The organism is Levilactobacillus brevis ATCC 14869 = DSM 20054, assembly GCF_001433855.1.
GTDB lineage: Bacteria > Bacillota > Bacilli > Lactobacillales > Lactobacillaceae > Levilactobacillus > Levilactobacillus brevis.
On the sequence record NZ_AZCP01000003.1, the window covers coordinates 299,910 to 357,580 of the forward strand.

52 protein-coding genes, 2 tRNA genes and 1 riboswitch (1 of these 55 only partly in view) are annotated in these 57,671 nt (G+C 46.4%); of the genes, 34 read left to right on the forward strand and 20 right to left on the reverse strand.

Annotation, left to right across the window (positions count from 1 at the left end; translation table 11 throughout):
* Positions 1-12: 12 nt before the first annotated feature.
* From FC61_RS07210 to FC61_RS07225, 4 genes are all read left to right on the forward strand, one after another.
* On the forward strand, positions 13-1,224 hold the full coding sequence (locus FC61_RS07210) for an FtsW/RodA/SpoVE family cell cycle protein (RefSeq protein ID WP_021741258.1): 1,212 nt from the start codon (positions 13-15) through the stop codon (positions 1,222-1,224).
* A gap of 155 nt (positions 1,225-1,379) precedes the next feature.
* Positions 1,380-1,543, forward strand: a riboswitch (M-box (ykoK) riboswitch).
* A 107-nt stretch (positions 1,544-1,650) separates the two neighbouring features.
* Entirely contained in the window at positions 1,651-3,393 is a 1,743-nt protein-coding gene (locus tag FC61_RS07215; RefSeq protein ID WP_021741259.1) for an ABC transporter permease subunit, read from the forward strand.
* Between the two features lie 16 nt (positions 3,394-3,409).
* On the forward strand, positions 3,410-4,189 hold the full coding sequence (locus tag FC61_RS07220; RefSeq protein ID WP_021741260.1) for an ABC transporter ATP-binding protein: 780 nt from the start codon (positions 3,410-3,412) through the stop codon (positions 4,187-4,189).
* A 12-nt stretch (positions 4,190-4,201) separates the two neighbouring features.
* On the forward strand, positions 4,202-5,362 hold the full coding sequence (locus FC61_RS07225) for an LCP family protein (protein WP_021741261.1): 1,161 nt from the start codon (positions 4,202-4,204) through the stop codon (positions 5,360-5,362).
* Positions 5,363-5,368: 6 nt separating this feature from the next.
* On the opposite strand, the gene FC61_RS07230 is transcribed toward FC61_RS07225, so the two are convergent.
* A complete protein-coding gene (locus FC61_RS07230) occupies positions 5,369-6,766 on the reverse strand; it encodes an aminotransferase-like domain-containing protein (RefSeq protein ID WP_042516703.1) in 1,398 nt (465 codons plus the stop codon).
* 121 nt (positions 6,767-6,887) lie between these two features.
* Between FC61_RS07230 and thiD the strand changes: the two genes are divergently transcribed.
* The 4 genes from thiD (at position 6,888) to FC61_RS07255 (ending at position 9,821) form a co-directional block, all read left to right on the forward strand.
* A complete protein-coding gene (gene thiD / locus FC61_RS07235; RefSeq protein ID WP_042516704.1) occupies positions 6,888-7,682 on the forward strand; it encodes a bifunctional hydroxymethylpyrimidine kinase/phosphomethylpyrimidine kinase in 795 nt (264 codons plus the stop codon).
* Positions 7,679-8,179, forward strand: coding sequence for an ECF transporter S component (locus FC61_RS07240; RefSeq protein WP_011668925.1), 501 nt, complete (start codon positions 7,679-7,681; stop codon positions 8,177-8,179). Before thiD ends, FC61_RS07240 begins: the two co-directional genes overlap by 4 nt.
* A 17-nt stretch (positions 8,180-8,196) precedes the next feature.
* Positions 8,197-8,757, forward strand: a complete 561-nt coding sequence (locus FC61_RS07245) for a TIGR01440 family protein (protein WP_021741266.1) — start codon at positions 8,197-8,199, stop codon at positions 8,755-8,757.
* 431 nt (positions 8,758-9,188) lie between these two features.
* Positions 9,189-9,821: a pentapeptide repeat-containing protein gene (locus FC61_RS07255; RefSeq protein ID WP_011668922.1), complete on the forward strand. Its 633-nt coding sequence runs from the start codon at positions 9,189-9,191 to the stop codon at positions 9,819-9,821.
* Here FC61_RS07255 and FC61_RS07260 read toward each other — a convergent pair.
* A complete protein-coding gene (locus FC61_RS07260) occupies positions 9,813-10,790 on the reverse strand; it encodes a LacI family DNA-binding transcriptional regulator (protein ID WP_021741586.1) in 978 nt (325 codons plus the stop codon). The genes FC61_RS07255 and FC61_RS07260 overlap by 9 nt on opposite strands.
* 180 nt (positions 10,791-10,970) lie before the next feature.
* Between FC61_RS07260 and FC61_RS07265 the strand changes: the two genes are divergently transcribed.
* The 10 genes from FC61_RS07265 (at position 10,971) to FC61_RS07310 (ending at position 19,371) form a co-directional block, all read left to right on the forward strand.
* Positions 10,971-11,042 (forward strand) — tRNA-Gln (locus tag FC61_RS07265).
* A gap of 138 nt (positions 11,043-11,180) precedes the next feature.
* Complete coding sequence (locus tag FC61_RS07270; RefSeq protein WP_021741587.1) at positions 11,181-12,269, forward strand: PfkB family carbohydrate kinase; 1,089 nt, start codon at positions 11,181-11,183, stop codon at positions 12,267-12,269.
* Positions 12,270-12,526: 257 nt separating this feature from the next.
* On the forward strand, positions 12,527-13,483 hold the full coding sequence (locus FC61_RS07275) for a PfkB family carbohydrate kinase (RefSeq protein ID WP_021741588.1): 957 nt from the start codon (positions 12,527-12,529) through the stop codon (positions 13,481-13,483).
* Between the two features lie 16 nt (positions 13,484-13,499).
* Complete coding sequence (locus FC61_RS07280; protein WP_021741589.1) at positions 13,500-14,192, forward strand: phosphoribosylanthranilate isomerase; 693 nt, start codon at positions 13,500-13,502, stop codon at positions 14,190-14,192.
* 19 nt (positions 14,193-14,211) lie between these two features.
* Positions 14,212-14,838 carry a YczE/YyaS/YitT family protein gene (locus FC61_RS07285; protein WP_021741590.1) on the forward strand — a complete coding sequence of 209 codons (627 nt, stop codon included), beginning with the start codon at positions 14,212-14,214 and terminating at the stop codon, positions 14,836-14,838.
* Between the two features lie 13 nt (positions 14,839-14,851).
* Complete coding sequence (locus FC61_RS07290) at positions 14,852-16,012, forward strand: iron-containing alcohol dehydrogenase (RefSeq protein WP_021741591.1); 1,161 nt, start codon at positions 14,852-14,854, stop codon at positions 16,010-16,012.
* Between the two features lie 24 nt (positions 16,013-16,036).
* The gene (locus FC61_RS07295) at positions 16,037-17,221 is read left to right on the forward strand and encodes a NupC/NupG family nucleoside CNT transporter (protein ID WP_021741592.1); all 1,185 of its coding nucleotides are present in this window, start codon (positions 16,037-16,039) and stop codon (positions 17,219-17,221) included.
* 11 nt (positions 17,222-17,232) lie between these two features.
* A complete protein-coding gene (locus FC61_RS07300; RefSeq protein WP_035464435.1) occupies positions 17,233-17,616 on the forward strand; it encodes a hypothetical protein in 384 nt (127 codons plus the stop codon).
* A gap of 16 nt (positions 17,617-17,632) precedes the next feature.
* Entirely contained in the window at positions 17,633-18,565 is a 933-nt protein-coding gene (gene rihA / locus FC61_RS07305) for a pyrimidine-specific ribonucleoside hydrolase RihA (protein ID WP_021741594.1), read from the forward strand.
* A gap of 125 nt (positions 18,566-18,690) precedes the next feature.
* Positions 18,691-19,371 (forward strand): YoaK family protein, encoded by a 681-nt coding sequence (locus FC61_RS07310; protein ID WP_011668920.1) that lies wholly within the window; start codon positions 18,691-18,693, stop codon positions 19,369-19,371.
* A gap of 112 nt (positions 19,372-19,483) precedes the next feature.
* Here FC61_RS07310 and FC61_RS07315 read toward each other — a convergent pair whose 3' ends face one another.
* From FC61_RS07315 to FC61_RS07325, 3 genes are all read right to left on the reverse strand, one after another.
* Positions 19,484-21,187: an aryl-sulfate sulfotransferase gene (locus FC61_RS07315; RefSeq protein ID WP_145980461.1), complete on the reverse strand. Its 1,704-nt coding sequence runs from the start codon at positions 21,185-21,187 to the stop codon at positions 19,484-19,486.
* 351 nt (positions 21,188-21,538) lie between these two features.
* The gene (locus tag FC61_RS07320) at positions 21,539-23,116 is read right to left on the reverse strand and encodes a bifunctional metallophosphatase/5'-nucleotidase (protein ID WP_021741597.1); all 1,578 of its coding nucleotides are present in this window, start codon (positions 23,114-23,116) and stop codon (positions 21,539-21,541) included.
* Positions 23,117-23,549: 433 nt separating this feature from the next.
* The gene (locus FC61_RS07325) at positions 23,550-25,628 is read right to left on the reverse strand and encodes a Na+/H+ antiporter (RefSeq protein WP_035464437.1); all 2,079 of its coding nucleotides are present in this window, start codon (positions 25,626-25,628) and stop codon (positions 23,550-23,552) included.
* A 526-nt stretch (positions 25,629-26,154) separates the two neighbouring features.
* Here FC61_RS07325 and spx point away from each other — a divergent pair.
* Positions 26,155-26,553, forward strand: coding sequence for a transcriptional regulator Spx (gene spx / locus FC61_RS07330; RefSeq protein ID WP_011668916.1), 399 nt, complete (start codon positions 26,155-26,157; stop codon positions 26,551-26,553).
* Between the two features lie 130 nt (positions 26,554-26,683).
* Here spx and FC61_RS07335 read toward each other — a convergent pair whose 3' ends face one another.
* Together FC61_RS07335 and FC61_RS07340 are read right to left on the reverse strand one after the other, a co-directional pair.
* A complete protein-coding gene (locus tag FC61_RS07335) occupies positions 26,684-26,968 on the reverse strand; it encodes a hypothetical protein (protein WP_011668915.1) in 285 nt (94 codons plus the stop codon).
* A 180-nt stretch (positions 26,969-27,148) separates the two neighbouring features.
* Positions 27,149-28,078: a ketopantoate reductase family protein gene (locus FC61_RS07340; protein WP_021741600.1), complete on the reverse strand. Its 930-nt coding sequence runs from the start codon at positions 28,076-28,078 to the stop codon at positions 27,149-27,151.
* A 161-nt stretch (positions 28,079-28,239) separates the two neighbouring features.
* Between FC61_RS07340 and FC61_RS07345 the strand changes: the two genes are divergently transcribed.
* The 3 genes from FC61_RS07345 (at position 28,240) to FC61_RS07355 (ending at position 32,894) form a co-directional block, all read left to right on the forward strand.
* The gene (locus FC61_RS07345) at positions 28,240-30,210 is read left to right on the forward strand and encodes a S9 family peptidase (RefSeq protein WP_035464439.1); all 1,971 of its coding nucleotides are present in this window, start codon (positions 28,240-28,242) and stop codon (positions 30,208-30,210) included.
* A 274-nt stretch (positions 30,211-30,484) separates the two neighbouring features.
* Positions 30,485-30,847: a helix-turn-helix domain-containing protein gene (locus tag FC61_RS07350; protein ID WP_035464440.1), complete on the forward strand. Its 363-nt coding sequence runs from the start codon at positions 30,485-30,487 to the stop codon at positions 30,845-30,847.
* 442 nt (positions 30,848-31,289) lie between these two features.
* Positions 31,290-32,894, forward strand: coding sequence for an oligosaccharide flippase family protein (locus FC61_RS07355; RefSeq protein ID WP_021741604.1), 1,605 nt, complete (start codon positions 31,290-31,292; stop codon positions 32,892-32,894).
* A gap of 134 nt (positions 32,895-33,028) precedes the next feature.
* Here the strand turns inward: FC61_RS07355 and FC61_RS07360 are convergent, their stop codons facing one another.
* The gene (locus FC61_RS07360; RefSeq protein WP_011668909.1) at positions 33,029-33,502 is read right to left on the reverse strand and encodes a C40 family peptidase; all 474 of its coding nucleotides are present in this window, start codon (positions 33,500-33,502) and stop codon (positions 33,029-33,031) included.
* Positions 33,503-33,660: 158 nt separating this feature from the next.
* Positions 33,661-34,617 carry a linear amide C-N hydrolase gene (locus FC61_RS07365; protein ID WP_039106212.1) on the reverse strand — a complete coding sequence of 319 codons (957 nt, stop codon included), beginning with the start codon at positions 34,615-34,617 and terminating at the stop codon, positions 33,661-33,663.
* A 131-nt stretch (positions 34,618-34,748) separates the two neighbouring features.
* Between FC61_RS07365 and FC61_RS07370 the strand changes: the two genes are divergently transcribed.
* A complete protein-coding gene (locus FC61_RS07370) occupies positions 34,749-35,375 on the forward strand; it encodes an LVIS_2131 family protein (protein ID WP_011668907.1) in 627 nt (208 codons plus the stop codon).
* A gap of 116 nt (positions 35,376-35,491) precedes the next feature.
* On the opposite strand, the gene FC61_RS07375 is transcribed toward FC61_RS07370, so the two are convergent.
* From FC61_RS07375 to FC61_RS07395, 5 genes are all read right to left on the reverse strand, one after another.
* Positions 35,492-36,055, reverse strand: a complete 564-nt coding sequence (locus tag FC61_RS07375) for a M15 family metallopeptidase (RefSeq protein WP_015474463.1) — start codon at positions 36,053-36,055, stop codon at positions 35,492-35,494.
* Positions 36,056-36,139: 84 nt separating this feature from the next.
* Positions 36,140-37,699 (reverse strand): MFS transporter, encoded by a 1,560-nt coding sequence (locus tag FC61_RS07380; RefSeq protein ID WP_021740964.1) that lies wholly within the window; start codon positions 37,697-37,699, stop codon positions 36,140-36,142.
* Between the two features lie 70 nt (positions 37,700-37,769).
* Entirely contained in the window at positions 37,770-38,117 is a 348-nt protein-coding gene (locus tag FC61_RS07385) for an ArsR/SmtB family transcription factor (RefSeq protein WP_015474461.1), read from the reverse strand.
* Positions 38,118-38,315: 198 nt separating this feature from the next.
* A complete protein-coding gene (locus FC61_RS07390; RefSeq protein WP_015474460.1) occupies positions 38,316-38,963 on the reverse strand; it encodes an NAD(P)H-hydrate epimerase in 648 nt (215 codons plus the stop codon).
* Between the two features lie 26 nt (positions 38,964-38,989).
* Entirely contained in the window at positions 38,990-39,442 is a 453-nt protein-coding gene (locus FC61_RS07395) for a MarR family winged helix-turn-helix transcriptional regulator (RefSeq protein ID WP_021740963.1), read from the reverse strand.
* A 146-nt stretch (positions 39,443-39,588) separates the two neighbouring features.
* Between FC61_RS07395 and FC61_RS07400 the strand changes: the two genes are divergently transcribed.
* The 6 genes from FC61_RS07400 to FC61_RS07425 all read left to right on the forward strand — a co-directional run bounded on the left by FC61_RS07400 (position 39,589) and on the right by FC61_RS07425 (position 44,328).
* Positions 39,589-39,915 (forward strand): hypothetical protein, encoded by a 327-nt coding sequence (locus tag FC61_RS07400; protein WP_035464053.1) that lies wholly within the window; start codon positions 39,589-39,591, stop codon positions 39,913-39,915.
* Positions 39,916-39,965: 50 nt separating this feature from the next.
* Positions 39,966-40,037, forward strand: a tRNA-Arg gene (locus FC61_RS07405).
* 663 nt (positions 40,038-40,700) lie between these two features.
* The gene (locus FC61_RS07410) at positions 40,701-41,639 is read left to right on the forward strand and encodes a nucleoside hydrolase (RefSeq protein WP_021740961.1); all 939 of its coding nucleotides are present in this window, start codon (positions 40,701-40,703) and stop codon (positions 41,637-41,639) included.
* Positions 41,640-41,656: 17 nt separating this feature from the next.
* On the forward strand, positions 41,657-43,063 hold the full coding sequence (gene dcuC / locus FC61_RS07415) for a C4-dicarboxylate transporter DcuC (protein WP_021740960.1): 1,407 nt from the start codon (positions 41,657-41,659) through the stop codon (positions 43,061-43,063).
* Between the two features lie 14 nt (positions 43,064-43,077).
* Positions 43,078-43,557 (forward strand): GNAT family N-acetyltransferase, encoded by a 480-nt coding sequence (locus FC61_RS07420; RefSeq protein ID WP_021740959.1) that lies wholly within the window; start codon positions 43,078-43,080, stop codon positions 43,555-43,557.
* 48 nt (positions 43,558-43,605) lie between these two features.
* A complete protein-coding gene (locus FC61_RS07425) occupies positions 43,606-44,328 on the forward strand; it encodes a GntR family transcriptional regulator (protein WP_021740958.1) in 723 nt (240 codons plus the stop codon).
* Positions 44,329-44,649: 321 nt separating this feature from the next.
* On the opposite strand, the gene FC61_RS07430 is transcribed toward FC61_RS07425, so the two are convergent.
* From FC61_RS07430 to FC61_RS07440, 3 genes are all read right to left on the reverse strand, one after another.
* Positions 44,650-45,942: a DNA/RNA non-specific endonuclease gene (locus FC61_RS07430; protein ID WP_042516706.1), complete on the reverse strand. Its 1,293-nt coding sequence runs from the start codon at positions 45,940-45,942 to the stop codon at positions 44,650-44,652.
* Positions 45,943-46,416: 474 nt separating this feature from the next.
* A complete protein-coding gene (locus FC61_RS07435; protein WP_021740955.1) occupies positions 46,417-47,265 on the reverse strand; it encodes a hypothetical protein in 849 nt (282 codons plus the stop codon).
* A 29-nt stretch (positions 47,266-47,294) separates the two neighbouring features.
* Complete coding sequence (locus FC61_RS07440) at positions 47,295-48,137, reverse strand: hypothetical protein (protein WP_021740954.1); 843 nt, start codon at positions 48,135-48,137, stop codon at positions 47,295-47,297.
* 312 nt (positions 48,138-48,449) lie between these two features.
* Here FC61_RS07440 and FC61_RS07445 point away from each other — a divergent pair, with 312 nt between their 5' ends.
* The 4 genes from FC61_RS07445 (at position 48,450) to FC61_RS07460 (ending at position 53,597) form a co-directional block, all read left to right on the forward strand.
* A complete protein-coding gene (locus FC61_RS07445; protein ID WP_021740953.1) occupies positions 48,450-49,781 on the forward strand; it encodes an APC family permease in 1,332 nt (443 codons plus the stop codon).
* Between the two features lie 18 nt (positions 49,782-49,799).
* Positions 49,800-50,693 carry an ROK family protein gene (locus tag FC61_RS07450; protein ID WP_021740952.1) on the forward strand — a complete coding sequence of 298 codons (894 nt, stop codon included), beginning with the start codon at positions 49,800-49,802 and terminating at the stop codon, positions 50,691-50,693.
* Between the two features lie 356 nt (positions 50,694-51,049).
* Complete coding sequence (gene brnQ / locus FC61_RS07455) at positions 51,050-52,432, forward strand: branched-chain amino acid transport system II carrier protein (RefSeq protein ID WP_021740950.1); 1,383 nt, start codon at positions 51,050-51,052, stop codon at positions 52,430-52,432.
* A gap of 91 nt (positions 52,433-52,523) precedes the next feature.
* A complete protein-coding gene (locus FC61_RS07460) occupies positions 52,524-53,597 on the forward strand; it encodes a YdcF family protein (RefSeq protein ID WP_021740949.1) in 1,074 nt (357 codons plus the stop codon).
* A gap of 70 nt (positions 53,598-53,667) precedes the next feature.
* On the opposite strand, the gene FC61_RS07465 is transcribed toward FC61_RS07460, so the two are convergent.
* The 3 genes from FC61_RS07465 to FC61_RS07475 form a co-directional block, all read right to left on the reverse strand.
* A complete protein-coding gene (locus tag FC61_RS07465; RefSeq protein WP_021740948.1) occupies positions 53,668-54,519 on the reverse strand; it encodes a hypothetical protein in 852 nt (283 codons plus the stop codon).
* 78 nt (positions 54,520-54,597) lie between these two features.
* Positions 54,598-55,017 carry a helix-turn-helix domain-containing protein gene (locus FC61_RS07470; RefSeq protein ID WP_021740947.1) on the reverse strand — a complete coding sequence of 140 codons (420 nt, stop codon included), beginning with the start codon at positions 55,015-55,017 and terminating at the stop codon, positions 54,598-54,600.
* Between the two features lie 67 nt (positions 55,018-55,084).
* Complete coding sequence (locus FC61_RS07475) at positions 55,085-56,893, reverse strand: M3 family oligoendopeptidase (protein ID WP_021740946.1); 1,809 nt, start codon at positions 56,891-56,893, stop codon at positions 55,085-55,087.
* Between the two features lie 124 nt (positions 56,894-57,017).
* Between FC61_RS07475 and FC61_RS07480 the strand changes: the two genes are divergently transcribed.
* Positions 57,018-57,671, forward strand: the 5' portion of a protein-coding gene (locus tag FC61_RS07480) for an alpha/beta hydrolase (RefSeq protein WP_021740945.1). Its footprint extends 291 nt past the window's final position; the window shows 654 of its 945 coding nt (coding positions 1-654); it begins with the start codon at positions 57,018-57,020; the stop codon falls past the right edge of the window.

The following is a 57,671-nucleotide window of genomic DNA, read 5'->3' on the forward strand; positions in this document are numbered from 1 at the left end:
GGAGGAGAAAAAATGGATAAAAGAGCCGTCAATAGCGTTGAGACCAACGATCGAATCTGCGATTATGGTTGGGGGATTGTTCTGTGCCTCATCCTGTTATTTTGTCTGAGTATGGGGGCGCTTTATTTTGCGAGTAGTCGTGACTTAAATCCTACCAGTCCAGTTAAAACAGTTGGACTGCAGATGATATGGTATCTCTTAGGGAGTCTATTGGCTAGTCTCATTATGCACGTTAGTGAAAGGCAGTTGTTGCAGTGGGCCACTGTTGGTTACTATTGTGGATTAGCGGGGTTAGTCTTAGTGTTGTTTTTTTACAGCAGAGCTTATTTTATTCAGACGGGAGCCAAAAGTTGGTTTGCGATTGGGCCCTTGACGTTTCAACCGGCAGAAGTGATGAAGCCATTTTATATTTTGATGATGAGCCGCCTATTGGTAGAAGATTATCATCGGGGCTTGCATGAGCGTGCCCAAGACGACTGGCGGCTTTTAAAGAAAATGCTGGGCTACACCTTACCCATCATTATCTTGTTGAAGTTCATTCATGATTTGGGGACGACAATGGTATTCGTGGCGATTCTAGCAGGGTGTTTACTTGTCTCGCAATGTCGCAGTAAATTTCTGTGGCGGCTTTTCTTATCCGCGGGTACAGTTGGCGCGGGCCTGGTTTGGGCGGCCACTTCCAGTGGGGGGCAACAGTTATTGACGCATCTGGGATTTAAAGCCTACCAATTTGCTCGAATTAACTCTTGGATTAATCCCAGTGGGGATACTTCAGGGCAAAGCTATCAATTGTGGCAAAGTATGACGGCGATCGGTTCTGGAAGACTCTGGGGAATTGGATTTCACCACCAATCCGTTTACGTGCCAGTCAGAGAGTCTGATATGATTTTTTCGGTGATTGGCGAAACAACAGGATTTGTTGGCAGTGTCGTTGTGTTAGGAATCTTTATGTACTTAATTTATTTAGTGGTGCAAGCAGCGATGACGAGTCATCAACTGTTATACGTTTATGTATCAATCGGGGTAGCAGTCATGCTCGTCTTCCATCTGTTTGAAAATGTTGGAATGACGGTGGGGTTACTCCCATTGACGGGAATTCCCTTGCCCTTTATGAGCCAAGGTGGGTCTGCTTTGCTCGGTAATTTTATGGGGATCGGTCTCGTTCTTTCAGCACAGTACCGGAGCTTTAGATCCATCTTTTCGTTACCTAATAAGTTTTATTAACAATGTTGGTTCCATAAGTAAAGTGAAAAAAGTTTAAAGGAAGCCTAAATAAACGTAATAATTGTTTTCGTTGGGATGATTTCTAGTGGTGAACGATTGACTATTCAGATAGTTGCTTCTAAAATGCAGTTGTTGGTACGAAGACCAATGAAAAAATAAATTGCAATTAGGTGAGGTTACTTTAAGAACATAGGTTGTTGCCCAGAAATGTCGAGAGACAGGAATGAGTAAAGCAGAGATTGCCGAATTAAGGCTTTTTCAAAACAACTAGACAAGTTCTTACGTCTTAAAGTGCTAAAACTCAATGAATGCGTCGAGACAAAACTCGCAATCCATTTTGGTTTTAAAGGCCCATCAGCTGCAATCTTGCTGATGGGCCTTTTAGTCGCTGAGCTAAGCGCAATTTAACGATAGGAAGGGGTACTTATGACGTGGTTAAAATTACCAAGGAAGTGGCAACCGGTAGTTGGAAATCTCGTGTTATGCGGGATTGGTTTAGGAATTTTGATAATGATGGGGTGGTGCCTCACGCAAATGAACCGCCCACTTAGTCAGTTACCGACACAACAACAGTTAGATGTGCTGGGATCTAAGAATTATTTCACGTTCGCGCAACTTGTCGAAGCGGCGTTAAGAACAATGACCCGCTTGTTTATTGGCATGCTGTGGTCATTAGCGTTTTCTTTAGTATTTGGCGTCATGGCGGCGCGTTACAAAACGGCTCGGTATTTTATCTTGCCGCTCGTTAATTTATTAGAATCGGTACCATTACTGGGCTTTCTCACATTTACCACGGCTTGGTTTATGGGATGGTTTCCCAATAATGTGTTGGGTGTTGAAGCCGTCGCCATCTTTGGCGTATTCACGGCCCAGGCTTGGAATATTATGTTGGTACTATATCAGTCGCTGCGGGTGACGCCGAAAGAATTACTGACGGTCGCCGATCAGTTTGGCTGTAATAGCTGGCAACGGTTTTGGCGGCTAGAATTTATTTATGCCGTTCCTGGAATCTTATGGAATATGGTTATTTCACAATCAGCCGCGTGGTTTGCCTTAGTTGCCTGTGAACAAGCCACCGTGGCGTTCCCACGGACAGAGACCTTAATTCTTCCCGGGATCGGGTCGTATATCCAGATTGCTTTGGATAGGTCGAACTTTGGCGCGGTCGCTGCGGCGCTGGGTGCCTTACTGGTCTGTGTGTTATTTACTAATGTGTGTCTTTTCCAGCCACTAATAAAGGGGACGGTTCACTATAAATACAGTACGGGCACAGATAATCAGTTACCGCCGCAGTCACGAGTCTACGATCTGGTGAGCCACGCTAAGTTACCTAAGTGGCTGCATCAGTGGGGACATCAGGTGTCTACGTGGTGGTTGCTTAGCTTACCCCAGATTTGGGAAAACCTACGATTGCCACAATTTATGCAGTGGTTGCATAAGTGGCTAAAGCTTTGGTTGACGCTGTGGTACTTCAGCTTAGGCTGTGCCATGGTAGGATTAATCGGATTTTTAGCGACTTATTTAAAATGGCTCAATTGGCAAACACTCATTTGGTGGACACTTTTAACAACTGGCCGGGTGTTAGCAGCGGTGGTATTATCGGCGCTGATCTTTATCCCGTTAGCAGTTTGGGTAGCCAGCAATCCGCGCCGATTAAATAGAATCCAGCCCTGGGGGCAAGTTATTGGCTCGATTCCTGCGGACGTGTATGTCCCGGTGGTGGCACTACTTATTGTCGCAACCGGGACCACGCATCAGTGGTGGGTGATTCCACTGATTATGACCGGTACGCAATGGTACTTTTTCTTTAATGTTATTGCGGGGTACTTGGCAATCCCCGCTGACATCCAAGAAGTCACACAAGTCTTTCACCTAAAAGGTTGGCGCTGGTGGACGCGATTTTTATTTCCCTCACTTTTCCCCTACTTAATTACAGCAATCATCAATGCGGCTGGTGCTGCATGGAATGCGGATATTGCTGCTGAGTTGATTACTTGGGGAACCAAGCAATTTTCCGTTGCGGGATTAGGGGCGTATATCGCGGGTAATACGGACAATAAGCCAGCGGAAGCCACTGGGGTATTGATTATCTGTGGGTTGGTAGGGATCTGTGTCATCTTTATTTGGCAGCCCCTGTATCGGTTTGCAGAACGACGATTTCATTATTAATCGGGGAGGTAGCACCATGACAAATAGCGAATTATTAAATGTCAAACACGTCTCTAAGACGTTTGAACACGCAGAAAAATCAGGCATTCGGCCAGTTTTGACGGATATTAATCTTGCTGTTAAACCGGGACAGTTTATCAGTATCATAGGTCCATCAGGTGTGGGTAAATCAACGTTGTTACGCATGATGGCTGGTATTAGCCGGCCGAGTACAGGGACGATTGATTTTGCTGGGAGACAGATCGTTAAGCCCAGTCAGCGAATCAGCATGGTCTTTCAAAACTTTGCGCTGTTCCCTTGGCTCACAGTACAGAAGAATATTGCATTTGGGTTAGAGAATAGTCGGAAACGCAATCAGGGACAAATTCAGCAGAAAGTGCGTGACCTAATCAACCTGATTGGGTTGAAAGGGTTGGAAGCAGCTTATCCGTATGAGTTATCCGGTGGCATGAAGCAACGTGTTGGATTTGCCCGCGCTTTGGCGGTGAACCCTGAATTATTGCTGTTGGATGAACCCTTTTCAGCATTAGATGTGTTAACGGGGGAGCAATTGAGTTCAGATTTGATGACCTTGTGGCGACAAGGTGACCTGAATATGAAAGCGTTGGTGATGATTACGCATAATATTTCCGAAGCGGTTCGATTGTCTAATGTCATCTATGTGATGAATGGGTCTCCGGGAACCTTAGTCCGCGTGTATCGGCTTAAAACGCCTGTTGAACAACGGACGGCATCACAAATTATGCGCAAAACACTTGAAATAACGCAATATTTCAAGCAGATGAATCGCAGGTAGGAGGCGTAACTAATGAAGCATGGGCAGAGCCAACATTTTCGAGTAAGGCGATTGGTTTGGTTAGTGGGAGTCTGCTTGGTGATCGTATTAATCGCCGTGACGGTTGAAGGCGTTCAGTTTTTTCAGACGTTACGTTCGTTTAAAGAAGAACAGGTTATCAAGCACCATCAAGACTTGGCTAACAAATCAGTCAGCATATTTTTGTTACTCGGACTGGATAACAGTGGGAAAAGAAAGTTATCAACTAGTCGAACGGATGGCATGATGGTGGTTATCGTGAATCATAAGACTAAGACAATAACGTTGTGCAGTTTGTTGCGAGACACGTTTACGAAGATCTATTCGCAACAATATCATGGCTATCAGCGAATTGAAACGGCCTATACGTACGGTGGTGATGCGGCCGCTGTTGCAACGGTCGAGCATTTCTTGAAGCTACCGATTGATTACTACGTGACGCTAAACTGGGATGGTTTTATTCAAGCGATTAATGATATTGGACCATTAAGCGTTCGCGTCGATCGTGCTTTTGTTGGTCAAAACTATTGGGGACACGCTGTTCATTTTAAAGCGGGACTACAGGAGATGAATGGTGCCCGCGCCTTGGCTTATGCCCGGGAGCGCCACGTCGATAATGACCAATATCGTGGCTTCCGACAACAGGCGGTGTTGTATGCGTTACTTAAACGACTCAATCAAGGGGCGTTAGTCGCTAAGGGAAGTCAGATAATGGGGGATGTGAAAGGACAAGTGCGAACCAATATGTCAGAAGGAGATATGTTGAGCTTGATTAAATACCGAACGGTTCTAAAGCACTATCGAGTCAAACGCGTGACATTTCAGTGGCGCACCTTTGATACGGCCGGGCGTAGTATGGTTGAAGTTTATCCAGATAGCCATCAACACACCATTGCTGAATTACAAGCTGCCGCCGGACGCCGGGCACCACTACCGCAAGGGCCATTTGTTACCAACGGGCACTATTTATACAATAGTGACGAGACGGTGCAGTCAGCGGCCAGCGAAGCCAAAGCCGACACCGATTATGGTAATCCACACGTTTATATTGGAGAGCCGGGTAATACTAAGACGGGACGCTTACCAATAGAAGTACCACTAACGAATGGTTTTCGGCAATCGGACCATACGCCAACCGCGTATCCCGACCATTAATGCGGGTCAAGAAAGGCGCTGGATGAGCAGCCGTTGTTGGCGATAGTCCAGCCCCGCAAAGTTAAAGCGAAAGGCCGAACGATCAGCGCCATAGATCGGTCCCGGCGTTACTAAGAGGTGCTGCTCAAGCAAATGCTCAAAAATATTGCGGTCAGCTTGTGTTACCCAGAGGTAAAAGCCACCCAAGGGCGTGACAAAGTGCCAATCGGGGCGTAATTGTCGAAGAATGGCGGTCACATTTTGGCGGCGCTGGGCGAGCTGAGTGGTGAGCTGGGTAACGCCGAGCGAAAATTCCGGACTGTTTAGGGCGTGATCGGCCATGACCTGGGCCAATAAACTGGGAACTAAATCCAAGTTTTTTTGAACCTGGCGAATGCGTTCACCGATAGCTTGTGGGGCGACAATCCAGCCAATTCGGGTGTTAGACCCCAGCAGCTTAGATAACGAACTGATGTAGATCACATTGTCTGGTGCGAGGGCCTTAAATGGGGGAACTGCGATGTCACGATCAACCAGCCAACCGAAGACATCATCCTCAACGATGGCGACCTGATAGCGTTGGCATAGTGCCAGAATAGCCTGACGTTCGGCTAAGGGGAGGATGCGCCCAGTTGGGTTTTGGAGTGTGGGATTTAAGATAAGTAGTTTAATCCGGTGCTTAATAATGGCGGTCTCTAACGCCGTCAAATCTAAACCAAGAGTGGTCGTTGGAATCGTGTAGGCGCGTACACCGGCGGCACTGAACACCGCGCTGGCGCTAAAATATGATGGTGTAACAAAGGCTACCGCGTCTCCCGGCTGTAACAGGCTATTAAGAATGAGGAGGAGCGCTTGCTGGGCACCGCCGGTGATAATCAGGGACTGGCGGTCCAATGTGAATTGCTGACGTGCGGTGTGATAGCGATTGATGGTTTGCATGAGCGGCAGATAACCCGTACGTTCCTCTTGTTGTTGAGCAGTCAAAAAACCCTGCCAGTCTAAGGTTAAGGTTCCCAATTGGGGAATGAGGTTGGTTGGCAGCTCATTTGCTGCTGCGTCAATGAGGGGAACCGTTGCGGTAGTTCGAGCCTTGGCTAGTTTTCGTTGATACGTAGCGTGTCGGGTGGCAGTAGTATTCTCCAAGAAGGCTTGCCAGTTAACTTTATTAGCCAGTTGATTGACGTGAGGTAGTTGGGCGACAAACGTCCCGCTACCTCTTTTTTTGACCAAGATACCCACGGCAGCCAGGTCTAATAAAGCGCGGGTAACGGTTGACCGATCAACGTGCAATAACGTCGCGAGTTCGCGTTCAGCTGGCAGACGTTGGCCGGGGAGCAGATCACCATTTTGAATGGCCTGCTTAATAAATTGCGTAATGGCGAGGTATTTAGGCTTGATGGCGGGCAGATGTGACCAATTTAGCATACGTCCAGATCCTTTCGTGATTGCTTCTAGCATAGCATAATTGGCTGGTTTTAAAACAAGCCAATTGGTGGTTGTACTTGAGTCACAGCTGACCCATACTGGAGAGCGTGGGGGCGATCAGATGGAAAATGTCTTAACCATTGCCGGCTCGGATAGCTTAGCTGGTGGCGGTATACAAGCCGATTTAAAAACGTTTGAAGAATTACATACTTTTGGCCTGAGTGTGCTCACGAGTGTTGTGAGTGTGCTCCCGGATGAACTGAAGGCTTTTCAGTTGCCGGCTGAAGTTATGGCGACACAGTTAACATCCGTTTTTGACCAGGTCCCGATTAAGGCCGTTAAGACAGGATTACTCGGTAATTTGACAGCGCTTACTTTGACAGTCAAATGCTTACGTTCATCCCAAATATCGGTGGTCGTTGATCCCGTAATGGTCTTCAAGGAAGGGCCGTTGCAAGTGACGCCCGAGTATTTAACGGCCTTGAAAGAGACACTGTTGCCATTGGCCACGATCACCACACCCAATCTGCTGGAAGCCCAGCAGCTAAGTGGATTAACCATTACCAATCGTGAACAGATGGTCGCAGCAGCTCGGCAGATTCAAGCGCTAGGGTGCCCTAATGTGGTCATCAAGGGTGGCAGTCGCTTGGGTGGGTCAGTGGCCCCGGATTGCTTGTTGATTGGGGATGACGTGACGTGGTTAGAAGCGCCAATCATCTTGAATGCAGCCAGCGATGGGGCAGGTTGCACCTTCTCAGCCGCAATTACCGCGCAATTGGCAAAAGGCCAGGAGCTACTTGAAGCGGTGACGTTTGCTAAAAAATTTGTGCATGCTGCCATTACACACGGCGTTGCCATTAGTCATGACTATGGTAGTGTGTGGCCGGGTGGCTGGCATCAGGCGGTGACGAAATGACCAAAGGAAGCTTAAAAGAAAACACGATTGCAGCGGTATTAATTGCCATGACGGTGGCACTATCTATTCTCGTCGTCATTCCAATTCCGGCGACTAAAGGGATTGTTACCTTGTGCGAAGTTGGTATCTATACCAGTGCCATTTTGTATGGTCGGCGAATGGGCTTATTAGTTGGTGGCGCTAGTGGCTTTTTAATTGATATTTTGACGGGCTATCCAGTCTGGTGTCTCTTCTCGCTGGTGATCCACGGCACGCAGGGGCTAGTCGTTGGGTGGTTGCTTCCGCGACACCATAAAGGTATTAGGAGCATGCTATTACCGCTATTAGTCGGGAGTTTGGTGATGGTGATTGGGTATTGCTTGGCCACGACCTTGCTATTTGGCTGGCCAGCCGGATTGGCATCAATCTTTGGTAATGTGGTTCAAGTTGGTTTTGGTGCAGGGGTAACCCTCTCAATTGTGGGGCCTTTGACGCGGTTGAAACCAGATTTAGTATAAAAATAGGAGCGTTTAATATGACAGAAATGAACTTAGATCACTTAACACAGCAGGTTACAACGATTGTTCAAGACGTGTTGGCGGCGGCAAAATTACATCGTGGGGATGTCTTTGTCTTGGGGTGTTCAACTAGTGAGGTCGTGGGTGGACACATTGGTAAGAATTCTGATTTGGCGGTGGGCACTACGATTATTCGGGCGTTGCGTGCCCAGTTGGAACCGCAGGGGATTCATCTGGCAGTTCAGGGATGTGAGCACATCAATCGTAGCCTCGTGATGGAACGTGCAGTAGCCGCAGATAAAGGATTTGAAGAGGTAACTGTTGTGCCTGCGCTGCACGCGGGTGGGGCTTGTTCCATTGCAGCCTTTCAGCAGTTCACCGACCCAATTGAAGTCGAACACGTTGTGGCACAAGCCGGTTTAGATATTGGTGATACAGCAATTGGGATGCACGTGAAGTTCGTTCAGGTGCCCGTTCGGCCAAGTATTTTGGAACTCGGCGGGGCTCACGTGACGGCCCTCCGCTCACGACCAAAATATGTTGGCGGTCCCCGGGCTAATTATGATCCGATTGCGTAGGTTCTCCAACTGGTGGTGAGTGTTGTGATTGTTGTCCGCCCTCTGGTCGCGGTAAAGGGGCTGGAACGTACCGGACACGACTTTAAGCCAAGCAACCCACTTGTCTTAAAGCTCGGTCTTATTCTAAGCGCACGAAAGACGCGCCCTAAGGATAACGACGGTACTGAGCCCATTTGCCGCTTCCCGCTGGGCTACGGCGGTGTTGGATGGCAAGGAGTGGTAGTCTTGTCGGATTTAAACTGATATTGCTGCAAGATGAAAGAGAATGAATTTTAAGAAAAGTAGCGACTACTGACGGAAATGGCGGATCAGTAGTCGCTACTTTTGCGTTTAATGTTCAGCGCTGCCAATTTTGGCAGATGGTGAAGCCCGGTTTAATTTGGAGACATACTTACGGTATACTAAAGGTCATCGATTAAGGAGGACCTTTCATGAATGACCCGAGAATCTTACCCGCAACATTAACTGCGCAGAGCTTTTTAGCCATTACAGCTGATGAAGACCGGCAGCTACAAATGGCCCATGTACAACAGCAGACGATTGCAGACCAGTCGCTGGAGCATCCGTTGATTGATCAGTGTTTATTTGAAGGGACGACATTTATTAATGATAACTTCTATCGTGCAGAGTTAACTGATGTTATTTTTAAGAACTGTACATTGGTTAACTGTCAGTTGGAAGCGGCCAGCCTGTACCGAGTTCAACTGCAGAATTGTAAGTTGGTCGGGACCACCTTTGACCACGCGGTATTTAGAGACGTGGTCATCACGGACTGTGATTTATCATTGGCCAATCTTAATGAGGTTAAGTTCACTAGCGTCAAGATAATAGCAAGTCGATTAGTAGAAGTTAATTGCCTCGACAGCGTGATGATTAAGACTCAATTGACCCGCTGTGATTTGAATCAGGCCGATTTTTCTGGTACTGGGTTAAAGGCCCTTGATCTGAGTACGTGTGACTTTGATGAGTTACGGCTAACGGCCAATGACTTGCGCGGGTGTCATTTAAATACCGAGCAGGCGGCGTATTTCGCGCAACAGCTTTTAGGGGTTCAGTTAGCGTGAAATGGTTGTGGCCGCGAGACGAATCTCTTCCGGGAGTAAGTCGGGGTCGTCAATCTTAGCTAACAGACGGTCGATGGCTGTTTGCCCCAGTTGTGCAATAGGTTGCCGCGCCGTGACAATTGGCTGGGGTAAGAAGTCAAACCAATCTTGATCGTCGAAGCCACCTAAATGAATGGGTGGGAGATCAAGCGCTGGAAGTTTACGTAAAACTTCCTCCATGATGGTATTGTCGGCAACGAAGAGGCCATCGCATTTTTGATTAACCAGTAGCTGGCGGGTCATCTGTTGTACGTTACTATTGTCCGTTCGCGCCGTTGCCTCAATAGCAGCATCAGGCTCGAAGCCAGCCTGGGTTAGGGCTTCTCGGTAACCGGTCATGCGTTCCGTCGCTGTAAAGGAAACGGCGCTATTGATGATTCCAATTCGTTGGGCGCCTTGATGAATAAGCTCAGTGACAACAGCCTGCGTGCCCTGGATATTGTCAACCAGCACGCGATCGTAAGCTAGTTGGCCAGTAACGGGCGGCATGCGATCAACAAAGACAGCTGGTGTGTTGCCCAAAATATCAGTGTACTTAGTGGGGCCACCAGCACTGGTGATGATAATACCATCAACTTGTTTTTCTAGTAACAGACTGAGTGCGTTGGCCTCTTTGGCGAGACTCTCATCGGTGTTGACCAACACAACATCATAGCCGGCTTTATCTGCGGCGTCTTCAATGGCCCGACTGAGTTTAGTAAAGAATGCATTTAAAATATCTGGGATAATGACCCCAAGGGTATGGGTATGTTGGAGTCGAATGCTACGAGCAAGGCCGTTGGGGTGATAGCCTAAGTTATTCGCAATGTTTTGAATCTTTTGGCGCGTATCGCGTTTAACTCGTGGGCTGTGAGTCAGCGCGCGGGAAACCGTTGCTTCGGACACCCCTGCAGCCTTAGCGACATCCTTAATCGTTACTTTTCCAGTCATAAAAATTCACCTCGTCACCTGATTTTATGGGCCATGTATCATAGCTATTAATATTATGTTAGCGGTTCAAACCGGTGGACGCAAGCCAGATTCAACGATTTTTTTACAAAAGGTCTTGCGTTATCCCCTAATGTAATGCTAAAATTATTTCTTGTTGGGGGTCAGGTATTGACCACTTATTGGGCTATAGCCAAGTGGTAAGGCAACGGGTTTTGATCCCGTGATGCGCTGGTTCGAACCCAGCTAGCCCAATTAGAGAAATTTATGGTGAATCCTATCGGTCAATTATGACTGATGGGATTTTTTTGTACAGAAACGGTCATTTTCTCATTAAAGTTAGGTATGATAGGTATAGAGACTATCATGAACGGAAGGATAAGGTGACGATGGGTGATCAGTAGAGAACAGCAAATCTTAGAGTGGATTAAGCAAAATCCAATGATTTCACAAAACGAATTGGCCAAGTTAGCTGGTATTACCCGTTCTGGTGTGGCTGCGCATATTTCTAACCTAGTGAAAAAAGGCTATATTCAAGGGAAAGGCTATGTGATTACACCACCTAAATATGTGACGGTAATTGGTGGCGCCAATATGGATGTTTTTGGTGTTGCTAAAGAACCTATCAAAAATCAAAGTTCTTATCCAGGTAATATTTACTATAAGTTAGGTGGAGTTGGTCGCAATGCGGCTGTTAATTTGAGTAAGTTAGAACTAAAGACCTATTTAATTACAGCATTAGGTGATGATCGCAATGGCGAACGAATTAAAGAAGATGCTTTAAAAAATGGTGTTGATATTAGTCATTCAACGCAAGTTAGTCAAGCTGCAACGTCGACCTATATGTATGTGAATCAACCCAATGGAGATCGTATTGTCGGAATTGATGATATGGCGATTAATAGTTATCTATCGCCGGAGTATCTTATGCAACAGGAACAAGTCATTAATAATTCCGACTTAATTATCATTGATTCTAATTTGCCTAAGCGTAGCATTAAGTGGCTTTATAATAATGTGCAAGTGCCGATATTTGCGAAAGCCGTTGGTCGTAATAAGATGATGAATCTTTATGATGGCATGAATCGGTTGGATACGTTGGTCATCAATGCAGTTGAAGCAACCGTGCTGACAAAAGTAACGATTACTGACGAACAAACAGCACGTATGGCAGCGGAACGATTGCTGGAACGTAGTGTCCAGAACGTTTTTATTTATATCGATGAAGTGGGTATTCTTTATCAAAGCCAGACGCAAGCCTACTTTTTTCAAGATGATGAAAAGATTCCTCGTAATACGAATGGTGCAGGTGCTGCTGCGATTGCGGGCCTAGCTTGGGCGCGGGTGAATCATCAAGATTTTTTGGAGACGGCTAAGTTTGGTGTGGCGGCGGCTTATATTACCACCGAATCATATGATGCAGTTAATCAAACAATGGCTTTGGCTAAGCTAACTGAGCGACAACAACAAATTTCAGATTAGTCGCTTAAAAAATGGTATTTCCGAAAGGAGATGCCATTTTTTTGTTTTGTGAAAGTCAGAGATTATATGGCTGTTAAATACTGAACAATAGGTGATACCGGCAGATTTAAAAATGAGCAAACTCCAAGTACTTTTGAAAGCGGATACATTTGGTGTTGACAAACCCTACCTAATGATTATATTATCTAAGTGTCAAATGACTATACGAATAAACAATTGTTTATAAATTGCTTTTAACTAAACGGGAGGCAATCTACATGAACAGTCAGAAGTTACAAAGTGAAACGGGTTATGTAGTTGTGGTTGGCGGAATGAATATGGATATTTTCGGAATGCCAGACAGAAAGGTAATTGAACGTGATTCCAATATTGGCGAGATTGGCATGGCCGTTGGTGGTGTAGGTCAAAACATTGCGCAAAACTTAGCACATCTTGAGGTACCAACCTACCTCGTCACCGTTTATGGCGATGATTATAACGGGGCTTTGTTGCAACAGTCTTGTGCAGAGAACCATATCTCATTAGATCAGGCACATGAGATCAAAGGAGGTCGGTCCTCAACCTACATGTACATCACTGATGAGCATGGTGACATGCTAGTGGGTGTGAATGACATGGCGATTTGCGAACAGATTACGCCGGAATTCTTAGCGACTAAGTTAGACTTCATTAATCACGCTGATATTTGTTTGATTGATGCCAATATTTCCCAGCAAGCCATTGATTGGCTTGGCAGTCATGTAACGGTTCCATTATTTGGAGATACCGTATCAGTGACCAAGGCGCACCACTTCGAGCACATTTTAAATAAGCTGCATACGTTAAAGCCCAATGCGTTAGAAGCATCACTGCTGAGTGGCGTGAAAGTTACGGATACACAATCTGCTGAGGCAGCAGCGGCTGTCTTGTTGGATAAGGGTGTGCAAAACGTTTTTATTTCATTGGGAGCAGATGGTATTCTGTGTGCCAACCAGCGTGGAATGGTCCACGTGCCGATTCTAAAAACCGATATTGTTAATGCCAATGGTGCTGGTGACTGTGGTATGGCAGCAATTACTTGGAGTTACTTTACGAATCCGGAACGTGAGCTACAGGCGACTGGGCAAATTGCTCAAGCAGCCTCTAGCATTGCATTAGAAAGTACAAAGTCGGTGCCAGATATTACCCCGCATCAAGTTAGCCAAAAATTAGAAGCACTCACAATTTTAAATTAAGAAGGAGCGATTTTTTATGATTAAGCAAATTTATTCTTTAATTCAATATGACGAAGCTGTTAAGACGATGGCGGCCGGTGCCGACAACATCGGATTAGTACCGATGCAACACGGTGGCGTTCCTGCTCATCGGGTACCGTTGGATCGCGTCCACAAAATCTTCGATGAAGCCAAGCGCCGTGGCGTGACCTCCGTTGCCATTATGTTGACGAATGATCCCCAAGAGATGATTGACATTGCTGAAAAGGTTCAGCCAGATATTTTGCATATTGCCGGAGATGGTTATGCTGCTGATGCCGAATTTGCTAAGCGGCTAAAGGCAGTGGCACCACATACAGAACTCATGCAGGCCGTGTTAGTGGACAATGAAAGTGCCATTGATCGGGCTAAACACTTTGAAGATTTTGTTGACTATATTCTCTTAGATTCTGGCTTGGCGCATGATACCGGTATTGGTGCTAGCGGAGAAACCCATGATTGGAACATTGATGCCAAGATTGTCCAGGAAGTTAAGGTACCGGTGATTGAAGCTGGTGGTTTAGGACCTGATAATGTTGCGGCCGCAATTGAAAAGATTCGACCATACGGGGTTGATTCGTTGACTAAGACGAGCATCAAGTATGAGGGCGGTAATATGGAGAAAGATATTGATAAGGTTAAGGCCTTTTGTCAAAATGCAGATGCTGCAGCTGAAAAGTTAGGATTATAAATATTAGGAGGGCGGTGAAATGTCAGCAAGGTATACACCGAAGACCATCGCATTAGCGCTTCTTGGTATTTTCCTAGTTTGCATGGGAGTGGCTTTTAATAGCAATACGCAGCTTGGTAATGACCCGGTGGGCATTATTTATGATGGTTTGCGAACGACATTTCACTTAGAACAAGCACAGTTGGGGACCGTTTCGAACTATTTGAATGTTGTTTTGATTATCGGATTATTCTTCATGGGTCGTCATTATGCCAGTTGGGGAACCCTGATGTATCTCGTTCCTTATGGGGTATTTGTCTCAATCGGGTCGGCTCTATATCCCATGATTTTTACATCAACGACGTTACTTGGTCGATCGTTAGGCGGCTTGGTCGGTATTTCCTTATATTACTTAGGAATTAGTTTGTTTGTAGCGGCCGACATTGGTGTGGACCCATTCAGCGGGTTCATGTTGACGTTGCGGGATAAGACCGGTTGGAGCATGCGCCGTAGCAAAATAACATTTGATGGCGCTCTGATCATCATGGGCGTTTTATTGGGCGGTAAGTTTGGCATTATTACGATTTTAACGGCCTTAACGACGGGACCAACGATTCAGGCATTAAGTAGTATTTTTCGTAAGCACCTTATCTTGAGACAAAATTAAGGAGGAATTGCAGATGGATGTAAAGTTACTGCAGCGCGTTAAGGTGTTAGACACCGATCACTTGGCGCAGACTGTTTTAGAGGTTCTCCAAACAGAAGGGTATCAACGTCCACTGTTTGTTATGGATAGTTTTCTGGCACAGGTCCCATTGGTGCAGGAAACTCAGGCTTTATTGGAGAAAAGTGGGATAACTGTTAGCGTGTTTGATCAGGTAGTATCAGATCCACCGGCACAAACAATTCGAGACGGTGTAACGGCATTTGGGGCCGCCCATGCTGATAGTTTAATTGCAATTGGTGGGGGGAGTTCAATTGATGTCGCCCGCGGTATTAATATTGTTCGGGTTAATGGTGGCGATATTTTAGACTATACCGATACGCAAAAGTCGATTGAACCATGTCCGGGATTAATTGCTATTCCAACAACCTCAGGGACTGGTAGTGAGCTTTCTAATGCATTGGTTGTGACGGACGTGGCAACTGAGAAAAAGGTAGCGATTTTAGCGGATAACGCCGTTAGTGAATATGCTATATTAAATCCAGATTTACTCTTATCTTTACCTAAAAAAATGACCATTGCCACTGGGTTAGATGCATTTTCTCATGCGGCCGAAGGTTATACGTCCCGGCTAGCAAGTCCTGTAACGGACGCGATTTGCGAAAAGGTGATGTTTTTACTTTATAATTATCTGCCGCGAGCAGTGGAAAATGGTCACGATCGGGAGGCCCGCCAACGTGTCATGGTAGCGGCTGCCTTAGCCGGGTGGATGCTTAATAATGCTGGGACGAATGCAGGACATTCAATAGCCCATATCTTAGGATCTAAGTATCATCTGGTTCATGGCGAAGCCGTTGCGTATGCTTTGCCAGGGGTTCTTGAACAAGTTGCCCCACTCTTACCCCATAAGGTAGCTGAAATTGGTCAAATCTTAGGTGTGGCGTACGCTCCAACAGATACCTTATCAGAGCGGTGTAATCAAGCCATTAAGGCGTACCAACACTTTCGAGATGATTTAGTCGGCTTGCATCCATTTAACGATTATGGGATTTCTGAAGAAGAACTAGTGACGAATGCTGAGGCTGTTGCAAATGAACAATTTGCAGGAAACACACCTGGAGAGATGAACAAGCAAGTCGCCACAAAGTTATTAACACGATTTGGTTGTCGGGCTTAATCAAAACGAAAAAGGGTGAACGTCATGAATTTTGTTTTTCTGTTAACAGGATTAGCATTGGTTTTTGGCATCAGTTGGCTGATTAGTACAGACCGTAAGCATATTAAATATAAACGAATGGGAATTTTATTTGGTCTGCAGTTGGTAATTTCCTTTCTATGTTTACATACGTCTGGTGGGGTTAAGACTTTAGCAGGCATCTCTAGCTTTTTTAATTGGTTAATGGTTCAAGCGGCTGGCGGTGTTAATTTTGTCTTTGGTGGATTCAGCATTAAAGCCGGTTCTTCCGTTTTCTTTCTAAACGTATTGATGCCGATTGTCTTCATCTCGGCGTTAGTTGGTATTTTGAATTACATTAAGGTGCTACCGTTTATTATTAAGTGGACTGGCTGGGCACTAAATAAAGTTGCGGGTATGGGAGAATTAGAAAGTTATTTTGCTGTATCGACCGCTATTTTGGGACAACCAGAAGTTTTCTTAACCGTTAAGGATCAAATTCCCAAGTTAAATGAACGGCGTCTGTATACCATCTGTGCGTCGGCAATGAGTGCCGTCTCCGCTGCCATGTTGGCCTCATATATGAAGATGGTTCCCGGAAAGTTTGTCGTGGTTGCGGTTTTCTTGAATATCTTATCGGCGTTGATCATTTCTTGTGTGGTCAACCCTTATGAAACAGAAGCGAATGATGAGTTGGTTCAAGTATCCAAGAAGAAACAAGAACCATTTTTCCAAGTTTTGGGAACCTACATTACGGACGGCTTTAGTTTAGCGATTACCGTAGGCGCAATGTTGATTGGTTTTGTGGCACTGGTAACCTTCTTGAATAGCTCATTTATTGCTTTGATTCATATTTCCTTTACGGATTTGATTGGTTATGTTTTTGCGCCAGTAGCCTTTTTGATGGGCGTGCCAGCGCATGAAGCGATGAAAGTCGGCAGTCTGATGGCAACAAAATTGATTACTAATGAATTTGTGGCGATGGGAACTTTGCATGGCATGGCCGCTGGGTTAAGTGCAAAAGCCAATGCCATTATTTCCGCTTACCTGGTTTCCTTTGCCAACTTTGGGACGGTTGGGATTATTACCGGTTCAATCAAATCTATTAGCGCAGAACAAGGTGGTTACGTGGCTAAGTTCTCAATGAAGTTATTGTTGGGTGCGACGTTAGCATCAGTATTGACTGGAACCATCGTGGGGATGTATTTCTAGGAGGGATTAAAGTGAAACGGCAATGGATCAGATTAATCGAATTAGTTGTCGGCTCATGGCTGTTGTTTTCCTTGGGAACCCTGGTTAGTGTGCAGACGGGAACACCGAGCGTCAATTGGCGCCCCACATTTAATACCCTATTATTTGCATTAATGTTGTATGCTTGGAGTATCTTCATTGTTTATCAGCAGCGACGATTTGCAAGCGCTTTAATGGGCTTTGTCATTGTGGTCTATAGTTGTGGCTTTCTTAGCCTAATGATTACTGCCATCAAACAATTTGCTATAGTCAGTCGTTTTTCAAGTTTAGTTATCATCATAAGTTTGGTTGGACTGTTCGTTAATGGGCTTTGGTTCAAGACCGGTCGCCAGCTGAATAAACAACAATCTAGTTAAGATAGGAGTCTCACTCATGAAAAAAATAATTCTCGATTGTGATCCCGGCCACGACGATGCTTTGGCAATGATGCTGGCATTGGCTAGTCCGGATATTGACCTACTGGCTGTTACGACATCAGCGGGGAATCAAACACCAGAAAAGACTCTGAATAACGCGATGCGACTGCTGACACTGATGCAACATCAAGAGATTCCAGTGGCGGGTGGTAATCGAACACCATTGTTAAAACCATTGGAAACGGCTGGTAATGTCCATGGTAAGAGTGGCCTTGATGGTGCTGAGTTACCAGAGCCTGACTTTGCCGTTCAACCCGTACCAGCTGTCGAATTGATGGCACAAACATTGCGGGCTAGTGCAGAGCCCGTTACCTTTGTGGTGACGGGTCCCATGACCAATATGGCTCTATTCTTACGGGTTCATCCCGAACTGACTGATAAAATTGAGCGGATTGTCTTTATGGGCGGCGCGATGGGGCTAGGTAACTGGACGCCTTCTGTGGAATTTAACATTTACGTTGATCCAGAAGCTGCCAAAATCGTGTTGAATGCCGGCATTCCGTTGACGATGGCCCCATTGAATGTGACCCATCAAGCACAGATTCTCAAACCCGAAATTGAGGCGATTGGTGATATTAACAATCCAGTTGCCCACGCCTTTTACGGGCTTCTGAATTTCTTTGAACGGTACCATGAAGCACCTAAATGGGGCTTTAAGGGCGCGCCATTACATGATCCTTGTACGATTGCGTGGCTCTTACATCCAGAAATGTTCCACAGTGAACTGATGAACGTTGATGTTGAAACGCAAGGAGAACTGGTTCGGGGCGAAACGGTTTGTGATTATTATGAACTGACTGGAAAGCCTAAGAATACCGATGTTCTCTTGGATATTGACCGTGATGCCTTTATTCGGTTGATTACGGATTCTTTAAAAACCTTTAACTAGTGAGTAAAACGACGTACCACCGACAACGAAGCAGGTTGTGGGTGGTACGTTTAGGTTTTCTTAACCTGTCGCCACGGCTTTTAAGCTATACTAGATGAACGAAAATTTCATCGAGGTGAACAATAGTGACACAACGCGCTTATCCGCTCCATGAACAGCTTTTATTTGGTTGTGGTCTGACAATGACTGCCGGTGCTTTAGATGCCTATTCTTACTTGGCTCACGGGGCCGTTTTTGCGGGGTTACAAACTGGTAACTTAATTTTACTCGGTACCCATCTGGGACAGCTCCAATTGGCCGCTATCGGTCGTTATCTGACGGCAATGGTAGCCTTTATGTTGGGAACGATGCTGGTTCGTGGCCTACAGCATGTATTTGAAAATCGGGCCGTTAATCAGCCTGCACTGGTTTTGTGGCTGGAACTAGGGTTATTGGTGATTGTCGCTGGGACCACCCGCGTGCTACCGGACATGGTGATTACTGCGTTACTGTCGTTAGCAGCAGCTGCTGAACTGCAAGAGTTTCGCCAGATTAAGGGCGCCCCATTTACGCCATTAATGATGACGGGAAACTTCCGGACGGTAGCAGAAGCACTCTATGATGGTGTTCGCTACCGAGATCGCGCAGCGCGGCAAAAGGCGAAAGATACCCTGATGTTGATGGGAAGCTTTGTGATTGGGGCCGTTTTAGTTGGACTGTTGTACTTGTCGTTAGGGACCTATAGTGTTGCGGTGCCCATCGTGATTGTCGGTGGTTTGATCGGCTGGCTACACGAACAGACGCGTCAGCGAAAATGGAAGCATTAATGGCTAGTAAAAGAGAGTGGGACTAGTTGCCGCTTGGCGCACGTTTCGGCACCAGATATTTAGAAACGCAAAAAGAGCCTGAGACTTTTGTCTCAGACCCTTTTTTGACGAATTAAGATTTTGTTGCATCGAATTTATAAGCTGAGTCATAGAATGGCACGCGGTAGGCCCGATAAGCGTAGGCTTTGGCGGCCGCATTCTTCATAGTAGCATTGAAGACTTGTTCGCCACTCTTAGTCACTTCGATAATGTTACTTTCTTGACCACCATTCTTGTAACCAAAATCAATCAGAACGTTACCGTTACTTTGCTTCTCGGCATAACCGATAACACTAGTAAAGTTGGTCTTACCTAGTGATTTTCCATAAGCCCAAGTCTGCTTGATGGTCATTTTCTTTTGGTTAACGTGGTATTGAACGGCTTGTGAGTATTTACCGGAGGTCTGCTTATTCCCGTTGGTCACTGCAATGTTGTTATCATACAGGATAAAGTTTTCACTGTTGGCGGAGTTGTTACCGCCATTGTTTAGGAGGTACAGCCCGTGTTGGCCCCCGGTCACGGTCGTTCCTTTGGCCGGTGTTAACAAATACTTCCGGTAGGCTTTAGGCCAAGTTGATTTCTTTTTACCACTATAAATCCATTTGATATGATCTGTCTTGTAATCCAATTTCATAATCATATCTTGATTCCGACTTGAAATTACAATCGACTTATCATTTTTATCGTAGTCCACGGCATTTTGGTGTAACCAATCGATCTTGCCGTCGGAACCTTTTTGATACTTAGCCCACATGGATTTCGGCAGAAGTTTCTTCATATCAATGACCTTTACGATTTTACCGGTCTTGTGAGACACCTCAACCATCGTATCTTCCTTGTACTTTGAACCATCAGAAACGGTGGCTAGTAAGTTATGGTTCGGAAGCTCAACCAAGTCATGGTGAATGACGGTCGTTTCTTTGCCACCATCGGTACTACTGGTCTTGTTCGCAAAACTATATTCCTTATAAACACGGCCCAAATAGTCCGTCTCGATTAAATCATTGTAAACGTCTGAATCAATATCTTTCTTTGACAAGATCATAATGTGACCATTGGACCACTGTTCAATGGTGTGTTGCGAATAATTGGTGTCATACCACCGAACATTGCCATCAGCATCAATCGCAAAGGGTTGCTTAGTTGTTCGATTAATAATGGTCAATTTATTTTTCCCAATATTCATCTTGGATTTCTTCACATTTTTGGTCGTAATGGTGGCGTCCGTGATGTATTTTGGCAGGGCACTGGTTGTTAACTTTAGCGTCTTAGTCTTAGTCGTGCCAGTCTTGGTGGTCGTGGTGATTTTTACCGTATTGGCGTAATCAGCGTATAGGCCAACGACCGGCACTTGATGGGTCTTGGTATAGCCGCCATTGACCGTGTTGGTGATTGAAGTCTTGTCAGACTTGCCTACGACAGTGTAGGTCACCTTAACTGCCTCGGTCGTCTTGAATGTCACTAAGGCTGACAGGGGAGAGGACCCGTAAGGATTCACCTTGACGTATGGTGAGTCCAACGTGTACTTGCTATTTTCGGCCGCAGTTTTGTATTTAGCTGTCAGGCTTTTTTGCTTATCTTGGCGGGTCGTAATGATCTGGGTATCAAGATTTTTCTTGATCTGCGCAGTCGTTAAGGCCACCTTGTTGTTCTTAATCTTGTAACTTGATGAAGCGCTTTTCGTGCTGGAACAGCCAGCTAAGCCGACCGTTAAAACGGCCAGAGAGACAACGGCGAGCGCTGCCAAACGGTGGTGTCTGAATTGCAATTGAGCCATCTCCTTCGGTATCTTATCCAAAAAAGAAGAGAGTTGGCCCTAAGCCCACTCTCCCCCTAAGATTATGTAACACCTTAAATATACTCGAGATATAAATTAGTCGTGTTAACAAACTCTGAAAAAAGTAGGAATGATTTATGAACATCCTATGAATAAAGGTGAATCGGGTATAAGGTTAACGGTTTAGCTAAAATAGAACGGTGACTGTTCAATGCCTAATTGCAGCTAGGAAGGAGACAATCCTAAATCAATGGTATCAGTGATTTATGCACGCTTGGTGGGGAGACCATTTGGCCTAACAAAAAACCAGTGACAACCGACTTTAAGTCGACTATCACTGGTTGGTTTTTCTTATGCTTGTGGGTCGTTAACCACGCTAAAGTTATCATTAGTCGTGGCGTCAATGATGGGGTGTTCTTGGAGGTAATCGGCAATGATTTCACTCATCGCGCCTTGACCTTCTGCCACAATCTTACTGGCGTCAAACATGCTGTAGTGACCGCCGCCAACGGCCCGATATTGATTTAACACAATTCGCAGCGGCTGGTCGGGTTCCACGGGTCGACCGTGGTAGGTCAGATTCTCGACGCGCTGACCGACTGGCTTAGCGATATTTAGCCGATAATTGACCCCTTCATACATGTCATAATTGTATTGACGACGCTTGGGGTGAATAAAGGCCGGATTAACCACGATTTGATGATCCTTAACGCTAAAGTAACGCGCACTGACTTCCATCGCCGCTTTGAGATCGGCGCCAGTGATGTTTAATAGCGATAGGCCGTTGGGGTAAACGTAATTTGTCATGATATTACGCATCGTGATAGGATTTTCAAAACCGCGCGCTTCATCGTTGAATAGCGCCGTTGCCGAAATGTCAGCGCCCATCGTAGCCATCTGAACTTTTTGGATAAATTCGATATAGGGTGTTTCCCGCATACGTGCGGCAAAAGGATCATCAAACGTCATGTCACCTTGAATGTGGCCGAGTGGTTGGTCCAACCAATGACCGACTTCTGTATTGAGATCATCGGCCGCGGCGATAACTTTAGGATCAAGAGGGGCGTCTTTAGTGAAGACTAACTCAGAATCATGGTTGATGACCGAGACGTGACCGGCGTCGTCCCGCCGAAGGTCAAGGGTGATCTTTCCGACGGCCTGCCCGCGAAAGCCTGGCTGTGTGGTAGGGATGTCGAATACGTTTGTTGCTAATTGGCGATGTTGATGGCCAGTCACCAAGGCGTCAATGCCGGGGATAGCTTCCAAAATATGGTAAGCCTCATTTTCACCCACGTGAATGTCATTAGGTTGACCGGTTGATAAGTCACGCTCAAACCCGCCGTGGTAACAGACAACGACGATGTCCGCTTGCTTTTTGATGATGGGGACGTACTTCTTGGCAGCAATAAAGGCGGATTCAAATTGTAGGCCACTAATATTAGTGGCTTTTTCCCATTTATAGACAGCCTGAGTGGTTAATCCCAAGACCCCAATTTTAAGGCCATCTTTTTCGATAATCTTGTAAGGCTGCCCGTATTCGGGGTCGCCATTTTGATCTAAAATATTGGCACACAGAATTGTCCGCTTCGCATCACGGATAGCGCCTTGTAAGTAGGCTTGGCCGTAGTTGAATTCATGATTTCCCAGAATACCACAGTCATAATCGATTTGATTATAAATGGACATCAAAGGCTGGGGATCACGTTCGGGTCGGACCCGGGCGACATAGTATGCCAGTGGGGAGCCTTCCAGAAAGTCACCATTTTCAATGGTGATCACGGGACCTTCGGCTTTAGCGGCGGCTTGTTCACGCGCAATGACAGTGGCAGCCCGAGCAAGGCCGAACCCCTGATGACTGCCCTTTTTGACATAGTTTGTGGGATAGACGTACCCGTGGGTATCACTTGTTGATAAAATTGTCAGCTTCATTTTAGATGTCACCCTCCAAGTTAGGACGTCTGGCTGGCCACGGGTCACATAGACCAGTTGCTGACAGACCGTTGGTGAAAGGCCTTGGCTCTTTCACGTGTTAAAGAAATTATAAGCTAATTTGCCCTGAGTGTAAATTTAGGGTGGCAAAATTTGTGAAATTCTGAGATTTTTCTCATTTTAAACGAACGGTATCAGGTTTTAGACCGATTATTGCCGGACAACAAAAAACGATGACCAGACCTGAATTGTCTACGTCATCGCTTTACGTAAAACGTATCTTACGTTTGGAGTGGATCGGTCTATCGTAATAGAACCGTCCGAATTTTTACTTGGAGGAGTAAAATTATTAACTTATTCGGTTGTTTGGTCGTAAGTTATGGATTCATAATAACAGCAAATTGTGAAGAAAGTGTGACACTGGTAGCAAAAATTAGTTTTCACCTGCAATTTCTTGCATGTATAACATTTGATCGGTAGAAACCTGTTGGTAAAGTTCCTCAGCTATGGCCGGTGAAAGCTCCTGAGCACTGCGCTTTTGACGAATATAAGTGTATTCGTGCTGGAAGGCTTGAATAAATAACTCATTTTGCTGATCCGTGGTTTCTTGCGACATAAAGCGACGGTGACGCGCATTGTAATAGTTTCGTACTGAATTGACCTCGGCTTGATTCTCAATACTCGAGACATCGGTGAGAAAGGCAATAACGTTATTGTAGACGTCCTGTTCAATCTTTAGGAAGCTTTCACGACGTTGCTTGTCAGCTTGTGGGTCACGCTTATGCCGGCCGTGATGAGGCGCGGCTTGCTCTTGTTGTAGCCGCTGCTGAATCAACTGCTGCTGTTCTGGTGAAACGGGGTGCCGTTGTAAGCGTTGTTGCTGTTGGGCAATGCGCCGCTTGCGCCGGCCGTGTCGACCAAAACTATGGCTAATCCGGTGGCCCACAAAGCGTAGCCATAAGATTAGATTAGTAAAGGGATTATTGTTGCTCATCCGCGATTTTAGCACTAACATCCGCACGTAACGGTTGGCAAAACCACTGGAAATCACACCATCGTCAGCCAACTTTTGAACGGTTTCCACCTCAATCTGGGTCGCTTGTTGTAACAGCTCCTGGACTTTACGCCGGTCGGGGCGTTCGGTCATCGCTTGACTATTCAGAATTTCAACGACCTTTTGGGCCTGTTCTGGGTAGTCGGGATTTTCTTGGACTAACCGGTCGGTAGCATAGGCAACGAGCGCTTTACGTTCTTGCAACGCTTCAGCTGGGTCAACCGGTAGTTGCTTAGTTGGTAGAATGAATGGTAGTAGTAGAGTTGGCACCAGTAAACTTAAAATGATAACGACTGCGGCGATAAAAATCATGGAATTCCGTAGAGGAAAGGTACTGCCATGTAGCGTTAAAGGCAGGGAAAAGGCCATGGCTAACGTGATGGTTCCATGAACGCCTGAAAGCGCGCCAATTAAGGCATTTTCGCGTCGTTCGGTTGGCTTTGAGTGGATCAATGCCCAATCGAAGCGAATCCATAGGTAGCGCAAAGCCAGCATGACCACATACAAGATGACGGCAAGTAATACGTAAGTGGGAATTGATTTCGTATGATCCTGTTGAATATTTACCCAGACTGTGGGAAGTGACACGCCCAGCAGAACAAAAACAAAGCCATTTAAAATACTGGTGAGAATCCGCCAAGTCGAGCGGGAAACAAGCTGTAGTTGGGTACTGGAGAGACGCAACTGATTATTGGAAAGGCTGTAGATCAGGCCAGCGGCAACAACAGCAAGGATGCCGGATAATCCGAGGTGTTCTGCGGCGAGGTAGATCAGAAAAGGAATCAAGACGTCAAATGGGACAATGACGCTGGTGGAGTCCTTACCGGTCCGAACCAGGTATAACCGGGTCCATACGGCGACTAGCCCCAAGATGAGACCAATTAATAGCCCACCAAAGAAGACGATCAAGAAATGCTTAATGCCATTGCCCAAAGAAAATTCACCAGTAGTAAAGGCGGTTAGAGCCAAACTAAAAGCGACTAAGCCAGAAGCGTCATTAAAGAGGGATTCGCGTTCGAGCATTCCCATCACGCGTTCGGGAACCGCCATGTTGGTGGTAATTGAGGAAACCGCAACGGCGTCCGTTGGGGTCACAATCGCTGCTAAGGCAAAAGCTAACGCTAATGGCATAGTTGCCAGCATAGCATGACTTAGGTATCCCATTAAAACAACGGTCAAAATGGCCAGTAGAACAGCCATTGAGAAGACTGAACCTAAGTTTTCTCGAAGCTCCTTAGCGTTGGCGTTGCGGCCGTCATAAAACATGAGGGGCGCAATGATCAGGAGCATAAAAACTTCTGGTTCCAGGACAAAGTGGTGATAGAGCGGCACCAAAGACAATAAGGCACCAGCAAAGATTTGATAAAAGGCTTGCGGAATGATCGGAAAATAAGGATAAACCGTATTAGCGACAATGGTCGCAAGCACTAAGAGTAGTACAGCGTAAAAGACTGCCAACAAAAATCCCTCCAAGAATTACTAATTGTGGTCTTTATTCTACGCTATCAGCGATATAAAGGGAACGTGAATTCTTGTCAAAATGGGAATGTGCGAGCTCATTGTTAATTGGTGGAAATAAGGGGACTAAAATTTGCTAATGAATATTAATTCATAAGGAATAAATTAATATGCAAAACAGCTAAAATGATACGCCTGGTTGGGTATTTGCCTAATTATGGGGGCATCGAAAAGACTGCTTTCATCAGTTTATCGAGTTTGTGATAACGGAATTGAGTGATATACCAGTCATCATACAAATGATGCACAAAGAATGGTCTTTAGGATGAACTAGTTGGGAAATGCAACCAACTCACCCACAAAGTGGGCAGCTTATTTAGAAACTTTCCAAAAAGGGGTTGATTATTCATTCAATTGTGATAACATATAAGTTGGTTCTATTGTACGATTTGTGATTAATCGGCAACAGGATCAGTTGAAGTCGTTTGTTATCGTTACTCAATCCAACGATAAGGAAGTGCTGAATATGATTAATTTGTACATTGCACCAAGTAGTGCATCCAGTCGGAAAGCGCGGGCCTGGTTAAAGGAGCACGATATTGCGTTTAAGGAACGGAATATCAAGTCCAAACCATTGAACGCTGCGGAAGTTAAGCAAATTTTGCGGTTAACTGAAAACGGCAGTGAAGATATTATTTCTACCCGTTCGAATGTTTTCAAGCAATTACACGTCGACTTGGACAGCTTGTCAGTTAGTCAATTGGTTGATCTAGTTGTGAAGTATCCAGACTTGATCAAACGCCCCATCATCTTTGATGATAAGCGCTTGGAAGTGGGGTACAACGAAGAAGAGATTCGGCGGTTCTTACCACGTGATGTGCGGACTGCAGAGTTACACCATTTAGAATCACAATTAAGCTCATAAATCGAATCGATCAGTTCTCGGGGGAGTGCTGATCGGTTTTTTATTGTTTTCAGATTTGTTAGACCACAGAATGATGTGTGAAAGGGCGTAGCTGATCGAAATTAATTCGGTCGGCTACGCCCTTTTTACGTTAGCGATTGAGTTTTAAGTAAGTTTGAGCCATATGGGCATAGCCCAATTGCTCCAGTGTTTCGGCAATGGTAGCAACAATGGTGCCCGTTGCAACAACATCGAAGCCAGCCAATTGCGCGACGGTTAGACTCTCTACGCGATGAACGACAGTGGGGTCATTCGTTAAGGCGGTGAGTGTCTGGTGAATGCGCCGTGAGTTAAACGGTGTGTGTGCTCCTGCTCGATTCTCCACGGTTAGACCGGTGGGAGTCATTGTTGCCTGTGATCTACGTAAGACGTCCATCTATCCTTGCCCTCCTAGGTTTGCCAGACCTTAATTGATGCATTATCTTTGTTCGTCAAAATCAGCTTATAACTATGGTACGATGAATTTGCGAAAAAAACAACTACATATGGGACAAAAAATAGTTAAATTTCTACATATAGTGGCAAAACCACAGAACGTGGTTCTCTTACTTTTCTGTTAGATTTGTTTCAGTTGTTCTTGGCTGTGAATTAACTGGGTCAACAAGGCGTTGGCAGGTGCGGGGACATGGCGTTGTTGACCTAATTTAGCGACATACCCATTGAGAAAATCAATTTCAGTTGGTCGCTGGTTGGCCATATCTTGATGCATTGATGGGTAGTGATTCCCGTTAACTGCCGCTGGAAATTGGGCTGCAATTAAATCAGTTACGGCAGCTGCACTGAATTGAATCTGTGCGGCGTCGGCGACCGCTTGGAATTCATCGAGGACGGTAGCCGTTAGGGTTTGCCAATTTTTGAGAGCCCCAAACTCACCAATATTGCAGTCAAACAGGGTGCAGTAGGTATTGAGGACGCTGTTCAGGCCAGCCTTTTTCCAAATCGCAGCTAAGACATTATCTGCGGCGCTGGCATTTAATCCAGCTGCATTTAAAGTGGTGATTAAGTCAGCCAAATTGGGGAATTGATCGGGAACGACGGCTTGTAGAGAAATACTCCCCGTTCCAGTGACGGTGATGTGGCCAGGCCCCGTCAAACCAGAAGACCAGACCGTGGTACCCACGACAATTTGGTTCTTGGGCACGTGACGTTCGATGGTTTCGATATTGCCAATCCCGTTGGCTAAGGTTAAGACGATGGGGTGGTTAGTGAGTACAGGGGCGAGTTGCTGGAGCATCGCGTCCATCTGCATGGTTTTGGTAAAGAGAATAATGAGATCAAATTGATCGGTCACCGCTTCAGGATGTTGCGCAGTCATGGTGTAGACGTGATCGACACCATCGTCCGTAGTAACCGTTAATCCGGCCTGATTAATCTGGTCAACATGGGCGGACCAGTTATCAATCAACGTGACTTGATTACCAGCCTCCTGTAATTTGACACCAAATCGGCTACCCATTGCGCCGGCACCTGCAATTGCAATTTTCATGTAAACTCACTCCTTAGGTCGTTAGTTAGATTCAGTGTAGCAGGTTTCAGGGATTTTCGCTGTAATCAAATAAAAATTGACATTACTTATAGACAGGGCTAACATGAAACACAATTATTTGATGAGAAAACAATGAGAAAATAAAAATTGGAGCGATGCGTATGTCACGAAGCGTCAGTGCACAGGATTTATTTAGATTAAAATCAGTCACCCAACCGACCGTTGCTGCTGGTCAAGTTGTGGTTGTGGAAAACCGCGTCGATCAGGCTAGTAACAGTTACTTAGCGGATCTAAAGCGCGTTGATCTGCAAGGCCACCAGCAAACACTTGCCACGACCGGCAAGTTGGCTGTCCAGCCAGTAATTGTGGGGGACCAAGTCTACTATGCTGCCAATGTAGGTGATGCTAAGGCCCAATTGTTCCGAGTTTCTCTAGCTGGTGGGACACCGGAACAGTTAACGACCGCTGCTGAAGAAGCGGTGACGACGGTGTTGGCGAGTGCTGACGGTCAGTATGTCTATTTTAAAACCACGGCGACTGCCGAACAGCCTAAATTACCTAGTCCGCAGGCCTTTCCGCAAACGCGCCACGTTGACCGACTAATCAACAAGGCCGATGGCTATGGTTGGTTACCGCTGAATGTGACCTATCGCTTGCGGTGCTATCAGCCAGAAACGGGCGCCGTAACGGAATTATTTCAACACGGGTTTGACTTTGATGTGACCTCGGTCAGTGCTGACGGACGCTATGTCACAGTCTTACATGACGTCCAACCCGATAACGATCGTGACTTTGCGCGGGGCGCCTATTGTTATGATGCGACAACCGGCGAGACCATCGAGTTGACTACCAGTATTGCCGCTGGACGCTTTGAAGATGCCACGTTATCGCCAGATGGACAACGGGTCGCACTAGTGGGTGATGATGGGACGTTCGGTCGGCATACGGTAGCTAATGTCTATGTGGTTGACCGGACTGGTAACCAGATGCAAAACCTGACAGCAGACTTAGCGGCTGACCCAGCGCCAGAAATGGCGGCAGACTTCATTCAGCAACAAGGAAGCAAGCTGGTACGGTGGTTGGATTCTGAGCGCGTTGTCTTCACAGCAGTCTATCACGCCCATAGTCAGCTGTATGTGGGCAATGCAACCGACGGCATTGAACGTGTGGATAACACGGCGCGGCAGATTGTGGACTTCGATGTGGTTGACGCGCACACGGTGGTCTTGGCGGTATCCTATCAAGATCAACCGAGTGTATTGGTGACCCGCGACTTAACACAACAGACGGAACGGGTCTTATATAATCCTAATGCGGCTTATGAAGAAACCCATACGTTTGCTCACCCCCAACGATTTGACTTCGAGTCGGCTGATGGGCAGGCGTTAGAGGGTTGGTATTTACCGGCCCAAACCACGGCCCCGAAGCAACCGGTCCTGTTGTACGTTCATGGGGGACCACATGGTAACTATGGCGAAACTTTCTTCCATGAATTTCAAGTGCACGCGAGTCGCGGATTTGGCGTGGTATTTTTCAATCCACGAGGGTCAACTAGCTATGGGCAAGACTTTGAAAGTGATGTCAATGGTCACTACGGCGAGCATGATTTTTCGGATGTCATGACGGGTCTGGACGTGGCGTTACAGAAGTTCCCACAGTTAGATGCGGACCGCCAATACATTGCCGGCGGGTCTTACGGTGGCTTTATGACAACGTGGGCGATTGGGCATACCAAGCGCTTTGCGGCGGCGATTGCCCAACGACCAGTGACGAACTGGATTAGTCTGTTTGGAACCAGTGATATTGGGTTTTATTTCAATCCAGAAGAGTTGGGAACGGACCTCTTTGCGGAAGGTGGCGTGGCGTCGTACTGGCGGCAATCGCCATTGGCATACGCCCAGCAGGTCACAACCCCCATTCGGTTATTACACGGCGAGTGGGATATGCGCTGTCCCATTAGTCAGTCGGAGGAATACTTTACCGCCGTTAAACGCCATGGCGTGGATGCTGACATGATTCGGTATCCCCAAAGTTTTCACGGGGTGTCACGAAATGGGTTGCCCAATCTGCGACTACAACGTTTAGACGATATGACAGAGTGGTTTACGGCGCACCCAACAGTTAAACACTAAGTTTACAGTTAGGCTTTGAAAGGTCTGTGGCGAAGGTCACGGCCTTTTTTATTTTGGTGACTGACCTAACCGGTTATTTAAAATTAGATATTTGTTTCGTGAGTGTATGATGAAAGAAGATATGTGATGGCTTGCTGCTGTAGGGCGCGCAACCATTATGGCAACTGTGACGTGCGCAATGAGCACGGGCAAATTGCGAAAAAATAGCAGATCGTTGCTAGGTTGCTTGAAAGATAACCGGTATACTTGCTGAAAAGTAAGGGAGATGGGACAAATGGAAAATAAGTTTAATACGCAATTAAGCCAGTTACGACGACAAGCGGGATTATCACAGGAACAGTTAGCTAGTCAGGTATTTGTAACGCGTCAGTCTGTGTCGAAGTGGGAACAAGGGGAAACGACTCCCGACTTAGATACGCTGATTAGTCTGGCGACGGTATTAGGGGTGAGCCTGGACGAACTAGTCAGTGGTCGCTCAACCGCGACCCATCAGACAGAAACTGAGGCGACATTCGATCAGCCGGAACCGGCAGGGGCAACCACAGGTCACCCGATGAATTTCTGGGAGTTTTTGGCCAATTACTGGTGGGCATTAGTGGCGCTGGCTGGCGTGATTGGCGTGTTCTTTGGTCATTAAACCAGTTTTGTTTGGGAATAAGTGTCTGACGCTCATTAGATTGAGATAAAATAAATTGGAATGTATCTGACGCGCCCTAAAGATAATGACAGTACTGAGCTCATTTGCCGCTTTCCGCCGGGCTACTGTGGTGGGCTACTGTGGTGTGGTATGGTACCACGAGTTAAGCCCGGCAAGAACACTTCCAACCAATCTTAGCTTGGAAGTCATGTGTCTGGAAGATGGGCCCAATACAGCTGATAAGTTTGCGATAGCCACAACCGCTGGCAAACAGACATTAATTTAAGAAAACTTAGAAAGTTGACTTGCTGGCCCTAGGAGTGCCGTTGACCTCAATGTTTCCCCGTTTGGTAGCCGTTGGTTATGTACAGAGGCAAAGGAGTGGGGTATTCTGGCTAGTGGTGGTTTTAAATCGCTAGATTAAATATGAGAGCAGTTATTTATGGATAAAAAAATTATTTCGGGGTCATTTTGGCTCTCGTTTGGTAGTATTTTTTCACGGGTTTTGGGGGTTATCTACCTGATTCCTTGGTTAGCAATGATTGGTTCGCCTCAGCATCAGACTGTGGCACAGGCGTTATTTAATACCGCCTACACGCCGTATGCGTTATTTATTGCACTAGGAACGGCGGGATTTCCCTCAGCAATTGCCCGCCGGGTGGCTTTCTTTAATGGTGAGGGGAGCTTTTTAAATTCCAAGCGAATTGCGTTAACGGGTTTTGGTTTTATGGCGGTGTCAGGCGTGATTTGTGGCGTCCTGTTGTATGGATTGGCGCCCATCTTGGCGGCTAATAGTCCCGTCAGTTCGGTTGCCAATGCCACCATCGCGATTCGTTGTTTAGTACCAGCAATTGTGATTCTACCGTCAATGAGTATTTTACGCGGGTGGTTCCAAGGCAATGGCGATTTAAAGCCATTTGGTATCTCTCAACTATGGGAACAATTTATTCGGATCATTGTGATTTTGGCAGGAACCTACTGGATTATCGAGCGGAGCCAACAGAGCTATGTATTGGCCGTCTTTGTCAGTGTCGCGGCGGCATTTGTGGGGGCGGTGGCTAGTTATGCCTATTTGCTCAGTCATTTGTGGCGGCAACGACATACTTATCGCCAGTTAGCGGCAGCAAGTGAAACGAGCAAGCAGCATGCTGGCCGGGATCTCTTGAAGATGGTCGGGGTTGAATCGATTCCCTTTGTCATTGTGGGATCGGGGATTACCCTGAGTCAGTTAGTGGACCAATTATTTTTCAAGCAGATTATGCAAGGAATCCTGCACCAAACGGCGACGATGACCCAATATGTGTTTACCATCTTTTCGGCTAATCCCAATAAGATCACGACGGTACTGGTCTCGTTAGCGATGGCGGTAGCAGAAACTTCCTTACCGTTACTTGCGGGGCAACTGGCCGATTTGAAAGCCAACCGGCAGCGAATTACGGCGCTGTTGACGAACAACTTTCAATTATTAACCTTCGTCTTACTGCCGTTAGTGGTGTTGGTGAGCTTGTTGGCCTATCCAACTTACGGGATTTTCTTTAATTTCGACAGCGCGGGTGCGACGTACTTGATTGCCAACGGCTGGCAAAGCTTAATCTTAGGATTAGCGCTGGACCTCTTGACCACCTTGCAAGCTTTACGCATGAGTAAAAAAGCGACCATCTACTTATTAAGTGGATTAGGTATTAAGCTGATTTTGCAATTGCCATTAGTCTATTTGTGGCAAGGTTATGGGGCATTATTGACAACTAGCTTGGCCTTTGGCTGGATTATTTGGCGTAGTTGGCACATTATCCGTCAAAGCTATGCCTTGCGTTTACAGCTACTTTGGCCCATTGTAAAGCTTAATGTGTGGTTCGCGGTCATCTTAACGGGGCTGATTGATGGCACGCAATGGTGGCTCGGCCCGCTATTTTTTACGGGAAAGTTCTTGGCCATGATCTATGTCGGTGTTTGGGGCTTGCTCGCCATTGGACTGTACATCTGGTTGGCTAACCGGTTTGGTGTGGCACAGTTGATTTTTAAACGACCGCTGACAGTGCGGCGTTAGTTTTGGTTCACATTTAAGTAGATAGTCGTAGATACAAAACGCCCGGGACGTTGATCCGGGCGTTTTTTTCACAAAAAAACCAGCCACAGATGAGTGTGACTGGTTTAGAAGTCGTTCGTTTATGAAGACGCTAATTAAGCAACTGTACCGACGCGCGCATAACCAACAGCGTGCCACCAAGGGGCGTGAACGGCTTCGGTCACGACACCGCGGTTTTGAGAATCGATCATCTTGCCGCCGCCAACGTACAGACCAACGTGAGAGATAGAGTGCTTGGAGCCGCCGAAGAAGACCAAATCACCCTTCTTAATGTTCTTGTAGCTCACATGCTTGTACTTGTTGTATTGTGCTTGAGCGGTCCGAGGGATCTTCTTGGAAGCGCCCTTTTTGTAGACGTAGCTGGTAAAACCAGAGCAGTCAAAGCGGGAAGGACCAGTAGAGCCCCAACCATAAGGCTTACCCAATTGGGCTTTAGCGACCTTGTGGATCTTGTCGTAAGACATCGTTGCCGCATTGGCATCGACAGGTTCAGTGATGGCAAACCCAGCAATTGCAAAAGCAACAGTGGCAACCAAAGTCAAGATAATATCAGTCAGCGTCTTCTTCATAAATGTAAACAAACTCCTTAATTTTTTTAATGTCTTGGTGTATTAAATATTTTCCGTTTCGAATCAACGTGTTTAATACTATCAGGGAGTTGTTACAGAATTGTCTCAAACCATTATCAATCGGATTAAAGGTGTTGGGGCGGTTGCAACATTTGCCGTTAATTGGCCGGGAAAGCGTGAGGGAAATGCCGACCTGCCGCCATTTCAGGGGTCAATGTGATTTGTTGCAAACGACCCGTTGTTCGGGGAATAAAGAGGTACGACTTCGTATCAAGATCGCAAATTCCCCGGTAGTGCGTGTAATTATGATTCCGATCGTGGCGTCGTTCGGGCTGATAAGGGAGTTGGACTTCGGCTAACCACTGAAAAAGGTGGGTGATAGCCGCGCCGGTGGTGGTTGCTGGCGGATTGCCCCAACGCCGGATAGCCGTGTGAATGAAGCGGTTGGTCGGCACGGGACCGCTTGGTAACGGTTGGCCGCTAACCAGATACGATCGAGCGGCCGCAATGGTTGCTGGTGAAAAGTCTGGGGCGTCAACGGCTAAAAAGTCATTGAGATTTCTCAGGTGAGTAGCCAATATTGGTGTATTAGTGAGGACACCAGCCGGATTTAATTGGGCTGTTAGTGGGCCACCGGTGGGTTCGATGACCAGTGTTTGCCCGGAACGGTCGCTGAGAATCCAATGAAACGGGTAAACGTAGCGGTCGGTCCCCCAGGGCTGATCCACCAACGTGACGTGCGGCAGATCGGCCACAATTGCGGCTAAAGTGGCGTGTTCGCCGAGGGCCCAGTTGATGAAGTCTTGAGGGGTTAGGTTTATTTGGCCTGCTACAGGAGTGGGCGCGTAGTCGACCATCCCGGGTAAATAAAGTTCAGCACAACTGATACCGTTTTCATTAAAACCGTCCGCTAACAGGTAGACCGAAAAATCGGCGGCAATCCGCCCGCCACCGAGAATGGCATACTGGGTGGTCCGGGTGGCATGTAAGGCCGTTTCCCAGTGATAGTAACGGGGTAAGAAGACGGGCCGCCAAGGAGTCGTAGTGGGAAAATCCATCGTCCGGGCGAAAAAATGGTGGCCCGTGGCGGAGGTGTAGGTTAAACTAGTACACACGGGGGATTCCTCCTTTAAAGTAATAATTAGGCTAAGTATACGCCAAACTTGTTGGGAATGACGCTTGTATTCCCAGATTGAATCTCGTAAGCTTAATTGATAAGGCTGATTTTTGGAAGGGAACTGGGAAAATGAAATCGACTTGGAACTTAGTGGGAATGGCGCTGTGGGTGCTGGTCCTCGTAACGTTAATTTGGATGGTGCATGACATGCGGGTTCGCCGCATTCGGCTCATCGTGAAGGAACACCATAGTTTCTCGTGGCGCAACTTGGCTATTTCGACGATTGAACTGGTCGTTTGGCTACTGTTTTTTGGGGGGATGAGCTACACGACGTTCTTTCAAAATGTGAATCAGTTAGGCGACCGGGTGACCCAAACGACACGCTATGAGCCATTGGTCATTAACACGGGCAGTGGGAGTGGCTCGGCTTACTACGTGACGGTCGATAACAGTACGGGCAAGCAACCCGTGCAGACGTATACGTACCTGACTGAGGGCGAAAAGTACGAGGTCAGCAGTACGGATTCGACGGTCTCGGATGGTAAGAAGGCCATTAACCTGCCAGCATCTGCATACAAATGGGACGCTAAAAAGGTTGCGAAATACGATCAACGTCATCAAAAGGCGTGGGTGGGCGTCGTCGAGACAACGTATAAGAAGACGTTTGTTAATGGCATCGGTTTGCACGCGGGGCGCTTGGCTAGTCGCTTTACGTTGATTCGGATTCCCGATCACTCCTTTATGTTACGTAAATAAAAACGAAATTTTGGATGATAAATTAAAAAAGCGGTTCTTGCAGAACGTTAACTTCTGTAAGAATCGCTTTTTTAGCAATGGTATCGCTGATTAAAGTTGTTTTAGTGTTACCTGATTCAAGGTAGGGCGTAGTCATCTGGATTGGCAGTCGCTGGACCATAAGCGTCCATTTGACTGTCCCGATAGTCCCACCACTCATTTTCGTAGCCGACGAATCCGGCCGCTCGCATTGCCTGATCCAAAATTTGGTAATGTCGTTCTTGGATGGCCGTTCGTGGGGCGTCCCGGTGAGCAGCGGCCGTAAAATCGTCAAAGGCCGTTTGCATTTCAAGTTCGTTACCGTCTAGGTCACATAGTGTGAGATCAAACGTGACACCTTTTTGGTGTGAGAAGTTCGGATCGGGTTCCGCAACAAAGCTGGGATCGGGGTAGACGTCAAAGAGTCGGCGCTGGGCGGTTACGGGGCGATAAGCATCCCAGATTTTTAGCCGGTAGCCTTGTTGCCGGAGGGCGGCACTGGCAACGGCTAACTTTTTAGCTGTTCCGGTGCGAGCGATGGCCGTCGTAAAATCATAGACCACTTGGTGAGTAAAGTTATTTGTGGTGGCGTAGCGCAGGTCAACCAAAATGCCGGGGTCCAGCGCTTGGACGTTGGTAAAACCAGTTTCTAGTTCTGACATGGGGCACCTCCAATAAGAAATTACCCCCAGTATACCGGCTTATGATGAGAAAAGCTTGGATTGTGGTTTAAGTTTTGTAAGCGGTTATTTTTGGGCAGAACGCGGGTCCTTAATGAGGAGGAGTGCGACTACGCCACCGATGCCAAGAAAGATCGCAATCATCAAGTCTCCTTGATGCATCCCGGCATTGAAGGCCTGGTAGACGAGATGTTTGATCTCATTAAAGACGGGAAGCTCACGGTAGGCAGCAACCCGGTGATCTGTAAAAATTTGCTGACCAGCAAAGGGTCCGGCCTTGTGTAACATGGTTGTAAGTGGTGCTTTGATGAGGGCGGGTAATGTGGTTAGCTGAGACAATCCATGAGCTAATTTGTCGTTATAGCCGTTAGTGACACTAATGCCTAAGATGACAACACCAAAGGAAATCCCGACTTGGCGAAAGACATTAATAATACCAGAGGCCATCCCGATGTGGCGGTCATCGACTGCCCCCATGGCAGCACTAGAAATTGGCGGATTGACTAAGGCGTTACTAATACCTAAGAGAATGAAACCGGGGTAGAGATAGGCCCACTTGAAGGGGGTCTTAAGCAGGGCATTAATGACTAGGATTCCGGCCATGCCGATGAATAGCGCTAGACTAATTAGCCACCGGTTACCAATACGATCCGAAAGCAATCCGGTGATGGGACCCAATACTAACGTAAAGACGCTGATTAGTAGTAATTTTAAGCCGGTTTCGAAAGCCGAGTAACCCATATAATTTTGCATGAGAATTGAGAGATAAGTAAAGCCGCCATAGAGTCCGGCGCCAAGCGTAAATGCGGCGATGTTAGCGCCAATGAACGTGCGAGACTTAAAGATTGTCAGATCAACCAACGGGGTTTTCACGTGGCGTTCAACGAGGATAAAGCCGCCTAGCGAGATCAGGGCAATGATGAACCAAATTATCAAGTGACTATTGGTCCACGCGTAACTGGGATGCATTTCCTTTTGAATTAATCCCAGGACAGTTCCGAAGATCATGAGCGCACTTAAAAGTAAACCGAGCCAATCCAGTGCGGCCGTTTCTTGCCGCGCACGATCTGTAATGAAGATGAGGCCCATGATAATGGCGAATAGGCCAATGGGAACATTAATCCAAAAGATAGAGCGCCAGCCCCAGGTGTCGACTAAAATACCACCAATGAGGGGACCACCTGATACCGCTAAACCCACGGCGCTGCTCCAGATGCCTAGGGCAAGTCCCCGCTGTTTAGCGGGAAAGGAGGCCGTGACAATGGATAGCGAGAGTGACATCATGGCGGCACCACCAATTCCTTGGAAGCCCCGAGCGAGATTTAGCCAAGTGTCGCTAGTGGCTAAGCCATCGGCGAGTGAACCGATGATGAATAGGGCTAACCCGCCGAGGAAAACCCACTTACGACCGAGTCGATCACCTAGCTTGGAAACGGGGAGTAGCATGACGGCGTAGACCAAAGTGTAGGCATTAAGGACCCACTGAAGGGACGTGAAACTCACGGTGAAACTTTTTTGAATGTCTGGTAAAGCGACGTTAACGATGGTGATGTCTAACATAGCCATGAAGACCGCTAGACTGACGGTTCCTAAGACGTACCATTTAGATTGCTTAGATGAATTCATAATGACGGCTCACTTTCTTATTTAAGTATGTATACACACACATGCACATATAAAATCAATGAAAAGGCAGTCACAGTTTATGAATGACTGCCTTCATATGATCTGTTGTTTGCTCGAATTTAGCGACAATGGCTTCAGTATTGGCCTTATAGAGGACTTCGCGGCCGACCTTTCGCCGACTGACAGCCCCAAAGCGATTGAGGTAGTCTAGGTGACGCGAAATCACCGATCGATTTTGGGGGAAGGCTGCAGCAATCTCCCCAATCGTTTGTTCTCCGGTGCTAGCAAGGAGGACTAACAATTGACTACGTGCGGGATCACTCACCGCATGAAAAAAATCAATATCAACATTATCTTGAATCCATTGGCGACATTTATCGGCATCGTATTGTGTTGTGATGGGTATCACCTCTTGCATTTAATTATATGCATGTGTGCGTACATGTCAATCTTTTTTTAAATGTACGTAACGAAAAAGTCTCAGGCACAAAAGGCCTGAGACTTTTAAGGTAGTCGGAAAGCGCAAAATAATTGATGCAACTTTCACACTTTTTACTTTACACGATTTGGTGCTGAATTTCGAGTAAAAGTTGGACTTGGTAAGCTGACCTCCCAATTAGCGGGCGTGTTCGACCCGATCTTGGGCGTAAATGCCAATGTCGGCCACGTGAATAGTGCCAGCATGTTGTTTACCAATGGTGGTCAATAAGCCAATCTTATTGTAAGCCATAGTGGTGGTACTGTCGGCGACAACTGCGACGCCCATGACGGCGCCGGTATCAGCGTTGATGCCGGATGGAACATCGATGGCGACGGTCTTAGCATCGGCAGCGTTGATAGCGTTAATCGCATCAGCAAATTTGCCGGTAACGTCGCGGGTCAGTCCAACACCAAAGATGGCATCCACAATTAGAGTGGCGTTAACGATCTGATTGAGATCAGCTGTGACCGGGATATTGTAGTAATTGGCAATCTTTAATTGTTGGCTAGTTTGGGGTGTCGCGTTTTCGGGGTCACCTAAGAGGTAAATGGTGACGTCAATTCCGCGAATTTTGAGGAGGCGTGCCACGGCGATTCCATCGCCACCGTTGTTACCCGTAGCAGCAACAACGACGACACGGTCAAGGTCAAAATCATCATTTAAGAGGTTGTTGAAAGTTGCTAAAGCCGCCCGTTCCATGAGGACCATGGCGGGGATGCCAATCACGTTGGTCGCGTGGGCATCGTAGCGTTGCGCTTCGGCAATCGTAATCGCTTTACTCATTGAAATCCCTCCTTAGAATCGAATAACTAATGGTTGTTGGCCTGTTGCTTTTGCAAGACACGCGATGATAACCGCTGAAGCTGAGCCGTAATGACGGCGTAGTCGAAATCAGATTGATTGGGAGTCGCCTGTTGCCACCAATCGTGTAAGACGGTGATGGCTTGTTGAACGAGTTCTTGCCCAGACGGCGTGAGTTGTAGGCGCCGGTTGCGGCGGTCGCGGGGATCCGTTTCTTTTTGAATCAGTTCGAGTTCGACTAGATGGTGGACCATGCGGGCCATTAATCCCTCATCGACGGCCATCGTCCAAGCCGCCCGGCGTTGATTTAACTGACGCGTTTCGGAGATTAAGACCAGTAAATAAAATTCAGTGATGTTAACGGGCATTTTGTCGGCTTCAAGAAGCTGGTTCATCGCTCGCTGAAACTGCCGGTGGAGGATGGCCAAATTCGTGGTAAAGTCTAATATTGAGTCTTCCATGAGTTGCCCCACCTCCTTGGCAAAAAAGTTATTTTGACTATGCCCTTAGTTTACACCAGATGGGGGTCAACGATAAACGCTTTAGCTCTAATCTGCCGCTGGAAGTGATAGAATAGTAGCAAAACTAATTTATGGGAGGCAACACTGTGTTTATTCAAATACCGATGGATATGGATGAGGTGCAAATGCGCCAGTTACAGTTAAAGCAACACGGAGAGGTCGCCAGTGAAGACGAGATTATTCGCCAGGCAGTTTTGGATATTTGCCAAAACCTCTTGGATCAGATTGAAGATGGACACTATGATTCGGTGGCTTGGCAGGAAGAAACCTTGACGGTAACGGACATCAATGGCGACCAAATGGCAGTGATTAAGCCGCAAGGGGCATCGTTCGTGGCTGACTTTCGGCAGAATGCGGATACTACGCTACAGCGGTTAGAACAGGCCGCGATTCAAGCATCTGGCGCACGGTAAAAAATGGGGTAGCGCTTTCTGTGATTTTGGATTACACTAGAAGAGATCAAGCGCCCTTAGTGTAATGGATAGCACATGAGATTTCGGTCCTCATGATCCGAGTTCGACTCTCGGGGGGCGCATTAGGTTAAGCTGTTGAATTAATAATATTTAATAGCGATAAGTTGATCTCTTAATGGCATACGAAAATTTATTTTGTGCAAGTTTTCGATGTTCGGTTCTTAAGGTTACGCTTGTCGCTTGCTTTTGCACTATTTAATTGGTTTTTAAACTTCTCGTGTGTTGAAAGAAATGTAACATTAGGAACGTCAACGTCAACGTCAACGTCAACGTCAACGTAAATCTAAATCTTGGCTGTTGTAGTGTCAGAGTGTGTGCTTTTTAATTTTCAAGCATGATTGCGCCACCTTTCGGGGAAACAGTTTGGTCAATTCAGGATGACGGTCCCTGATGATTTTTAGACAGCTGTTAAGATAGAACAGGTTGATCGATTTCTCTGGTGTCAATTGTATAGGTAAAGATGAATTGTGTTGAGAATGGGCAACGGTAAATATCGTTGTCTATTTTTTTGCAATTGTTTGGTAAAAGCTTTCTATTTAGAATAACTTGACTTCAATCGTTTTGATTGCCGATGAAGGCTGATATAATAGTGATTTCGAACCTGATTAGATTGTTTAGATGAAAAATTTTTCCAAGAAATAGTAAAACAACGTTGTATTTTTTAATACAACGTTGTATAGTTATGGAGTTAAATGAAAACGTTTTAACTATTAGGAGTGAATGAAATGTCCAATACAATTTCAAAAAAAAGTCCAGTAATTATCAGTACCGATCCTGGCATTGATGATGCCGTGGCCATTGCGTTAGCTACCGCTAGTGATAATCTGGATGTTCAACTGATTTGTCCAGTTGCAGGAAATGTGGGGCTAGAATATACCACGCTGAATACCCAAAAAATTCTGACATTCTTCGAGAAAAATATTCGAATTGTTCCGGGAAGTCGGCAACCGCTATTGCGTCAACTGAAAGATGCCAGTTCAGTTCATGGAAAAACAGGGATGGAAGGTTACGACTTTCCAGAACCAACGTTGGTTCCGGATACCTCAGTCACGGCGGCACAAGCTATGCATGAGGTGGTCACTACTAGTGAATTTCCTGTCACTTTAATCGCAATTGGTCCATTGACGGATATTGCGTTGTACATTCATCAGTACCACCAAGATTTACCTAACATTGACAAGGTCGTCATGATGGGTGGTGCATTGGGCCGGGGAAATTTCGGTGTTTTGTCTGAGTTTAATTTTGGATCAGATCCGGAAGCTGCCAAGATCGTTTTCCAAAGTGGTTTGAACCTGCAAGTAGTTCCAATGGAAATTGGTCGGCAGGCTAAGATCATGCCAGCTACATCAGCCAAAATTAAAGACTTTGGGAAAGTCGGCGATATGTTTTATCAGTTATTTTCGAAGTACCGCGGTGGTAGTTTCCGCACTGGCTTGAACATGTATGATGCTTTAGCAGTTGCATTGGTCCTGGTTCCCGATATTTTTGAAACCGTTGACACCACGGTGGCGATTGAAACACAAGGTCGATTAACAGCAGGAGCATCACTCATTGACTTAAAAGGGTACTTACACCAAGAGGCAAACGCTACGGTGGCTATCAGCGTTGATTTATCAGCGTTTGAAGACTGGTTCGTCAGGGCCATTCAAGAGACAAACAATTAGAAATGGGGGAATATTAAATGAATGCGTTACTAATTTCGATCATTGGAATTATCGCCGTTAGTATTTTGGTATACATGTTATTAAAGAAAAATGACATTAAGATGACGTTGATGTCATTGGGTTTGATCCTCATGTACGTTGCCGTTCTGATGGGCCAGAAGCTTCAACTGACGGTCAGCACGGGAGCTAAATGGTTAGATCCGTTCCAAGCACTAGTTGATCAATTCTCGACAACGTTAGTCGGTCCCGGGTTTGTTATCTTAATTTTGGGTGGGTACAGCGCCTACATGAACCACATTGGTGCTAACCAAGTGACCGTTCACGCGTTGACGAAGCCAATCGCAAAAATAAAATCAGTTTATATTTTGATTCCGATTGTGTTCCTAATTGGAAACTTACTGTCGTTGGTGATTCCGAGTGCTTCTAATTTAGCTATTATTTTATTAGCAACCCTGTATCCAGTGTTGCGCTCGGCCAACATGTCGCGATTGAGTGCGGCCGCAGTTATTGCAACATCGGCAACGATTATTCCAACACCGTTGGGTTCTGATAATGTGGCGATTGCAACCCAATTACATCTACCTGTGACGGATTACGTCTTCCGGTACCACGCTATGGTTTCGATTCCAACTTTGTTGGTGATTGCGGTAGTTCACTACTTCTGGCAAAAGTACCAAGATAAAAAGCACTTAGAAAACTTATCTTATGAAGATGAATTAACTATGGCAGATGCTACTGAAAAAGCAGCGGTAACAGAGACAATTCACCGTTCAGTATTTGGTAATTTCGTTTATGGGTTGTTGCCATTGCTTCCAATTGTTTTGTTATTAATTGTCTTCTTCGTTAACATTGTGGCACACAAGAACTTAAATATTAGTGTGCAAGTAGTGTCCCTGATTAGTTTTGTAATTGCTGTTCTGGTCGAATTGATTTCTAAGCGCAAGTTACAGATCGTTTTGAAAGAAACGAGTGCCTTCTTTAACGGGATGGGAAATGTCATGGGTATCGTAGTTCTACTGGTCTCTGCGTCTGTCTTCGTCCAAGGGCTGACTTCCATCGGAATTATTGACATGATTCAAAATATGATGAAGAACATGAGCAGTTCTGGGGTGATCCTGCCAATTATTATGGTTATTTTTACAACGATCATTGTTCTATTAAGTGGGTCGGGCATGGCGTTACTGTTTGCAATGATTCCATTGATTGTACCGCTGGCAAAGGCCGCTGGAATTCAACCCGAGGCCTTATCCGTACCCATGCAGTTATCTGGTAACCTCTTACGGGCGGTTTCACCAGTTGCTGCGGTGGTCCTCATTGTAGCAGGAACTACCAAATTGTCACCGGTTTCAATCGTAAAACGAACATCCGTCCCGATGATCTTCGGGACGATTATGATGTTAGTACTTTCTTTGATGATGTTCTAAGGAGTGAGTGTCTCATGTTGAAACAGTCGCTATTACGTGTGGCGCGCACGACAGACCTGGTTGAAATGAAGAACCTGTTAAAGAACGCTAAACAACAGATGCAATTGACCGGTGTTCAGCAGTGGACGTCCCAATACCCGACGGATTCCGAGCTAAGAATAGATATTCAAGCCGCATCATTACTGGTATTGGGTGAACCGATTATTGGGGCTGTTACTGTGGCTCAACGGACGGATGTTTGGGTGTTTAAACGCCTGATGGTACACGAAGCGGGCCGTGGTCGAGGATTGGCCACAAAAATCTTGAGTGAATTGATGATGCTTGGTGCTTCGCAAGGTGTTCAGCACTTTCAGATTGCAACGCATCCCACGAATGTGGCGATGGTTCATTTATTGCGTAAATTGAACTTTCAAGAATGTGGCCGTTATATAGCACCGGGCCGTGAGCAACTAGGAGAGTTCATTCAATTTGATCGTTTGACAGTCTCTTATTAAGCGTGTAGTCTAAAATGAACATTAATACGATAATGAGAGGGTTTAACTATGCATCGATCGCCAAGATATGTCCAGGTCTATAATCAGATACTTGCCATGATTAAAGGAAAAGGCGCGCAGTTTGCACCGGGGTCTAAGCTTCCCTCAGAAGAGACAATGGCCAATAGTTTTGACGTGAGTCGTGTCACGTTACGAACGGCACTGTCACTGTTAAAAGAGGATGGAGTGATTCGAAGTGTTCACGGGCAAGGTCACTTTGTGAGCGATGATTATGACGGTGATGATCAAGGAATTGAAACGATGGAAAACCCACTATTGAAATCGTTGACGACGGGGTATGAAACTGTTGAAACGTATCATTTTATCAATAAGCCGAGTTCATATACGGATGAGTTGCTAGGTGCTGAGAACCAGCTCTACCTCACCGTTAACTTATGGTATCGTAGTGGTAACGGTAATGTAGCAAACGAGCTTACCATTATGCGTCCGGGCCTCATTGCGGAACAAGGTGGAGATTTAGAAGATGCTGACTGGATGCAAAACTTCTTGGAACGGGGAATCTATCAGTTGGCAGCGAGTTCTGAATTAACGGTAACGTTATCTGATCGGCCAGTTACGACGTTTAAACGGCCGTTTAAGGGGAGTATCCCATTGATGCTTATGACTGAAGATCTGTTCACAACGGATGGAACGTTATTGGCGCAGAATAAGTTCTATGTTCCGGCTAAACAGTTTCGGGCGCACCTACATCGATATGCGAACCGTAATTAAAGAGAAGAACGCCCAATTAGTTAGTTGCACTTAGTTAGGTGTTTTGCTTTTCGTTGTTTGATAATTCGTCAGAAGTAAAAAAGGCCTCGACTACTCCACATAGTCGGGGCCTTTGATGTAGCAATGCTACATCTTTCTTCGCAAAGTCATTATAGCATGAAAAGAAATTTTCTACACATATTGTGTAGAAAAGGCCACACATATTGTGTACAAGAGCAAATAAAAACTGTTAGCCGTTAAGCTAACAGTTCCATAGTGCTTACCGTGTGATACATAATCATAATAAAGTCAGTTATTGGCACGGTTCTTTGGCCGTTGGCGTTAAGGACGTGCGTACTGATTCCCGCGAGATGCTCGCGTGGCTCCGCTGGATTGAGCTGCTGACTCACTTTCGTAAGTATAGTTGTCGGGGTTCGTAACCTGTGAATAATACTTATGGCTATCAGAAACGTATACCATGCCGGCTGCGGCGACGGTCCACTGACCTGATTTCGTCCCTGAATGAGTGGTTGATCGGGCTGTGGCGTTTGTTTTATGGTTTGCACTGCCGGTACTGCTCCCGTAACCGTGGCTGGAGGTGGTGCGGGTTGCCTGACTGGACCGGCGGCTGGTCGATTTAATTGGTTTGGCATTGTTGTTGCCGGTATTGTAGTTAATCTTGATACCTTCAGCTGAGTTGATCACAGCGACCGCCGTGTTGATCTGTCCATCTGATGACTTAATGTCCACGATGGAACCGCGGGGGATGGTTTCACTGTGATAATAGAGTGGTGTCGTTTCGTACTTGATGGTATCACTGGTGTTCGGGTTGGACGCCCAATAAGCTTCCGCGGTCTCTTCAGCATAACGCATGCCACCGTCCTGGTCCGCGCCAACATTTTGCGGCCGGGTACCAGTGGTGAAGTTGTTTTCTGATGTGTAAGATTTGGCGCCCAGTAGGCTATCGCCGATGGAATGGCTGCGGTTATAGAGATAACCGTGGTAGGTATGACCGGTGAAGGCATAGCTGATAGCGACTTTGGGATTGGTCGTTGGCCAACTACTTGGTTCTAGTGGGGAACCTTGGCGGGAACCCCGTGAATCGGCGTATTCGCCGTAAGTCAAAACTGCGCGGGCGGTGCCGGCACGCCCCTGAGAATCACTAGCAAAATGGTAATCACCAGATTTGAGATGTTTGAATCCGGTGGTGTGGGACTTACCTAACTGCCAATAATAGTCTTGAGTCGGGCCAGCCGATTCATGATTGGTATAGCTGACAAGTTTTTTAAGTACCTGACTGTTCCGAGACGTGGTTGCCGTGGCTGTTGGGGCTGTTTTATGCTTAGCTGTGGGCCGTTTGGCCGACTTATGCGTCGTAGCCGCATGCTTGGTTGCCGTGACGGAAGCGTCGCTTGACGAGTTGGACATGCTGGCTTTATCCGAGTTGGTCTTGGCAGTTGAGTCACCGCCGCCTCCTATACCGATGAAGATGAAGGCGACTACTAAGGCGATTAACGCATTGCGTCCCTGGTGGTTAGTGTTGCGGTGACCGATTTTATTGACAACCCAGAGTACGCCTAAAATAATGGCGATGAGCAGACTGAGTCCGCCAATGAATGATGCGAATGATGACATGAAAAGTTCCTCCTCGGGAATTTAGGTATTTGGATAGAGTGGTTATGTAAGCAAGCCCAGTGGTCATTTTACTAAGATAAAACAGTGCCATTAAGGTTATCGCTTTGCATAATTAAGCATACCAGAAATTCAGCGGCGAAAGTGAAGTTTGATAATCAAAGAACGAAATTAATTGGTCTATGAACTCTTGAAAAGCCGATGTTACTAAAGTGTTCGGGTTAAATGGTTTTTAGTTAGCATCACTAGAATAGTCTGAGGCAATAGGGTATATGGGTAGAGCTTATTTACATGGACGTATAAAAAGGCCTCGTCTACGTCACGTAGTCGAAGCCTTTGGTGTAGTAATGCTAAATTTTTTACGAAGTCATTATAGTGTGACTGAGAGTTTGGTAGAAGCTTACGATGCCGACATAAAGCAAAATAAAACTGCTAACTGTTAAGCTAAAGTCCCATCATCCTTGAATCCCAATATGATTATCCCTCGGGAAAGAAAATGGCTTGATACATGAAGTAAGATTTGCCATTGACCTGATAACCTGCCGAAATATCAATACTATCGGTTTCGGCTTTGTCTCGAGCAGTTGCTGTGACGGTAGCGTAGGTCCGATACAGACGTTTAATAGTCGTTACATATTGCGCTGTACCAGTTTTACTGGTCCGTTTTCCAATAGTATTGGGAACGGGTTGTTTAGTGTAAAGGTTGGTTTTACCATCAGCAGGGCCGGTGACCTTTGTGATTTTAACTGAGGTAGTTGGTTTGGGATCAACGACAGTCGAAAAGACCTTAGTGTTGGCATAATATTCCAAGTAGCCATCGCTGGTAACTGTAATACGAGCAGCCTTAGCGGATAGTAGGTCGGTTTCCTTAGGATATTGTTTACCCGCATAAAGGTTACCATCAGCTGTGTAATTGACACCAATGTTATCAGCATAGGTTAGTTGGGTACTGTAGTACTTAACGTACTGTGGTACTTTCACTTTTTTAAAATTACTGGTAGTCAAAGCGATATTCTTAGTTGATCCCTCACCATGTCCGATGTAGTTATGACGTAGATGGTAACTTAATGTGTTCAAGTAAATGTGTGTGGTGAGTTTATCATTGATTTTGGAAACGCCCTGGGCTTGGACGATTGTCCCTTTGGGGATAGTTAGAGCGCGTTTGTATTTTGTTTTAGGTAGATTCAATGTGCGTTGCGTGATGAGAAAATTATGGTTTTTGACACCGGTCAGGTAGTGTGTATTGGCCGTAGCGGTTGTACCTCTAGCAAGCAACAGCCCAATACCAATTCCTCCCAAAGTCATAATGATTGATTTTAAATGCATAACAATAACCTCCGGATTGGTTTAGTCGACTAGTTAGCACTAGGAAAGTATTCTGAAGTAACCATGAAATATTGTTGATCACCGACTAGATAGCCCGCCGAGACATAAATGGAACTGAGCTGGGGCTTTAGGCCAGATGTGTAGAGCGTTGTGTAAGCACGATACCGCCGTTTAATAATGGTTAAGTATTGTGCATTACCAGTCTTGCTAACGCGTTTACCGATAGAACTTGGTACGGCTGCTTTAGTATAAAGATAGGTTTTTCCACTGCCACCGGGACGGCTGACCTTTGTGATTTTTGCTGAAACAGATGGTCGGGTGTTAACGCGTAGGTTTGTAATGGGTGCTTTAGTTGTGTACTCTAAGTAACCATCGCTGGTGACTGTGACTAGGTTTGCTTTAGCCTTTGTTTGATCAGCCTGTTCGGGAAATTTAACACCCTGATAAAGTTCACCATTACCGATGTAGGCCCGACCACTATTGATTGGATAGGCCGTTTGAGATGGGTAGTATTTAGTGTATGCAGGGACACTAATCTTCTTAAAATTCGTAGTGGTTAAGGGAATGTTTTGAGTATAGGTATTGCCGTTACCGATATAGGCTTTTCGTAGATGGTAACTCAACGTATTGACTAAAATATTAGTGGTATGCATGGTGCTAATGCCCCCGGCCTGAACAATAGTCCCTTTGGGCAGGGTGATGGATGGTCGATAAGGGGTCTTCTTCAAGATTATTTTACGTTGTGTAATCATGAAGCTGTGATCTTTCACTGTTGTCAAATATGACTTGCTGGCAGCTGCGGTTAATCCGCCAGATAGTCCTAGACTGAGTACGAGACTTCCCAGAACTAATAGATGTGTTTTCAAATTCATTGTATAACTCCTCCTCTGAGTCAAACGATGTTCTCCGCATATTATACGCTGATATGGTAACTTTCGTAGAGTTCTTTTTTAAGTGAGAGCGGACTGGTTTGCAAAGTAAGTACACGTTATGGTAGATACCAATTAAATTTTATTTAGGGCGATGATCTTAGGCGGCGACTTTGGAATTCTAATAGCATAAGGACTATACCAATTGGGGTTTCATCATTACGAAACTTTGTGAAAAAATACTGAAAAACTCTTTACAACCCACTTTCATAAGTCTATCTTAATAACTATATTAAGAGAAAAGGGAGCATACCTATGAAAGAATCTGGGGGATTAGAGCGTCGGATTGGGACGTTTCAGGCCATCACGATTAACATGTCACAGATGATGGGGGCCGGCCCATTTATCACGATTCCACTTGTTTTAACAACAATGGGTGGGCCACAGGCCATGTTTGGCTGGATTGCGGGCGCCGTACTAGCCTTGTTGGACGGTCAAATTTGGAGTGAACTTGGAAGTTCATTGCCGGGTGAAGGGGGCACTTATAATTACCTCAAGGCCGCTTTCCATGATCGAACGGGCAATCTGATGCCGTTTTTGTTTATCTGGTCAGTTCTGCTAGCTACACCACTAACGCTTTCCAGCGGTGCCATTGGTTTGGCCAATTACATGACCTATTTCTTTCCAGCGTTAACGGGTCTACAAACGAAGCTAATTGCCGTGGCCGTTACGTTATTAGCGATGGTGCTGCTTTATCGGCGCGTCACGAGTGTTGCTAAAATTTCGTTGGTACTATGGTTGGGGATGATTTTAACAGTTATCCTGATTGTGATTACCGGCTTGCTACATTTTGACCCCCAATTAGCATTTGATTTTCCTCAGGGGGCATTTGCACCAAATAAATTTTTACTAGGATTGGGTGCTGGGATGTTACTGTCGATCTATGACTATCTCGGGTACTATACGTCAGCGTACATGGGTGATGAGTTGCGTGAGCCTGGAAAGACATTGCCCCGTTCGATTACGTTATCAATTATCTTGGTCGCACTCATTGATCTTTCCATGAATATTGGCATTATCGGTTACGTTCCGTGGCGAGAAGCCGCGCATAGCGCTAACGTGGGTTCCTTATTCATGACCCGCGCATGGGGACCTTGGGGTGGTGCTATTATTACCATCTTAATTATTTGGACGTGTTTTGCCTCAGTATACACGGGGCTCTTGGGCGCTTCACGGATTCCTTACAACGCCGCCAAGGATGGCGTGTTTTTTAAAAAATTTGCGCATCTTCATCCTAAGATGAAGTTTCCCAATTACTCACTCGTTGTGATTGGATTGATTATGGTTATTTGCTGTTTCTTTGACTTGACGACAGTCATTAACGCGTTAATGGCCGTCCAAATTGTGGTGCAATTTATGATGCAGATTATTGCCCTGTCAGTCTTGCGCCGGAAACACCCCCATTTAACCCGACCATATAAGGAGTGGCTCTATCCTATTCCCAGCATCATTGCCTTCTTGGGTTGGGGCTTTGTCTTCTTCTCCTCAGGGGTCAGTGCTATTAGCCTTGCCGTTATCTGGACGATCATAGGTATTCTCGTCTTTTGGGGCCGAACTTGGTATGTTAACCATGCAAACCAGCAATGACGACAGGAGGACAAGACGTTGACAACTAAAGGTGTCTTAGCAATCGATATTGGTGGAACTAAAATTGCTTTGGCCGCCGTTGACTTGGCCGGCCATTGGTTAGCTCAAACAAAATTTGTGATTGCTGGCTTAGATGGTGGCGCTATTGTTACGCAGCTATTGGCTGCGAGCCAGCAACTGGTGTCGCAGGCGCAATTAACGGTTACGGGGATTGGTGTTAGTACAATCGGCGTAGTTGATGGTGAGCATTTAAAGCTAGTACCGACAATTAAGGGGTGGGATCACGTTAACCTCAAGGCGGCATTGCAACGTCAATTTACCCAAATTCCAGTTTGGATTGAAAATGACGTAAAGGCAGCTACCTATGCCGAGATCCTGAATGGCGCTTTAAAGGGGACGACGGCCGGCCTTTATTTAAATCTGGGAACCGGAATTGCCACCGGCCTATCTTTGGGGGATCAGGTTATTCGGGGAAGCCACGGTGCTGCTGGCGAAGTGGGGTATTTATTAACGAGCACCAGCGATGCTGGGTTTGCTACCGGCCACGCGCCGTTTGAAGAAGCCACTGGTGGGCAAGCCATCGGTCGGCAACTGACCGCGCTGGTTGGGTCTCCATATTCGGCCAAGGATATGTGGTCTAACAGCGAGTTGCCTCAGGTCGTGCAACGGTTTAAAACCCAACTGTTAGCTTCATGGGCCTTTAATTTGGCTAACCTCTGCATTACTTGGGACCCGGCCGTCGTGGCCATCGGTGGTGGCATGGAAGCAGCCTATGACCAAATTGCCCCAACCCTAACAGCCAAGTTAGCGCAGAGTGTTCCATTTCCACCAGTTTTAAAGCGCGCTTATTACCAGCAAAATGCGTCCCTAAACGGTATTGCTTTATTAGCCTTGCGGTCAGTTACATCATAAGATAACAAAAAGATGAAATTTATCATTGATTTTTAATTATGTGTCGACTATACTACTCATCAATACTTATAAAACGTTGAAGAAAGTAGTAGCAAAGCGGTTGATGTTTAGCGAGTCACGGTCGATGCAAGGTGACCATCAGCGGTTTGTGAAGGTTAATTCTGAGTTCGGTAGTTGCTAAGACTATCGTGGTGGCCACCATTACCTGGCTAGCGGATGTTGGTCCGTGAAGTGCGGTGATGATGTCATCGCAAAAAGGTGGTACCGTTCTACTCGTAGAGCCCTTTTCCCATAGTGGGAGAAGGGCTCTTTTTGACGTTTGTGAGTTAAAAATGATGCAGTAGGAGGACTTAAAGATGACAGATGAACAAGTAACACCGAGAAAAAGTTGGGGACAGTTGTTGGTCGTTAGTTCTTTGATATTTGGCATGTTCTTCGGCTCTGGTAATTTGATTTTTCCGGTTCATTTAGGGCAACTAGCTGGTGCGCATTGGTGGTTAGCGGCAATCGGCTTTGCTATTTCGGGCTCGCTTTTTCCGCTGCTAGCGATTATGGCCGTTGTTGTGACACGTAGCGATGGCTTGTTAGACCTAGCACGGCCACTGGGCCGACCAGTAGCGGCAATCTTTTTGATTTTGGTTCACCTGACGATTGGCCCATTCTTTGCCACACCCAGAACAGCGGCAACGGCATACCAAATGGCGCTCAGTCCGTTTATGCCACAGCGGTGGACTACGGTGGGGATGTTAGGATTCACCGGCGCGTTCTTTATAGTGACTTATTTAGCCGCTACGCATCAAGGGGCGCTGTTAAAAATTGTGGGAAAGTACCTCAATGTGGGGTTCTTGGCGCTATTGGCACTGGTCTTTCTGGTTGCCTTTTTACGGCCAATGGGGAGTGCCACGCATACGCCGACCTTAACCTATCAGACGCATGCGATGATTGGTGGGGTATTAGAGGGTTATAATACGTTGGACGCGGTGGCGCTTCTGGCGTTGAGTGTGACGTTGATTCATGCGATTCGGGGGTTAGGCTATCGTGGTCAAGCGCTGACCAAGCTGACAGCGCAGGCGGGGATCATTAGTATCTCGCTAGAAGTGCTCATTTATTTTGGCCTCGTGCTATTGGGGGCCCTGAGTATGAGTCAACTGACATTGTCGGCTAATGGCGGTGTTGCCTTGTCCCAGATTGTGGGCTACTACTTTAACAACGTTGGTACGCTATTACTGGGCGTCCTCGTCACACTGGGCGTGCTAACAACGGCAATTGGATTAGTCTCTTCCTTTGCACAGGACTTTCACAAGCTATTTCCTAAAGTCAGTTATCGCTTTTGGTTACGAGTAACCACGGGTTTGTCGTTTTTGGTTGCAAACGCGGGGTTAAATGCCATCATTACGTGGTCGTTACCCGTTTTAATGTTGATGTATCCGTTAGCCTTAGCCCTCATCTTTCTTTCGCTGACGGTTGCCCATCAGCGACATGCAGCTGTCATTTACAGAACGACCATGGCTTTTACGATTTTACCAGCCCTGTTAGATATGTTGAACAGGGCACCGGCAGTCATTAATGAGTGGGGGCCTATTCAGACGGTTTTGGCAGGTTACCATCACCTTCTGCCGTTTGCTAGTTTGGGACTCGGCTGGCTGGTACCTGCGCTGGTCGGCTTCTTAGGGAGCTGGGGCTGGTGTACCTTGCGGATGCGCCGTCATGTGGTTGTACCAACAAACGAAGAGCACTAAAAATAAAGGCCAGTAAGCAGTTTCTACGTGTCGCATATAGTAAATGTGCTATCCTAAAATTATCAAAGAATAAGTTTAGGGGAGTTGCACCATGAACGATAATTTATTTAATATTCCAAGCGCCGCTTACTGGGTGTGGGCCATACCAGTCTTTTTTGGCTTATGTTTTTCGATTAGTTACCGGATTGAGAAGCGCCGATTAAGCAACGGCTTGTGGTTTTCGTTATTTTTCTATTCGTTTTTAGCGTCGCTGGCGATGACCATTTTGGGGACCAATAATAAGTGGTTGATTGTGATCAGTGTGGCGCTATTTGTCATCTTCTTTCTAATCGTGGTGGTGATTTTCGCGCTACAAGCCTTTCTGCTATTGTGGAATGCGTGGATCGTCTGGCGGCGCGAGAGTCATACATTAGCCAACATGTTGACTTTATTTTTAGGCCTGGCCATTTTACTAGCACCGTTCTTTTCTCGATGGGCTGCACTGAATTTGTCAAAACCCGTGGATACATTTATTAATTTATTTCCATCGTTGGTGATTACGTATGTCCTGTTTTGGTTCTATAATTATTTGACGATGCTGGTCTTGTATCAATTTAATCGACCACGTTACAATCAAGATTTTCTAATTGTTTTAGGCGCAGGATTACTAAATGGTAATGAAGTATCTCCTTTATTGGGGCGACGGATCGACCGCGCGCTGACGTTTTATCGCAAGCAACTTGCCAAGACTGGGCGGGCACCGATGGTGATCTTTTCTGGTGGTCAAGGTGGCGACGAAACCGTCCCAGAAGGCCGGGCCATGCGAGATTATGCCATTGCCCATGGCTTGCCAGCCGATCAGGCCTTGGTTGAGGATCAATCGAAGACGACTTATGAGAATATGGTCTTCTCTAAGCAACTGATTGCGGCAACTGGGCAGCAGCGACCGCGCGTGACCTTTGTCACCAACGGCTATCACACCTTTCGGGCGGGGATGATTGCTCGTAAGGCGGGATTAAAGGCTAATGGCATTGGGGCGCACACAGCTAAATTTTTCCTACCTAACGCCATCTTGCGCGAATATATTGCCATCTTTGTTGGTAATAAACGGTGGCATGCCGTAGCAATCGTGGGCATCTTCTTATTGAGTTTATTGCTCACGTGGGCGCAATATTATTACCGTTAAACCGATAAATGAAAATGATCCTTCAGCAAATTGACTGCTGAAGGACCATTTTTTCTTATGACGCCCAAAACTATTTGACCAAGTAAACATGGTCTTGAACCAAATCAATCTGAGTAAAATGATGGTTGAGAGCCCGAGAATCCGCATTTTCAATGAATTCGGCATGGTCCCAGAACTCAGTGGAACCGGTGGCACCGTGGGGCTCGCCAATGACAACAAAATCGACAGTGGTATGGGCGGCACGCATGGCTTGCAGGAGCTCCCAATCCAGCGGCAGGCCATCTGGCGACCAAGACATGACAACCACGCCCACTTGGTCTTGATATTTATGGAAAGCATCCACCGCGCTGAGGGGTTCAATTGGGGTGAGTGGGTGCCGACCAGTTTCGTTTTCGGCCGTCCACGCCTGACTGTCTGTTGCAAAGACGGTCTTGTGGGCATCTCGCAGGCCTTTGGAAATATAGCCGTTGCCCGCCATGACTTCTAAGACCGCACGATCGCCCACAAAAGTGGCTAAGTCGGTCACAAACGGTGCTGGGGTGTATGCCCACATACCGTAGTGGGTTTCTAAATAATCGCGGAATGAACGGAGGTCGTGGTCCAGCTGGGGTAATGCCGCCGTTAAGTCATTCCACAGTTGATCGCCGGCTGCATCGCCGGGGGCATACAGCGTATTGAGTTTTTGGTAAATTTGATCCTGACTGTCATCAGGCAGTTGTAAAAGTGGTAATTGTTGGGGTAGATTACCAGCTGCCAACATTTTGTCCGCCAAGAGAACGTTACTGATTAGTAACTTGATGGCAGGGTAGTCATTAAATTGGTGATAATACGCCGTCATCCGGTCAATGTAAGTGGTAGGCCGTTGACTAAGTGGTGCGTGACGGACTTTCTTTTTGAGTTTTTGCAGTTTTTTAGGGTTCACAGAGAGGTCCTTTCTATCTACATGGAGACAAGCAAACAGTCGACTGCTCAGCGTAACCGCTAGCCAGTCGACTGTTAATTAATGGTCGTCCAAATGCAGATCCAATTCTTCTTGTTGATTAGGTTCAGGGTCACTGAAACGATTTTCCTTGCCATGCAAGTAACCGTCAATTAATTGGTAAATTTCGTAGCGATCTTGACCACTCAGTAACTCACGGTTAAAGCTGAGCTGTTTACCCGACAAGAAGAGCCGGCCAAGGTCGTATTCATCGCGTTCCGCTTTTCCAGTCAGATAATCCATGGTGACATCGAAGTATTCGGCGAGTTTGCGAACTTCAATAAAGGAAGGGGTCCGAATACCCCGTTCCCAATTGCCAATTTGAGAGGCAGTATTGGCATGTTCATCTGGTCCGGCCGCTTGCGCATTAAGCGCTGTTGCTAGCTGTTCCAAAGTAATGTGTTGGCCCCGTCGTAAGGCCCGAAGTCGTTCTGGAAACATTCTCGTCACCTGTTTCTTTCGTTTACACTCATTATACCACTCTCCGTGGGGTTAAACGACTAGCAGACTATTTAACGAGTGAATCAGTTAACCGCATAAATTCGGCAACATCGCGCTTAATGAGTTTAACGCCAGCCAGCCAAAAGTCTGGTTGCGTAAGGTCAACCCCAAGATGCTTTTGCGCGAGCTCTTCAGTCGACATGTTAGCCGTATCGCGTAACAGGGCGATATATTGATCTTCAAAGTTACCAGTCTGTTGGGCTTTAGCGTAAATTCCCAGACTAAAGAGGTAACCGAAGACATACGGGAAGTTATAGAAGGCGGGTTCGTCGATATAGAAATGCAGCTTGCTAGCCCAAAGGTGTGGCGAGTAGCTGGATAGGTTGTGACCAAAGGCTTCCTTTTGCGCGTTCAGCATGAGTTCGTTAAGTTCTGCGGGGGTAACGAGTTTCTTTTGGCGTAGTTGATAGAACCGAGTTTCAAATAAGAATCGGGCCCGAATATTCAAGAACATCGCTAAGGGATTATCTAATTTAGCATTTAGTAGCGTGATCTTTTCGGCGTTCGTCTTGGCAGCCTGTACGTTGGCATCGGCGACAATCAATTCACCAAAAGTTGAGGCGGTTTCAGCAACGTTCATGGCATAGTCCTGGCGCAGATTAGGTAAATCGGCCATCACGCTAGAGTGAAAGGCATGCCCCAACTCATGCGCTAAGGTTGAGACGTCGTTGGGTGATCCCGTAAAGGTCATGAAAATCCGTGACTCGTGGGTTTCCGGCGCACTTTCCATCCAGCCACCAGGGGCTTTACCAGCGCGATCTTCGGCTTCAATCCACCGATGTTCAAAAGCGTGTTGGGCTAACGCGGCCATTTTAGGTGAGAATTCACCGTAATGTTGAATGATAAAGGCTGCGGCTTCATCAAAGGTGAAGTGGTGCTCGTCACTACCTGGTAGGTGTAAAGGGGCTTCCACATCCTGCCAACCAGCATGTTTTTTACCAAGCAGGGCCGCCTTACGGTCAAGATAATCCAATAAAAATTGGTGGTTATCAGCGACAACTTGCCAGATGGTATCCAATGTAGCAGCGCTGAGCCGATTTTCTTTTAGTGGTTCTTTGAGAAAATCAGTGGTTCCGTGAGCGGCGTATTCGGTGAGGCGGAAGCCCGCCAAATGGTTCAACGTATCAGCAAAGAGCTGTTCCTTGTCTGCCCAAGCTTGTTCCCATGCGGGGAGTAGTTCCGCTCGATATTGGGGATCAGCGTTACCCAAAAGGTTATTGTCAGCTTGGCCGGCGGATAACGTCACGGGGTGCCCATCTTCATCATGGAAAGGAATCTGCATGGTGGCGACTAATGAGTCGTAGTGACTACTCCAGGCTGCCTTACCGTCTAAGTTTAAGCGGTTAATCAAGGCTTCAGTTTTGTCGTCCAGTAATTCCTTGCCGGCATCGCGCATTTCCCGGAGATTAAAGGCAATTGGTTGTAGAGCCGGAAGGGCTAAGAGTGCGGCAAAATAGTTGTCGGGGACTTGAACCAGCACTTTTTTGAGCTTGCCACTGACGTTATCGGCTTGGGTTTCCAAGTCACGTAATTGAGCTTCCATTGGGGCAACACCGGGATTGTTCACATCGGCAGAACCCACGGCAGTAATGAAGATGCCAGCCTGACCAAGGCCCGCATCAATGGTTTGCAGTTGGTCAATGAGTTTGACGAACTGGGGATATTGTGGCGCGTCACTGGCTGCATCCCAGCGATCAAGTAAATCAGCAAGGGTGGCAATCGCCGTTTTGAGTTGTGCCAGCTTGGCAGCTAACTGGGGCGAGTTGATCCCCCCAGCAAAAAGTGAGTCTAAATCCCAATTTAACGAGTATTTCATCGGCAAGGCCTCCTAGGCGTAAGTTGGATTCATTATAGCAAATTTCCTAACGATTGCGTTGGCGAAAGGAACTCCGTATACTAACCAGTAGCAAAGAGTTGAGAGAATTGAGGAGGACATAACGGTGAATAAACGACTGAAACATTGGCTAATTGGCCTAGGAATCGTGGTGGTTTTGATTTTAGGTGGCCTTTTAAGGGGGAGTTTGTATTTTTACAATATGACGGTGGCAAGTGGCAAAAAGAGTTTTGTGGCCTCCGGAACAGTCTTGAAGAAATCAGACCCGCTGTATGCACAAAAAAAGTGGTATCAACAGGTACATAAACAACGTTGGACGGAGAAGGCCGCCGGTGCAAATCTAAAATTAGTCGCTGATTATGTTCCCGCGGCACATAACACCAAGAAAACGGTAGTGTTGGTTCATGGATTTGGGTCCAGTAAAGAGGCTATGGGTGGCTATGTCGCGATGTTTCATCGGCTAGGGTACAATACGCTCACGCCTGATACCCGAGGACAGGGGCAAAGCCAAGGGAAGGTTATTAGTTACGGTTATTACGAAAGTCGCGATTATTTAAAATGGGTCAAACAGGTTATTGCTAAGCAAGGGCCCCAATCACAGGTGGTCTTGTTCGGCGTTTCCATGGGTGGTGCGACAACGATGATGACGAGTGGCTTGAAAACGCCCAGCCAATTAAAAGCCTACGTGGAGGATTGCGGGTATACAGACGCACAAGCCGAAATCACGTATCAGGCTAAGCAAATGTATCACTTACCTTAT

Coding starts and splice junctions, on each gene's coding strand:
- FC61_RS07440 (WP_021740954.1), bottom strand. CDS start 48,137: ATGAATTTGAAAACACATCTATTAGTTCTGGGAAGTCTCGTACTCAGT.
- FC61_RS07295 (WP_021741592.1), top strand. CDS start 16,037: ATGAATTTTGTTTTTCTGTTAACAGGATTAGCATTGGTTTTTGGCATC.
- FC61_RS07475 (WP_021740946.1), bottom strand. CDS start 56,893: ATGAAATACTCGTTAAATTGGGATTTAGACTCACTTTTTGCTGGGGGG.
- FC61_RS07245 (WP_021741266.1), top strand. CDS start 8,197: ATGACAGAAATGAACTTAGATCACTTAACACAGCAGGTTACAACGATT.
- FC61_RS07320 (WP_021741597.1), bottom strand. CDS start 23,116: ATGAAGCTGACAATTTTATCAACAAGTGATACCCACGGGTACGTCTAT.
- FC61_RS07335 (WP_011668915.1), bottom strand. CDS start 26,968: ATGGACGTCTTACGTAGATCACAGGCAACAATGACTCCCACCGGTCTA.
- FC61_RS07230 (WP_042516703.1), bottom strand. CDS start 6,766: ATGCTAAATTGGTCACATCTGCCCGCCATCAAGCCTAAATACCTCGCC.
- FC61_RS07410 (WP_021740961.1), top strand. CDS start 40,701: ATGTCCAATACAATTTCAAAAAAAAGTCCAGTAATTATCAGTACCGAT.
- thiD (WP_042516704.1), top strand. CDS start 6,888: ATGGAAAATGTCTTAACCATTGCCGGCTCGGATAGCTTAGCTGGTGGC.
- FC61_RS07360 (WP_011668909.1), bottom strand. CDS start 33,502: ATGAAGAAGACGCTGACTGATATTATCTTGACTTTGGTTGCCACTGTT.
- FC61_RS07255 (WP_011668922.1), top strand. CDS start 9,189: ATGAATGACCCGAGAATCTTACCCGCAACATTAACTGCGCAGAGCTTT.
- FC61_RS07285 (WP_021741590.1), top strand. CDS start 14,212: ATGTCAGCAAGGTATACACCGAAGACCATCGCATTAGCGCTTCTTGGT.
- FC61_RS07425 (WP_021740958.1), top strand. CDS start 43,606: ATGCATCGATCGCCAAGATATGTCCAGGTCTATAATCAGATACTTGCC.
- FC61_RS07345 (WP_035464439.1), top strand. CDS start 28,240: ATGTCACGAAGCGTCAGTGCACAGGATTTATTTAGATTAAAATCAGTC.
- FC61_RS07460 (WP_021740949.1), top strand. CDS start 52,524: ATGAACGATAATTTATTTAATATTCCAAGCGCCGCTTACTGGGTGTGG.
- FC61_RS07420 (WP_021740959.1), top strand. CDS start 43,078: ATGTTGAAACAGTCGCTATTACGTGTGGCGCGCACGACAGACCTGGTT.
- FC61_RS07210 (WP_021741258.1), top strand. CDS start 13: ATGGATAAAAGAGCCGTCAATAGCGTTGAGACCAACGATCGAATCTGC.
- brnQ (WP_021740950.1), top strand. CDS start 51,050: ATGACAGATGAACAAGTAACACCGAGAAAAAGTTGGGGACAGTTGTTG.
- FC61_RS07385 (WP_015474461.1), bottom strand. CDS start 38,117: ATGCAAGAGGTGATACCCATCACAACACAATACGATGCCGATAAATGT.
- FC61_RS07290 (WP_021741591.1), top strand. CDS start 14,852: ATGGATGTAAAGTTACTGCAGCGCGTTAAGGTGTTAGACACCGATCAC.
- FC61_RS07380 (WP_021740964.1), bottom strand. CDS start 37,699: ATGAATTCATCTAAGCAATCTAAATGGTACGTCTTAGGAACCGTCAGT.
- FC61_RS07215 (WP_021741259.1), top strand. CDS start 1,651: ATGACGTGGTTAAAATTACCAAGGAAGTGGCAACCGGTAGTTGGAAAT.
- FC61_RS07340 (WP_021741600.1), bottom strand. CDS start 28,078: ATGAAAATTGCAATTGCAGGTGCCGGCGCAATGGGTAGCCGATTTGGT.
- dcuC (WP_021740960.1), top strand. CDS start 41,657: ATGAATGCGTTACTAATTTCGATCATTGGAATTATCGCCGTTAGTATT.
- FC61_RS07315 (WP_145980461.1), bottom strand. CDS start 21,187: ATGGCTCAATTGCAATTCAGACACCACCGTTTGGCAGCGCTCGCCGTT.
- FC61_RS07280 (WP_021741589.1), top strand. CDS start 13,500: ATGATTAAGCAAATTTATTCTTTAATTCAATATGACGAAGCTGTTAAG.
- rihA (WP_021741594.1), top strand. CDS start 17,633: ATGAAAAAAATAATTCTCGATTGTGATCCCGGCCACGACGATGCTTTG.
- spx (WP_011668916.1), top strand. CDS start 26,155: ATGATTAATTTGTACATTGCACCAAGTAGTGCATCCAGTCGGAAAGCG.
- FC61_RS07275 (WP_021741588.1), top strand. CDS start 12,527: ATGAACAGTCAGAAGTTACAAAGTGAAACGGGTTATGTAGTTGTGGTT.
- FC61_RS07390 (WP_015474460.1), bottom strand. CDS start 38,963: ATGAGTAAAGCGATTACGATTGCCGAAGCGCAACGCTACGATGCCCAC.
- FC61_RS07375 (WP_015474463.1), bottom strand. CDS start 36,055: ATGTCAGAACTAGAAACTGGTTTTACCAACGTCCAAGCGCTGGACCCC.
- FC61_RS07220 (WP_021741260.1), top strand. CDS start 3,410: ATGACAAATAGCGAATTATTAAATGTCAAACACGTCTCTAAGACGTTT.
- FC61_RS07350 (WP_035464440.1), top strand. CDS start 30,485: ATGGAAAATAAGTTTAATACGCAATTAAGCCAGTTACGACGACAAGCG.
- FC61_RS07445 (WP_021740953.1), top strand. CDS start 48,450: ATGAAAGAATCTGGGGGATTAGAGCGTCGGATTGGGACGTTTCAGGCC.
- FC61_RS07470 (WP_021740947.1), bottom strand. CDS start 55,017: ATGTTTCCAGAACGACTTCGGGCCTTACGACGGGGCCAACACATTACT.
- FC61_RS07260 (WP_021741586.1), bottom strand. CDS start 10,790: ATGACTGGAAAAGTAACGATTAAGGATGTCGCTAAGGCTGCAGGGGTG.
- FC61_RS07435 (WP_021740955.1), bottom strand. CDS start 47,265: ATGCATTTAAAATCAATCATTATGACTTTGGGAGGAATTGGTATTGGG.
- FC61_RS07370 (WP_011668907.1), top strand. CDS start 34,749: ATGAAATCGACTTGGAACTTAGTGGGAATGGCGCTGTGGGTGCTGGTC.
- FC61_RS07225 (WP_021741261.1), top strand. CDS start 4,202: ATGAAGCATGGGCAGAGCCAACATTTTCGAGTAAGGCGATTGGTTTGG.
- FC61_RS07395 (WP_021740963.1), bottom strand. CDS start 39,442: ATGGAAGACTCAATATTAGACTTTACCACGAATTTGGCCATCCTCCAC.
- FC61_RS07240 (WP_011668925.1), top strand. CDS start 7,679: ATGACCAAAGGAAGCTTAAAAGAAAACACGATTGCAGCGGTATTAATT.
- FC61_RS07355 (WP_021741604.1), top strand. CDS start 31,290: ATGGATAAAAAAATTATTTCGGGGTCATTTTGGCTCTCGTTTGGTAGT.
- FC61_RS07430 (WP_042516706.1), bottom strand. CDS start 45,942: ATGTCATCATTCGCATCATTCATTGGCGGACTCAGTCTGCTCATCGCC.